This is a genomic window from Chryseobacterium sp. LJ668 (assembly GCF_019613955.1).
Lineage (GTDB): Bacteria > Bacteroidota > Bacteroidia > Flavobacteriales > Weeksellaceae > Chryseobacterium.
The window spans coordinates 461,371-519,041 of record NZ_CP080443.1; the positions used below are offsets into that span (position 1 = coordinate 461,371).

Consider the following 57,671-nt stretch of genomic DNA (forward strand, 5'->3'; position numbering starts at 1 on the left):
ATCTTCAAATACATATCCTGAAACTGAAGTCTGAGAAAATGCCATTGCAGAAATGAGCAGACACGGCATTAAAAATTTTATATACATGATACTATTAATTGATCGTTAAAAAAAACTTATTGATTCCACCAGGTTTTGATATTGATATTATCACCTCCCATCTGCTGAACAGCTGCCTGATAATTTGAAGTGTTCAAAACTCTTGGGTTTGGCGGGTACATTAATCTCTGAGGCAGATTTCCATTATTCAGCAATCCACCATTATTCGGAAGTACCGGGAAGCCTGTTCGTCGTTTTTCAAACCACTGCTGCTGATCTACAAAGAAGAGCGACACATATTTCTGAAGCATGATTCTTTCTAAAGTTCCATTATAGGATACATTTACATTTGCAAAATAGTTGGTGGGCATTGTAGATCCCCACTGTTCGATGGTGGCTTTTACTCCGCTTTCATAAAAGGTCTGGGCATTTCCCGGAATAATTCCTTTAAATGCTAATTCAGATAAGATAAACTGTAGTTCTGCATAAGGATAAACCAGAATGTTGAGAGGCGCTTTGGATAAATTCTGATTCATATTTGATGGCTGATAATCGAATGTCGTTCCGTATGCATAACCTGACGGAGCACCTTTGTAACCGATATTTGCACTTGGAGGAGCAATATTTTTCGCCTGAGTAAAAAACAGGGCCATTCTAGGATCATTATTGGCTTTCAGGGTTTCGACAAAAAATGCCGATGCGGCTCTTCCTGTTGTAAAATCCTGGGGTCTTGCAATGGGCGGAAGAAGCGGTGCAACGCCCGAAACATTTAGTTTTGCTGTATCTGCATTGCTTTGGAAAATAGGAAACACCGTTGGATTACTTACAATCTCCTGAATTCTCTGGTGAACATTTACTTCACCATTCTTTTTTAAAATTCTCGTAAGCAATCTTAATGAAAGTGAGTTGCAGAATTTTTTCCAATTGGTAATTCCATTTACATCACTTTCTGCTTTGTAGAAAAGATCTGCTCCTGTAAGTGGTTTTGCAACAACAAATAGTGAATTGGCAGCTTTTAAATCATCCAACAACTTAATATAGATATCTTTCTGCTTATCAAATTTTGGCTGAGAAATACCTTCGTCAAGTTGTGAAGCCTGTGAAAACGGCACATCACCATATGTGTCGGTAAGATTAGAATACACCCATGCGTTTAGCACCATCGCAATTGCCTGATAATTGACATCATTATCTCTTATCGCAGCTTTTTTCATATCATTGATCTGCATCAGCCATTTATAGCTGTTATTCCAAAAACCCGCGCCGGTATTTTCGGTAATATAATAACGGCTCAGTGAATTACCTTCATTCGGAAAATCAAGAGTTACCTGCATGATATCGAAAGTAAAATCGTTGGCTCTCATATAATTGACTGCAGACATATTATACTGAATCGGAAGCAATAATTTTGAAGCAACCGGCTCGCTGATCCTGCTTTCGTCTACGTTTACCTCATCCAAATTTCTGTCGCACGATACTGCAACCAGACTCACTCCCGCAAGGAATACTATTTTTAAAAATAATTTTTTCATGATTTTAATTTTAAAATTTAACATTAAGCTGAATACCTACCGTTCTTGCTGTCGGCAGCTGCCCCATTTCCACACCCGGTGTAATCTGGTTATCGTTAAGTGTTGCCACTTCCGGATCAAATAGCGGAAACTCCGTCCACATCCAAAGATTTCTTCCAAATAATGCCAACGTGAGATCTGTAATCTTAAGCTGTTCAGTTATATTTTTCGGAAAAGAATAGGCAATTCTTGCATCTCTTAACTTGATGAAAGATGTATCAAAAGTGTTTGTCTCAACATTTGCCCTTCTGTAATAATCAGCATAGTATGCAGATGCCAGAACTCCTTTTGTGTTTGCTGAGAATGAGCCGTCAGGATTTTGAACAACTCCTTCACCTATAATCAGACCTCCCGGATTATCTCTTCCTGCTAACGTATGCTCAAGCTTTCCCTGTTCTGACATTTTGTGGTGAGACTGAGAATATGCCACCCCTTTGTACTGCCCGTCAAATGAAAAACTTAGGGTAATATTTTTATATTTGAATTCATTCTGAAGACCGGCTCTCCATTTCGGGTAGGCATTTCCGATTTTTTTCATTTGAGTAGGCTTTGCTGTCAAACCATCACTTCCATATATGACCTCTCCGTTCGGAGTATACATCAATCCGTAGCCATAAAGATCTCCTAACGAGCCACCCACCACTGCATTAAAATATACCGCACCCCCTACATTTCCCATTACATAAGGTTCACCGTTGAACTCTGCAGGAATTGAAAGAATTTTATTTCTGTTCATCGACCAGTTTGCATTGACGCTCCATGAGAAATTTCTATTTTTTACCGGATATGTATTTAGTGTCATTTCAAGGCCTCTGTTTCTCACTTCTCCAGCATTAATAACCCTTGTACTGTAACCCGCTTCCCATAACATAGGAATCTTAATGATCTGGTCTTTAGAATTATTCTGATACGCTGTTATAGTATAATTAATTCTGTTTTTAAGAATAGTAAAATCCATTCCTGCTTCAATATTGGTAATCATATTGGGTCTCAGATTAGGATTAGGATACAATGACGGCGATTCTACAGATCCCGTAAAGTCACTGTTGCTATAATATTTGATCAGTTGATAAGGATCAGTATCATTTCCGACCTTAGACCAAGAAGCTCTCAGCTTCCAGTAATTAAACTGATCTGATGATAAACTGAAAATATCAGACAGAATAAATGATGTTGCTACTGAAGGATAGAAATAGGAACGGTTTTCTACGGGGAGTGTACTGCTCCAGTCATTTCTGGCAGTAAGATCTAAGAAAATCCTGTTTTTATAGCTTACATTTGCCAGCGCATAAGTACTGTTCACCTGCTTATCGCTTGGTTTTGCAAATCTTGAAGTCGTTGAAATACCATTAGGCATTGTATACAGACCTGGTTTCAAAAGACCTTCTGCAATATAATCATTCATTGTATATTCCGTATAGCGGATATTTCCTCCGGCTGATGCACTGAAATCGAAATCGTTGATTGTATTTTTATAGGTAAATAAAACGTCATTATTTAAATCCATCAATTTCACATGCTGTTCTCTGTACATGCCCTGAAGATAATTTGCCGTGTTCCATGGTCTTTTCTGCGTACGTTCTTCATTCGTTATTTCCATCCCCGATCTCAACATGACGTCAAAATTTTTGGCAATTTTATAATTTACGTTGACATTTCCTGTGATAAAGTTTTTATCAACACCATTCAGCATTTCATAAGCGATCAGATAAGGATTATCAATAAATGAGCTGAAGGGATGAATCTGCTCAATCTGATCCTTTCCTGCCTTCCAGATGGGTCTATACCACGACAAATCAACATTCGGATTCTGGAAGATCATGAAATAAGAGATCGACTGGTTGCTGTATCCTGTCGCAGGAAGATTATCACTTTTTGTTTTGTTATAATTTAATTTGATCCCCATTTTCAATTTCTCACTCAATTTATGATCAACTGAAAAAGCTGCATTAAACCGGTCGAAGCCCGTATTGGGCATCATCCATTCGTTCTTTAAATAGGTTAAAGATGACCTGAATGATGTATTTTCGTTAGAAGCCTCTACAGAAATATTGTTTGAAAAGGTAGTTCCTGTCTGCCAGAAATCTTTGATATTGTTTTTATAGGGCTGCCAAAGTTGTCTTGTAGCGCTCTGTCCTTCTGTTGTAGGATCATATTGAAAATAATATTGCCCTGCGAATTTTGGCCCAAAAGCACTGCTCGTTGCCCCCGTATTAATTCCGTCTGCCGAAGCCTGATAAGAGTAGAAGTAATTTCCGTTGGTATCTTTCTGCATCGTACCCTGTCCGTATTCGTACTGGTAATCCGGCCATTTCAATACTGTATCATAGCTTGAATAAGAATTTAAGCTTACCTGTACCTTTCCGTTTTTACTTTTTCCAGATTTTGTGGTAATCATTACTGCTCCACCTGCACCTCTGGAACCATAGAGCGCCGATGCAGTAGAACCTTTCAAAATGGTGATAGATTCTATATCATCAGGATTTATTGTATTAATGCCGTTTCCATAGTCGATAGGTAAATCTGCTTTGGCACCCGCACCATAAGCCGAGAAACCTGTTCCTGTGGTGTTGTTATTCAATGGAACACCATCTACAACAATAAGAGCATTGTTCTGATCGGGATTCATAGAAATATCACCTCTTAATTTGATGATAGAACTTCCCAAAGGGCCAGCTCCTGCGGTCTGAATTTTCAAACCAGCTACTTTCCCTTCCAAAGCCTGTGACCAGTTGTTATTCTGGGTTTTCAGCAATTCGTCAGATTTGATGGTCTCTGCAACATATCCCAAAGAACGATCCTGTCTTTTTATTCCAAGAGCTGTCACCACTACTTCTTCAATGTTCTTTACGGTATCTTTTTTTACCTGCTGTTGAGCTGCCATATCGACGGTCACCAATCCCAGTAAGGATAATAAAAGCAATTTTTGAGTCTCTTTACGCATACACTTTTTTGTTTGCGCAAAATTAGAACGAGATTATGACGATGCTTTTAACATGACTTTAACATATTTTAAACAATTATTGAACGACTTGTGAATTATTTATTAAGTGAAATTTTAAAACGCTGTCAAGCACCCCTTTAGAAACATTAACAAGGTTTAATGCTATGCATATAAATTACAATAGCTATCTTTAAAAGCTATACTTACTTATTTTTTTAAATAAAAAATGCCTCACAGAATCTGCAAGGCATATTTTTATAAATGTTACATCTATTTTGCGTCTTTCAAAATATTGGGAATATTTGTGGTTACAAATTTAATACCCTGATTTTTTAATTTTTTGTAAATTTCAGTATTATTGACCGTCCAAACATTGGTAATCAGTCCCAACTTATTTGCATCAGCGATCCAGGTAGGATTTTTCTCAAAAATACTATAATGGTAGTCCATTCCGTCTAATCCTTCGTTTTTAATCTGCTCCGGTGAAAGCTCACCATTTAAATACTGAACTTTAAATTTTGGTTCTAATTTTTTGATCTCTTTACAGATATTCAGGCTAAAGGAAATGAACTCGCTTTGCGATTCCAGTTTCATATCCTTAATCATTTTGATCGTTTTTGCAGTCATCTCATCTTCCAATTCTTTTGTTTTAGCAGGCTTGATCTCAACGATTAATTGTAAAGACCGGTCCTTTTTTCCCTGCTTCAGGTAATCTTTTAGTGTGGGAAATTTTTCACCATTAGAAAGATTAAGATTTTCAAGGTCTTTAAAGCTTGTTTCCGAAATTTCCATCTTACCGTGGTGCTCATCATGATTAATCACCAAAACGCCATCTTTTGTCATCCTGACGTCAAACTCAGCTCCGTAAATTTTTAAATTTTGGGCATTTTCCAATGACTTGATCGAATTTTCGGTTGTCTGAGGCTGCGTTTGCCAGTACCCTCTGTGTGCAATAATTTGGGTTTGTGCATTCATAAAAACGTGTGTTAAAACTGCAAACCCGAAGATAAACTTTTTCATAATTTTAAATATTCTTCTCCATTATAATTTCTATTTTTTTACATAAAATCACATCTGAAGCATGTGTCTGCAAAATTATTAAGAGATTTTTAGTTTCATTTTAATTCAGAATAAACATTATTGAATACAATATTAATTTTTTGCATTCATTTCTCCACAATACTTATTATTTTTGTTCAAAAGAAACCAACCCAATGCCCGAAAACATTCAGCAAAAGATCGAAAAGCTTAGAAAAGAACTGAACCAGCATAATGAAAATTACTATTTGCTGGACGAGCCGAGCATTTCTGATTTTGAATTTGATTTATTATTAAAAGAACTTCAGGATCTGGAGGCAAAATATCCCGAATTTCATGATGACAATTCTCCTACAATTCGTGTAGGCGGTGGTGTAACAAAGATCTTCCCGACTATTCAGCATCAGTTCAGAATGTATTCTTTGGATAATTCATATGATTATGATGATTTGGCAGATTGGGAAAAGCGGATCATTAAAACCATAGATGAGCCTGTAGAATTTGTTGCAGAACTAAAATATGATGGTGCCTCAATCTCTATTTTGTATGAAAATGGAAAATTGATACAGGCAGTAACGCGTGGCGATGGTTTTCAAGGTGACGAAATTACTTCAAACGTACGCACGATTTCCGACATTCCTATTACATTGAAAGGCGATTTCCCGGAAAGGTTTTATATGCGGGGTGAAATTTATCTGACAAGAAAAAACTTTGACAAAATCAATAAACTTCGTGAGGAAGAAGGTTTAGACCCCTTCATGAATCCCCGAAACACCGCTAGCGGAAGTCTCAAAATGCAGGACAGCGGTGAGGTGAGAAAGCGCAGACTTTCATCGGTTCTTTATCAGTATGTTTCGGAAGAAATACCGGCAGAAACGCATTGGGAACTGCTGCACAAGGCTCAAGACTGGGGATTTACTATTTCAGATCAGGCAAAACTGTGCAAAACTCTGGATGATATTAAAGAATTTATTAATTTTTGGGATACCGAAAGACATCAACTGCCTTTCGAAATTGACGGAATCGTACTGAAAGTCAACTCGTTAAAACAGCAAAGACAACTTGGCTATACTGCAAAGTCTCCGCGATGGGCGATGGCTTATAAATTTAAAGCTGAAAAAGTCGAGACTCAACTTCAAAGCGTATCTTATCAAGTAGGAAGAACGGGAGCCATAACTCCTGTTGCCAATTTAAAACCAGTTTTATTAGCCGGGACTGTAGTAAAACGTGCTTCTCTTCACAACGAAGATATTATAAAAAAACTAGGTCTGCACGAGCACGATTTTGTTTTTGTGGAAAAAGGTGGTGAAATTATTCCAAAAATAATCGATGTAAATAAGGACAAAAGAAATTCTGACAGCAAAGAAATTCAATATATCAAAAACTGCCCGGAATGCGGAACTGAGCTGGTAAAGCTTGAAGATCAGGCGATTCATTTTTGTCCAAATGATCTTCATTGTCCGCCACAGGTGGTGGGAAGAATGATTCATTACGTTTCTCGAAAGGCACTGAATATCGACAATCTCGGAAGTGAAACCATAGAGCAGCTTTACAGGGAAAAACTCATTGAAAATCCTGCAGATTTTTATGCTTTAACGAAAGGGCAGCTACTTCCGCTCGAAAGAATGGCCGAGAAATCTGCTCAGAATATCATTGACGGAATCGAAAAATCAAAAGAAATTCCGTTTGAAAAAGTACTTTTCGGAATCGGTATAAAACATGTTGGCGAAACTGTTGCGAAAAAACTGGTTAAAAACTTCAATACGATCGATGATCTGAAAAATGCTACTGCCGAAGAGCTTTGTCAGGTAGAAGACATCGGGATGAAAATTGCCATAAGTATCGTAGATTTCTTTAACAACCCGGAGAATATTGTAATGCTTGAACGCCTGAAATCTTACGGTGTACAACTGGAGAAAGGAGAAAACACCAATGAAGTTTTGTCTAATGTCTTAGAAGAAAAAACATTTTTATTTACCGGAAAATTATCTTTATTCACCAGAGAAGCCGCAGAAGAAATGGTAGAAAAGCACGGCGGGAAAAACATATCGGCAGTTTCTAAAAACCTGAATTATCTGGTTGTCGGTGAAAAAGCTGGAAGCAAACTGAAGAAAGCGCAGGATATCGGAACAATTGAGATTCTGGATGAGCAGCAGTTTTTGGATTTGATAGGATAAATAATAAGTTTTTAATAATTTAACATAATATACCTTAAGTTTCAGGCTTAATGTATATTTTTGCTTTTCAATTGTAAAGAATTCAAAAATATCTAATAATTTATGAAAAAACTCTATTTTTTTATTTTCTTACTGTCAATTTTTACTCTTAAAGCACAGATTTTAACCATACCTGATGTGAATTTCAAAACGAAATTGCTCGGAGCAAACAACACAACAAGTAAAATAGCTAAAAATCAATCCGGAACGTGGACGAATGTTGATACCAATTATGATGGTCAAATACAATTGTCTGAAGCACAAAATTTGAGTTATCTGGATCTCACTACACCCACTCAAGGTACTACTTACATTTCGGATATAACGGGAATAGAAAACTTTACAAATCTTACTTACCTTGATCTGACGAAAAATTACCTTACGACTATTACCCTAAGCTTACCCATTTTGGATTATTTGAATGTGAATCAAAATAATGTTTCATCTCTAAATATTCAGAATTGTAGTCTCTTAAAAACCTTTCAGATTTCCTATCACGGATTCTCAACTTTAAACGTTCAGAGTAACTCTATTAAACACCTGAATGTTGGAGGAAACAATACGACCTTTAATATGTCTGTTCAGAATCTTCCCAATCTGGAAACACTTACCATGTTTTTCACTCCGGTTCCGTCATTGGATTTAAGCAATAAACCTTTTCTTAATAAAATACGGCTAGAAGATCTGCACGAACTGACAAATCTAAATGTTCAGGGCTGCAATGCTCTTTTTGAAGTACAATTGAAAGATCTTTATCTTTTAACTTCTCTAAATTTTCAAAATCTGCCAACTCTGAACAAAGTCTCTTGCTATGACAACAGTTATTTACAGAGTCTTAATCTTACCAACAGTACCAATATCACAAACCTGTATCTTTCCGACAATAATTTATCGGTTCTTGACATAAGCACGTTGCCGAATTTAACTGATCTGAATATAGACGATAATCAGCTTACATCATTAAACCTGAGCAATCATCTTCTTCTTCAAAATGTGACTTGTATTTCTAACAACATCAACAATCTGAATATACAAAATACCCCAGCTTTAAAAAATCTGAATTGTGAATGGAATAATTTGCAGAGTCTTGTTTTCCAACCGTCAACTCTGCTTACCACAGTGAATGCCGGTCATAATTATCTTACAAGCATTAATGTTTCAATGCTGCAAAATCTTACCTATCTATCTTTGCAAAACAATCAGTTAACAAGTTTGGATGTTACTCATAACCCACTGCTTATATCTTTAGGATGCAATAGCAATTATCCTATGCAGACCCTCTTCGTTAAAAATGGGGCATTGCAGGCAAATTCATGTAACTTCAATGATAACGACGTCTTGAAATATATTTGCTGTGATGCAAGCCAGATTAATGATTTTAATGCTGCTGCAATTTATAATGCAGGATATTTCCCTGTTGTGGTGAATGATTATTGCTCTTTTACACCTGGAGGAAGTGTATATACAATTCAGGGGAATACAAAATTTGACAGCAATAATAATGGATGTGACGTCAATGACATAAACAGGGCTCAGCAAAAATTCAGCATAACCAACGGAACTGTTTCAGGAAGCTTAATAGCGAATAATTCTGGCAATCATTCTATCGCTGTAGGTGCAGGTTCACATACGATCTCTCCTATCCTTGAAAACCCAACCTATTTTACGATTTCTCCAACAAGTGTAACCGCGAATTTTCCTACACAGACCACTCCTTTAAATCAAAACTTCTGCTTGACGGCCAATGGAACACACAATGATTTGGAAGTTGTGATTATTCCGATAACTGCTGCTGCTCCAGGTTTTAATGCAAAATATAAAATCATTTATAAAAACAAAGGAACTGCCGCACAAGGAGGAACAGTTGTTTTTAATTTTAATGATAATCTGATGAATTTTCTGAGTTCTACAATTTCGCCGAACTCGCAGTCAACTGGCATTTTAAGTTGGAATTTTACTAATCTTCTTCCGTTTGAAACAAGAGAAATCACAGCAACATTTACTTTAAATACACCAATGCAAACTCCTCCTCTAAATGGAGGTCAAGTTTTAAATTATACTGCTCAAATCAATGGTCTGAATGATGAAACTCCTTTAGATAATACATTTATACTCAACCAAACTGTTGTCAATTCTTTTGATCCGAATGACAAAACATGTTTAGAGGGCGCTACAATTACTCAGGCAAAAGTTGGTGATTACGTGCATTATTTGATCAGATTTGAAAATACCGGAACTGCAAATGCACAGAATATTGTGGTGAAAGATATGATTGATACTACAAAATTTGATTTGGCTACATTAATTCCGCTTCATGCAAGTCATAGCTTTGTAACAAGAATTACAAACCCAAATACTGTCGAATTTATTTTTGAAAATATTCAGTTACCTTTTGCTGATGCAACTAATGATGGTTATGTATCTTTTAAAATCAAAACAAAATCTACTTTGACGCTCGGACAAAGCTTCAATAATACCGCAAATATTTATTTTGATTATAATTTTCCAATCGTCACCAATACTTATACAACAACGGTTCAAAACGTTCTAGCAACATCTGAAGTAAATAATAATGATCAAACATCTTTCAGTATTTATCCGAATCCGGTGAATAATATTTTATCTGTGAAAACAGAAACTAAGATTATAAAAGCTGAAATTTATGACGCCACGGGAAGAATTGTAAATTCTATAGGAGTTAAGAACAATGCTATCGATGTTTCAAGTCTTCCTAAAGGCAATTACATCGTTAAATTTTATACCGACGATAAAGCGGTCACGCAGAAATTTATTAAAAACTAACTTTAAATAATAAGAGGATTGCTGAAGAGCAGTCCTTTTTTATTAAAAAAAATTTGTTGTAATTTTATTTAAACAAAAAAAATGGATTTTCTAAAAGATCATTCAATACAAAACGAACTGGTTCTGATTTTTATCTCAGTGATTCTGGGGCTTTTTATCGGTGCCGAAAGAGAATACCGTAATAAGTCTGCAGGTCTTCGCACATTCATTCTCGTTTGTTTCGGATCATGTTTGTTTACCATTCTTTCCATCAAAATCGGTATAAAGGATCCGGATCGGCTGGCTGCAAATATTATCACAGGTATCGGCTTTTTGGGGGCAGGTGTTATTTTTAAAGGTGATAATAAAATTGACGGAATTACCACCGCAACCACAATCTGGGCAACCGCTTCAATCGGAATGGCTGTAGGTTCTGGCTATGTTTATCTTTCATTAACAGGAACGGTTTTGGTTCTTTTGATTTTAAGTTCGCTCAGTTATCTGCAGAATTTCATCGATAACAATCACAAAATCAGAGAATATAAAATTGTTGTTGCCAATTTTGAAGATGTTCAGTACTTTGAAGATCTATTTAAAAATTATCACTTAAAATTCTTCGTTGTAAGACAAAAATTCAGTACTGCAAACATTGCTACAACATGGACGCTTACAGGAAAACATACCGATCACGATCGATTTATAGATCAATTAAAAAAAAATCAAAAGATTCAATCTTACGAATTTTAAAGAATAATATTTATAGTAAATCGATAAAACCCTTTCAGAATAAAATTTTCGGGAGGGTTTTATTTTTGGCAAGAAAATTAAATCCGTATTTTAGTCAAAATTTTTTGCATGATAAAACGTAATATTCTAATTGCTTCTGCATTCTTCAGTTTTTCTTTGGGGATGGCTCAGCAATATGGCGGAATGTGGATTCCCACTGAGCTGAATGAAAAGGAAATGAAAGACCTTGGGATGAAAATTTCTGCCAAAGATATCTTCAACACACAAAAACCAAGTATAAAAGACGCCGTAGTACAATTCAATGGTGGCTGCACCGCTGAAATCATTTCTCCTAAAGGATTACTTTTAACTAATCATCACTGTGGTTATGGGCAGATTCAGGCACATTCAACCGTTCAGAATGATCTTTTATCAAATGGTTTTTGGGCGAAAAATATGGGAACCGAACTTCCGAATCCTGGAGTGACCGTAGATTTTATTGTTGATATCAAAGAAGTTACCGCTCAGATTTTAGAAAATACAGACAATCTTCAAGAGCCCGAACTTTCAAAAAAAATAGCAAACAATATTGAGATTTATAAAAATTCTCAAAAAACCGAATCTTATCAATCTATTTCTGTGAAGTCGATGTATTACGGAAATAAGTTTTATGCTTACGTCATCGAAACCTATAAAGATGTTCGTCTGGTAGGGGCGCCACCTCAGAGCATTGGGAAATTTGGGAGTGATACCGACAACTGGGTTTGGCCGAGGCATACAGGAGATTTTTCTATGTTCAGAATTTATGCAGACAAAAACAATAAGCCCGCAGAATATTCCAAAGACAATGTGCCTTACGTTCCAAAACACTATCTTCCCGTTTCTATTAAAGACAAAGCTGAGAATGATTTTACTTTCGTCTTCGGTTTTCCGGGAAGAACAACAGAATATCTCCCGGCAATTGCTGTTGAAAAGCTCATGACAGAGATTGATCCTGCAAGAATTGCTGTACGTGACGTGGCTTTAAAAACTCTAGACGAAAAAATGCGTGCTGATGATGCAACACGTATTAAGTATGCTTCAAAATTCGCTTCTGTTGCCAACTATTGGAAAAAATGGATCGGTGAAGTGGAAGGTCTTAAAAAATCAAATGCCGTACAGAAAAAAGTAATGTATGAAGGTTCTTTGGTTTCTAAAAACCCACAGATAAAACCAACACTAGACGAACTCAACAAACTTTACAAAGACCAGGCTCCTTATGCATTAAACAATGCCTATTATTCTGAAGTAATAAGAAATGCTGAAACTCTGATGCTTGCTAACCTTTATTCTAACTACATTACTTCTGTAGAAGCCGGAAAAATGGATGAAAAAGGAATTACAGCATTCAAAAACAGATTGACATCATTTTATAAAGATTATAGTGCAGAATTAGACGCAAAAGTAACTGCAAAACTTTTGGCATTGTATGCTAACAAAACAGCTCCTCAGTTTTTGCCTGCAGATTTTGATAAATATAAAAATGAGGCTCAAAACATCATTGAAGTTGAGGAAATCTCTAAAAACTCTATCATCACCGGCAGATCTACAGTAAACGGAGCCGCTCTGAATGCAGATATAGATAAAGCATTTTCTAATCAGGATAAATTGATTAAAACAATTAAAAAAGATCCTGTTTACCAGCTTTTCATGAATATGAAAGATATGTTTATGAAAACTGCTGATCCACAATTTACCTCTTTACAGACAAAAATTGATGCTCTGCAGAAGAAATACATGGCACAGCAAATGTCTACCGATAAGGATAGAAAATTCTTTCCGGATGCCAACTCAACGTTACGTGTAACATATGGAAAAGTAAAAGGCTCTACGCCTAAAGATGCCGTATCATATGATTATCAAACACATTTAGCAGGTGTCATGGAAAAATATGTTCCGGGAGATTATGAGTTTGATGTACCCAAAAAGCTGATTGATCTGTATGATAAAAAAGATTTTGGAAACTATAAAGACAAAACCGGTGATGTTCCTGTAGGATTTACGGCAACCAACCATACAACAGGCGGAAATTCAGGAAGTCCTGCATTGGATGCATATGGAAATTTGGTTGGATTAAATTTCGACAGACAGTGGGAAGGTACGATGAGCGATATCAACTATGACCCGCGATTCAGCAGAAACATCATGGTTGACACAAAATATATTCTTTTCATCATTGATAAATTTGCTGATTCTAAATGGCTGATCAATGAAATGAAGATTGTGAAGTAATTTTCGTTACATAAACACCGCGAATCTGCTCAAAACATTGCTTTTGAGCAGATTCTTTTTTATTTTTACATCTGTATGTTCAAAAAAGAAATAATCGATGCGCTTGCGTGGTTTGAAAATGAAAAGTTTTCCGCCAATTTTCCTTTGGATTATTGTCTTCCCGTGTATCACAATGTTTCGAACGAACATCTTCCCCATCTCAAACATATCATCCATTATAAAAATGAAAAAGAATTTGAAGAAGATCTAGACTGTCTTTCAAAAAATTTTCAATGGGTAACGTTTGATGAGTTTAAAGACTATGTAAAAGGAAATTTTAAACCGAAAAGAAAAATTGCCTTACTCACTTTTGACGATGGTTACAGAGAATTTTATGATGTCGTAATTCCTGTTTTGGAAAAAAAGGGAATATATGCAATGAACTTTGTCAACCCTGCTTTTATTGACAATAAGGATATGATGTTTCGCTGTAAAGTGAGTTTAATTAAAGATACATTAGACAATCTAAATTGTGATAACCCCTCTATTTTAAAATTAAAATATCATCAAAGCAAAACCATTGAAGATCTTTCCACACAATTTGAGGTTGATTTCCAAGATTATTTAGAGGAAAAAAAACCGTATCTCAGTTTAGATCAATTGCACCAAATAACAAGTAAAGGTTTCGGGATTTCTTCACATGGGATGAATCATCCGCTCTACCACGAAGTGCCAATTTCTGAACAACTTGAAAATACAATTCTGGGCTACAATTATATGCGGGAAAACGGTTTTCATTACGAAAGTTTCGCTTTTCCATTTACGGATTTTGGGGTTGAAAAGTCTTTTTTTGATGAACTTTTTAAAAACAAAGATATTTTCTGTACTTTCGGAAGTGCTGGTGTAAAAATGGATTCTGTTTCAAAAAATTTCCATAGAATACCAATGGAAACCGGTGAAACGGCTTCTCAGATTTTAAAAAAAGAGATTGCTTATTTCAAATTTAAAAAGGTATTGAATAAAAATAAAATTATCCGGAAATGATCCATCTAAAAACTTTAAACAAAAAAGGGCTTGAAGATTTTGTAGCATCCGGAGAATTTCAACATCATGATTTCATTCCCATCACAAAACATCGGGCAGAATCACACATCAGAAACCCTAAAGCAACTGATGACCAGACTCTTTTGATTTTGGCTTATGACGAAGATCAGCTAGCCGGATATGTCGGCTGTCTTCCTGATCATTTTAAAATTGATGGCGAAATATTTCGTTATGCCTGGCTGAGTACACTTTTCATCAGTGATCAATTCCGTGGAAAAAAAATTGCCCAGACTTTGCTGAATAAAGCATTTGAAGAGTATCAAGGTAATATCGCCTTAACCGAATTTACCAAAGAAGCGGAAAGTTTATACAACAAAACAGGATTATTTAGATATATTGAACCAAAAAAAGGAAAAAAATATTATTTCAGAACAGATCTGGAAATTATTATTCCCTTAAAAAGAGAGAAAACCAAGCCGCTACAGCCTTTATTTAAAATTACTGATTCTATTATCAACACAGTCATTTCTACGAAGAATATTTTTATAAAAAAACCGGATTTTAAATTTGAAATTCTTGATACAATTGATGTTGAAAGTAAGAACTTTATAGCAAAATTTAAAAATAACCGAACAGCAGAAGAAATCAACTGGGCAATAGAAAATCCATGGGTTCTAGAGGGAAAAACAGAGGATAAGAAATATTTATTTTCAAGCTATTCTCAGAACTTCAGGTATTTTTGGGTTAAGATTTTTGATAAAGATAGAAATCTGAATATTTGTTCCCTTTTGATGCTTAGAAATGGTCATCTTAAGATTCCATATTTATTTTCAGAATCAGATCTAAGTCCGTTTCTAGACTTTTTAAGCTACTTTATCGCACGGAATAAAATAAAAATGATGACTTCTTATCAAATAGATTTAAATAAAAAAATAGATTCTTACCCGTCTTTTCCAAAAATATACCAGCGAAATATCGAAAGAAGGTATATGTTTCATCAAAATCTCATTCAGAATCTTCCCGAACACTTTAATCCCGATTTTCAGGATGGTGACGGAGATTGTTTGATGACTTAAAGTAATTTGGGGCGAAATCTTCGATTTCGCCCCGAATTACTTTAAAATATGATTGTATTAATATCCAAAAATCTCTTCCAGATCAAGCTCTTTAAAACTTCCCATTTGCTCAACAGCCTCTAAATTCAGGTTTTCTTTTTTCCCGATAATAGCGGTGTTGAACTGTACCGGTTTTATTGCAGTCTGATAAAATTGTCTGATGTCTTCAAAATTTAAACTTTCAATCTGGGCGTAAATATCTTTTCTGAAATCATGGGTAATTCCCAGTTTCTGCAGTTTTAAAGTGTTGAAAAACACATTCGTTCTTGTAATTCTTGTAGAGGCAATTTGCTTTAATGCCGCATTTTTTGCATTTTCAAACTGAGTGGTCACTTCAGGAAGTTCCTCCATCAGCTCGGTCATGGTATCGACTGCAATCTGTAATTTATCCGGCTGGGTTCCTATGTAGGTGGTAATATAATCTGGATGGCCAATCTCAGCATTTGGCGAATAAGAAACGTACGCCGAATAAGCCAGACTTTTGCTCTCACGAATTTCCTGAAAGACGATGGATGACAAACCCCGCCCGAAATATTCATTAAAAACGTTGATTTTTCCAAAATTTTCAATGTTTACATGAAGTCCCTTTCCGATCTTGCTCATTTCCATCTGCACCATGTCATAATTGGTAAAGTACACATCTCCTTTTGTTTCAGGTTCAGGGTATTTTTTCGGATCAGCAATACTTCTGCTTTGAGATTCTATAAAGCTTTCTATCTCATTTTTAAACTTCTCAAAATCTTTTCCGTAAAAAAAGATCTGATACTGAAATTTAAATAAGTTTTTGATGCGTTCTGTAAATGCTTCTACTTTGGTATTCCGAAGCTCGTCTTTAGAAAGAAAATCCAGGAACCTTGATCCTTTTCCGAGTTTTGTATAATTCGTTAAAGCTGTCATGATGCGGTTTTTGTCTTTTTTTGCCGCTTCACGGTTTTCAAGAACCGTTTCTACAAACTGATTGTAAATTTCCTGATCAGGTTGTACATTTTTCATCCAGTGCTGCAGCAAATCAATACCCTCCTTTATATTTTCCTCTAATCCGCTGAGCGAAATATGAAGCTGGTCTGAAGTGGTTTTAAAATCATTGGTAATACCGATTTTAAAAAATTCTTTTTTCAGATCTTCAGGTGAAAACTTTTCCGTTCCGAGATATTGTAAAATCTGAGTAGAAATACCCAATTCACGGTCATGGTCACTGCCAAACGGGAAAATAAAATGAATCTGTGCGATTTCATTATATTTATTTTTAACAAAGCTGATCTTTTTATCTTTTATAACATCCGTGGATATTTCTTTCTGGTAATCAATAAATTCAGGTTGAATATCAGCTGTTTTTTCATCTACAATTTCCTTCAGAAATTCAGATTGTGCTTCACGATTGATCTTAATGGCAGTAATTCCGGGATTGTCAACTCTTAACAGTTTATCATTGACCCCTTTTTCTTTGTTGATAACCACATAATTGTTTTTAAAGAAAACATTGGCAAATGCTATTACTTCTTCTCTAGTAATTTCAGCATACTCATCCATCTCATTCAGTTCCTGCTCCCAGGTTCTGCCCTTGATGTAGGTGTCAAAAAGATTATTTGCCAGTCCGCTTGCTGTCTCGAGTGCTTTCATTCTCTGAAGCTTGAAATCGTTGATGATGGCAGGAAGCATCCAATCTGGGAAGTCTCCTTTTTTTATCAATTCGATTTGCTCAAGAACCATTTCTTTAGCTTCCGATAAAGTCTGATTTTCTTTCGGAACGGCAACAATTGAAAAGTAACCGTAGTTTTTTAAACCTAATGAATAAGCTTGCGCCCAAAGCATTTTTTGGGTCTGATTGATATGTAGATCTAATAAACCTGCTTCACCCCTGTTGCTTAGAATATTAGCAATGATATCAGCAAGCATCGCTTCTCTTGAACCATAACTGTCAGTACGCCACGCTAGTTGAACTCGAGGTGTGGTAGGACTGTAAACTGTTCTTTCAACGATTTCTTCGATCGGAAGCTCTATAATTTCCTGCTTTTGAGGCAATTCTTTATAAGGAATCGTTCCAAAATATTGATCGACAAGCTGTATTGTTTTTTCAAAGTCTAAATCGCCCACCAAAACGATTGCATAATTATTAGGAACATAATATTCATCAAAATACTTATGAATGGCCTTCATTGAAGGGTTTTTGAGATGTTCAGGCTTGCCGAGAGTTGTTTGCTGTCCGTTAGGATGATTCGGAAAAAGAGCTTCCATCAACTCATCGTTGACCAATCGCGAGTCATTATCCTGAGCACGGTTAAATTCCTCGTAAACCGATTCTAACTCTGTATGAAAAAGGCGTAAAACCAATTCTGAAAATCTTTCTTTTTCTACTTTCAGCCACTTTTCCAGTTCATTATTCGGGATATTGTTTTTGTAAACCGTTTCATCAAACCAAGTGTGGGCATTGGTACCGCTTGCTCCAAGAGAAGAAATGATCTTGTCATATTCATTGGCAATCGCAAACCGGCTTGCTTCCTGAGAAATTTCATCGATTTTCTTGTAAATTTCTTTCTTCTTTTCAGGATTTTGCTCTGCTTTATGTTGCTCGTATAAATCTGAGATCTGATCGAGTAAAACTTTTTCTTTCTCCCAGTTTTGTGTTCCGATTTTTGACGTTCCTTTGAACATCATGTGTTCAAGATAATGCGCCAAACCTGTATTATCAGAAGGATCATTGTTACTCCCTGTTCTGACAGGTATAAAGGTCTGAATTCTGGGTGCATCAAAATTTTGCGCCAAAAAAACTTTTAATCCGTTCTTAAGGGTGTACATTCTGACTTTATTTTCGTCGTGGGTGACTGTAGTGTATTGGTAGTTATTTGTATCGGTATGAATCGTTTCCTTATATCTTCTGTCTATCATATTTAAATTCATTTTCATTCTTTTTTAAAAATCCGAATGCTTACAAATATAAGAATTCGAAGAGTAAGACCTACCACAATTTCTAATATTAAATCTATGATGATGATTTATTTTAATGTTCATTGAAATATTTATACATTTATAATAAAGTTAGAAGAACCGAATTTAAAAAGCTAATAAAATTAATGAACGCTACATTCTTCGAAACTCCGCAAGATTTCCGCAAATGGCTTGAGAAAAACCACAAAAAAGAAACAGAAATTATTGTCGGATTTTATAAAATCGGAACTAAAAAACAATCGATTACTTGGTCTGAAGCAGTTGATCAGGCTCTATGTTTTGGCTGGATCGACAGTGTTCGAAGATCAATTGATGAAGAAAGCTACAGCAACCGTTTTACCCCTAGAAAACCAACTAGCATCTGGAGTGCCATTAATATTCAGAAAATTGAAGATTTGACTAAAGCCGGTTTGATGCAACCTGCGGGATTGGAAGCTTTTCAACTCAGAAAAGAAAATAAATCCAGAATCTATTCTCACGAAACTGAAAATATTAAACTTTCCGATGAGTATGAAAAGCACTTTAAAGGCAATAAAAAAGCCTGGGAATTTTTTGAAAAACAAGCACCATCTTACAAGAAAGTTACAATTCACTGGATCATGAGCGCCAAGCAGGAAAAAACACAGATCTCACGCTTAAAAAAAACGATTTCTGAAAGTGAAATTGGAAGAAGAGTTTCATAACTAATCTAACGAATGACAAATTAATTTATTTTCCCTAAATTTAAAATAAACACAACACTATGACATCAAAAAAATATTTATCTGAAAGGGAAACGACAGAACTCCTGGATATTTTGCAACAGCGATTTGAAAAAAACAGCAAACGCCACCCGAAAATAGATTGGTCGAAGATCGAAGATAAACTGAAAGCTAACCCGCAAAGAATTTGGTCATTGAATGAAATGGAAATTTCCGGCGGCGAACCCGATGTGGTAGATTATGATAAAAAAACTGATGAATACATTTTCTTTGACTGCTCGGCAGAAAGTCCGAAAGGCAGGAGAAGCTTGTGCTATGACCGAGAGGCATTAGATTCCCGAAAAGAAAATAAACCTCAAAATTCTGTAATGGATGTTGCCATTGAAATGGGTATAGAAATTCTCGACGAAAGTCAATATCGTTTTTTGCAGACTTTGGGAGAATTTGATCTGAAGACATCAAGCTGGATCAGAACACCGAAAGAGATCAGAGCTTTGGGCGGCGCGCTGTTTTGTGACCGGAGATATGATACGGTTTTTGTATATCACAATAGCGCCAATTCTTATTATGCTGCGAGAGCTTTTCGGGGAGTTTTGAGAGTTTAAGGCTATAAGTTTACTGTTTTTAAAAAGTCATTTAATAAAAAAAGCCTCGATATAATCTTTTTAAATCTAAGTGAATTGGCGATAACAAAACGCTTTCTATGATGGAAAATCCGGTAAACTTTTTTATTTAAAAACTATTAATCTTATCTTTGACTCTTCAAAAAAGCAGGCATGAATACACAGATCTTAGATTTTTGGGTAGGGAATTTCAATTCAGAAGAAGAATTTGATCAATTTATAGAAGAAGATGAAAACTATTATCTGAATGAGGAAGATGATGACAATTATATCTCAAAATTTGCGGAATCGCAGGACACCGTTTGGTTTGACAATGACTTAGCTGAATATGGTTTTGAAAATTTAAGCAAGAACATCTACGAAAACTTTTCAGAGTATTCATTTGCTGATCAGTGGCTTCCGGAATTGGTGAACAAAATTAACGAGCTGGAATTGAAATTTGAAATCAACTCTTTACTGTTCGTAAGCCAAGGGCAAATTCCAAAACCTGTTTCTGTGGAAGCTGAGGAATTTTCTTTGGTGTATTTGGGCGGGATTCAGATTGAGTATTAAAAGAAGTTAATTCAACAAATTCTTTAATCTTTGATCGTATCAAAATAGTATCATAATGAAGCCACCTTATCAGATTACCTCTCAAATCGTAAATTTAATTTCAAGTATTTTCTCAGAAGGTGAATTTCCAAGCAAAGATTATATGAAAAAATTCTCTGATAGATCTTCTGCTACAGCCAGTAGTGATTTAAAAAAATGCTGTTGATATCATTTGGTTAAAAAATCAGGTGATAAAAAATAAGTATTTACAACAAATTATAAAAATAAAACTCCCGCTACGATACGGAAGTTTTATATATTTTTTTAATGAGCTTCCAGCCAGTTATTCCCTACTCCTACCTCAACCAGTAACGGAACCTGCGTTTCAATAGCATTTTCCATTTCCATTTTAATAATGTTTTTCGCGACTTCTACTTCTTCGATCGGTGATTCAAACAGTAATTCATCATGCACCTGAAGCAGCATTTTTGTCTGCAGCTTTTCTTTTTCCAACTCTCTGTCAATTTTAATCATCGCCATTTTCACCACATCAGCGGCACTTCCCTGAATGGGAGCATTGACAGCATTTCTTTCAGCATGGGCTCTCACAACAAAATTTCCGGAGTTGATGTCTTTCAAATGACGTTTTCTTCCTAAAATCGTTTCTACATAACCCATATCTCGGGCTCTCTGTACTTGTTCAGCCATATATGCTTTCAACTTCGGGTAAGTTTCATAATAGGCTTCGATCATCTGCTTCGCTTCAGATCTTGATAAACCGGTTTGTTCTGCCAAAGCAAAAGCTCCCTGACCGTATAAAATTCCAAAGTTGACGGTTTTTGCTTGTCCACGCTGGGTTTTTGAAACTTCTTCCAACGGGATATTGAAAAGTTTCGCAGCGGTGGAAGCATGAATATCTTCACCATCCTGAAAAGCTTTGATCATATTATCTTCACCCGAAATTTCGGCTATCAGACGCAATTCGATTTGTGAATAATCGGCAGAAATAATTTTTTTCCCTTCACCGGAAACGAAAGCGCCGCGAATCTGCTGACCTCTCAATGTACGGATCGGGATGTTTTGTAAATTCGGATTGACACTCGCCAAACGACCTGTTGCCGCTGTTGTCTGTGAAAAATTGGTATGTACCCGATTATCATCCTTATCAATCTGTGACGGTAATGCGTCAACATACGTTGATTTGAGTTTCTGATAGGTTCTGTACTCTAAAATATGCTGAATGATCTCATGCTTGGTAGAGAGTTTCTGCAAAACATCTTCTGAAGTAGCATATTGTCCGGTCTTTGTTTTTTTGGCTTTAGGGTCAAGCTGCATTTTTTCGAATAGAACTTCACCCAGCTGTTTTGGTGAATTCATATTAAACTCTTCTCCCGAAATCTCAAATATTTTAGATTCTAGCTGTCTTAAATCGTTTTCCAGATCTATGCTTTCCTGTGCGAGCCATTTTTCGTCAAGAGAAATTCCTTCGAGTTCCATTTTAGCCAAAACTTCCATGAGCGGCATCTCGATATTGTAAAATAAATCTTCGAGACTCTCTTTTTTCAGTTGCGGTGCAAATAATTCATACAATTGAAAAGTCACATCTGCATCTTCCGCAGCATAATCGGTTTGTGTCCTTAAATCTGCATCACGGAAATTACCCTGATTTTTTCCTTTTTTACCGATAATGGTTTCAATGGAAACAGGTTTATAATTTAAATAAACCTCCGAAAGATAATCCATCCCATGCCTTCCGTCAGGATTTAAAAGGTAGTGTGCGATCATGGTGTCAAACATGGCGCCTTTTACTGTAATATTGTATTGCTTGAGAACTTTGTAATCGTATTTCAGATTATGGGCGATCTTCAGCAAATCTTCTTTTTCAAAAAATGGTCTGAATATTTCCAACGTCTGCAAAACCTCGCCCTGATCTTTAGAAAGCGGAACATAATAGGCCAAACCTTTTTTATAGGAAAAACTCATTCCTACCAATTCGGCTTCCATTTCGTTTAAAGAAGTCGTTTCTGTATCGAAGCAAACCGCTTTATGTTTTAAAAGATTCTGAACTAAGATTTTCTGAGCTTTCGGATTGTCTACAAACTGATACAAATGATCATTTTGCTCAATGGTTTCTTTCGTAGAAGTTGCCTGATCGAGCTCTTCAAAATTGGCAAAAAGATCCAGCTGACCTACGTTTCTTGCTACTTTCTGTTGAGGTGTCTCTGATATTGTTACTTCACTTCCGCTGATGACAATTCCATCCGTCTCAATAACTGTTGTTTTTACTGTGATAGTTTCTGCAGGAGCAAAGGCACGGTATAAATTTTCATACAGTCTTCTGAACTCAATCTCGTCGAAAATTTCTTTCACTTTTTCGAAATCCGGAGTTTCCAGATCGTATTGCTCCTGATGAAATTCTACCGGAGCATCACAGATGATGGTGGCTAATTTTTTTGATAAAATTCCACGCTCGGCAGAAGCTTCTATTTTTTCTTTAATTTTACCTTTTAATTGATGGGTATTGGCCAACAGGTTTTCGATACTGCCGTATTCTTTAAGAAATTTCATGGCGGTTTTTTCTCCCACACCATCCAAGCCGGGAATATTATCCGACGAATCTCCCATCATCGCCAAGAAATCAATCACCTGTTTCGGATCTTCAATTCCATATCGTGCTTTCACTTCTTCTACCCCTAAAATTGAGATTTCGCCACCCCTAAACCCTGGTTTATACAGCTTAATTTTATCGGTAACCAATTGAGCAAAATCTTTGTCTCCACTTACTATAAAACTCGTATAATTTTCTTTTTCTGCTTTACAGGCAATTGTACCAATCACATCATCAGCTTCGTATCCTTCAATACCTAAACTTGGAACGTGCATAGCCTCCAAAATACGATGGATATATGGAATAGCAAATTTAATGGCTTCTGGTGTTTCGCTTCGGTTGGCTTTGTAGTCGGCATAATCATTTGTGCGGATACTTGCCTGACCGACATCAAAAATTACCGCTAAATGAGTCGGTCTTTCTTTTCTAATGAGTTCAATCAAGGAATTCATAAAACCAAAAATAGCTGTTGTCTCCATCCCGGAACTGGTATATCTCTGGTTTTTTGACATTGCGTGATATCCTCTGAAAATCATTGCGTAAGCATCGATCAAAAAAAGCCTTTTGTCCTGTGTTGCGTCCATATTTTGAATAATGAACAAATATAAGAAAATGGGTTGTTTTTATCTGAGAATTTCGAAAGGAGATGTTATAATTAAACTCAAAAAAGTTTTGAAAACTAATTTTTCACAGGAATCAATTCCAGACGGTCTTTGTCGATTTTGTAGTAATACGTTCCGATAAATGTTTCTGGCTCTTTACAATCGCTGGACATATCTGCTGCACCTTCACTAATTTCTATCTGATTATTTTCCTGAATACTGTATGTTCCCAACATCCCAAAACATGCATTGCCAGTATGATATTCTTTGTCACCGTCAAACTGCAGATAATGGAATTGTGGTTCTTCTGAAGGAAATTTAATCGTTTTCATTTTACTAAAAACAGCACTGCCGTCTTTTCGTACGGTCTCAACTTTCCAGGTTGTCTTGGCAAGAGAATTTGTCTGTGCATAAAGATTTGAGATGAAAGAAAATGCAGAGAAAAGCATTATTAAGGTTAATTTTTTCATAGGTTGATTTTATGATGTAAGCAAAAAGAATAGCATACAACTGCATGCTATTCTATAATCTAACTTAATAGATTTGAATGAGGGCTTGGTTTAATTTCCTGGCCAGATACCTTCGTAGGCAGCATTTCCATAATTGATTTTTTCTGCACTTACAATAAAGCTGATCAACATAGAATTTTCGTCTACGGCATCAAAGTCTACTTCGTGCTGAATAACGTAACCGTTTTCCCAGTTTAAAGTAATTAATGTACCTTCTTCGTGAGATTTATTAAAAGTGATTTCGCCAGAGGTTGGCTTGTATTTACCATTTAGCAAACTTTCTAAGATTTCAGATTTTTCTGTCGCCTCAATGGTAAGCTTGATAATCGCGTTGGAAGGATCTGAAGCTACACGTCCGGAAACATCAGTAGATCTAGATACGCTGTAATTAAGCTTTAATAATTTTTGTCCTTCGCTTCCGTTGAATTTTAAGATTCCTCTTGAGTTGTCTGCCATAATTTGTAAATTTTAAAAAATTAATATTTTGTGATTTGATGTTGTTTCTAAAGCGAAGATAGAGCCAAAAACTGCTTATAAAAACTTTTACGGCACTTAATTGACTTTTTGTAGTAGTATTACGATTTCGTGTAGTAGAACTACGACTTTGTTTGATGGTAAAGTAAATGTTAAATATAACTAACTGATTTTAAGCAAATAAAATATCCTCTGACTGCTAATATTTCTACTCTCAATCAGTAATAATCTAAATGATAAATTTAATACTACTTAATATTTAAAAAGAGGGTATCCTTTTTTCCTTCAACAAATGAATAATTAATTTTCTCACCATGTTGGCTCCAAACTGTTTTGATCGTATCAACAGGTGTACTCTTAGAAAAAACTATTAAATCATTAATTGAGTTTCTTTGTTTTTCAAGCCTAAAATAACCTTTGGAATCTGTATAAACACAATTACTTTTATTGTTTTCGCAGACTTTTATATTGGATAAGGGTTTTTTATCCTTATTAAAAATATAACCTTCATAAAATTTAGGCATCGAAGTACAAGAATTCAAAAAAATGACTAAAACAATATTTAGAAAATTTCCATGCATAATTAATTGATTTTTAATTTGGTTAACCATACTAAGCTAAGAACATCCTTTTCTGCAGCTGACATTCTTCTTCTTTCCGAAACCGGAATGTAATTATTGTAATACGGCATGATGTCTATTTCTCCGGTAGTAGGATAATTTGTAGAGCGATCACTATTACTTTGGGTTACAACATTTACACTTCCTTTATGCCCATATGAATAAACTGTTCCACCATAGGATTTTAATATTTCGTGGCCAACTTCATGCGCAGCAGTTTCTTTAAATTCAACATCTTCGTTATTTTCGGTCTCATAACTCCAGCCGTTAGAATATTTTATATATCCCACATTGTAGCAAACAGCCTCACGTGATATCATATTTCCCACCCATGAGATTGGGTTTAATGTTGCAGTACCAGGATTTCCGGAACGCATCCAGCTCCCGTTGGTATTGTAGACAAGGCTTATATCATCCATGGATTTTTCGGTCGTATTGATCGCATTTACATATACTTCATATGCTTCACCTACAATTTTGACGTCTTTAGCTGCAGCATGATTTTTATTTCTTCCCCAATGATAATTTAATCCGTCAATCGTTAATTTTTCCAAATCTGCAAAGCTTCGTGTTCTTGTTCTTAAGGGCGGTTTTCCGGGAACCAGCTCACTTGCAGGTATTTTGTCCCACGGACAGGTTTCTACCCAACGTGTTTCGTCTTTCATTCCTGATAAGTGAGAAGAGCATTCCAGACCTTCAGCACCTCCGTCTTTTAAGTTTACACGTAAAGTCGCATCTATTTTCTTGTTGTTTTTATCTATTTTTACATCTACCCATTCTACTTCATCATAGTTTGTAGAAAACTCAACTTCTTTAGATTTCTGTTTGCCGTTTTTACTTGCGGTGATGATCGCTTTCAGTTTTTTATTGTTGAATTTTGAACTGTCATACTTATTTTCATTATCAAAACCATCCCAAAAAATAATATAGGAGCCAATTTTGGTGTAATCTGATGAAGGTGTATTATATGAATTGAAAATACTTTTCCAATCCCATACTCTTACAGGATTCGAAAAATCGTACTCGGGCTTTTTATCAGAAATATCTTTTGAAAGTTTAGGAAGCCTTCTTGCTGTAACTACAATATCGGGCAAGTTGGTAATCGCAAACAGTGTGCTTCCATCTTCGTTTAAAACCTTAAATTCCAAAGAATCTATGTTTCCAAGCATTAAAGAATAATTGAATGCGAAATTGGCATTCTCATAGTTTCCTTCAAAATCTAATACTCCGAAAGGAACCAGTGTTGAATAACCGCTATCTTTTTTTAGTGAAAATGAAATTTCAAAATCTTCTGAAATTTCATTTCCTAGTCTCTCGTAAGTATTATACAGCACTCCGTTATCAGTACCCTTCTCTCTTACTTCACCGGAAGCACTTGAGAAAATGTTTCCTTCAGAAGAAATGTTATAATCACCACCGACGGTTTTTATATATTTTCCTTGAATAATTCTGGTGCGTGACATAATTAATGATTTTTGCTGATCTCGCCACTGTTATTTTTCACTTCCAGCTGAGCATTTTTATTGATGCTCTTATTTGAAGTAAACTGAATATCTTCATGTGATAATTCAGTTCTTTCTTTTTTCGTCTCGCTATGCACATCCCCCTCAATCATTTCTGTCAGTTTACCTGTAATAAACATACTGGTATCTCCCATTACAGAGGTCATTTTCATGGCTCCCACGCTTTGAGTATGGTTTAAGCTGATCGTATCAGATTTATTCATCCCGACAGATGTGGTCATATTCTGGCCGACATTGATGTCTAAATTTTCTCCGGCATTGAATGTCATATTTTTAGGAGCAGTTACAGTAATATTACCGGCACCATCCATAAAATAGGTATTCCCGCTTGGGTCGATGATATTTACACTTCCTTCCGCGTCATTCATTAAAATTCTAATTCCGCTGCGGGTCTGTATTGATTTTAAATGGTTATTGGCTCCCCCGCCCAAACCTACTTGTCCGTGGAACATTCCGCCCATGACAAACGGTCGGTCGGGATGGTTGTGCACAAAATTGACCATCACCTGGTCTCCCACTTCCGGGATGGCTACGTAGCCCCTGTTTTGCGTGATCTTATCGGTTCCCCCTGCATCAGGACTCATCATCCGGATAAAATGGGTCGTGTCATTCGTCTGCCAGTCGAATCTTACCTGAACCCTCCCCTGTCCTTCCGGGTCAGTGTTGGAGATCACCGTTGCGATCTGCGGCTCGGCTTTGGGAATTGTAAATTCTGGCTTTGGCAAAAAGCCCGTGTCGGAGGCTATCCCCAAGAAACTTCCGCTGTAATGGCCGATCGTATCGATCTCATGCGTGGCTTCTGTGACCATGATTCTTGTAAAATACGAAGTTTCGTTTGTATCCGGTTTGCGCATTTCGATATCTACCGAGCAGCCCGGATGAAGGAAAGGAACCGTAGTGGAACCCGAGATATTAAAAACATTCACTGCCTCGCTTCCCGAAGTGCTTTTCTGTGAGTATTCCACATCAAGATGGGTCGTTGCCTTGATAGGGGCCACTCGCAGTGAGGGTGTTTTATAAATATTGTCGTTATGCCCGTAAGCTGTTTTGGCCAGATCTCCCACATGCTGAATAGGAGTCGCCCCTGAAGTCAGCTTCTCGTGCCTGCTGCTGTTGTAGCCGTAAAACTGAGGCTTGGTGTGCACCGCTTTCAATTCAACTTTAATATCATTGGCACTGCTGCCGTAGGTAAGCTTGATCGCTTTATTCTGGGGCGGAAGTTTCCCGAAGTGTAAAACCTCACCGTCGTAATAAAACTGCTCGCCGTAGGCTTCTGCCATTCTCGCAAGATAATTGTAATGCGTCTCGTCGTACTGGCTGCTGTAGACGATCTGTGAATAATCGTTGGTATCGATTCTGATGTCGAAACGGCTTTTGTCTAAACCCTGCTTGATCACTTCTTCTGCAATAATCCCCATATTCACCGGCTGGCTGCCTCCGAAGCTCTGGATATGGGGCGCACCATCGAGCAAAATAGTCGGGCTGTAACCGGATAATACGATATTCCCGAGGCTCATTTTCTCCTGGCTGAAACCTACTCCCGTAATGACGCCAACGAATGTTCTTTCCGGGCTGTTGTCGATATCTTTGTAGGAAATTACAGCCGTGAGACGTTTGCCTAAAAACTTGTTGGCTTCTTCCAGGGTGTGTGTCTGGCGGTCGCCCAGAGTGTCGTGGGAAAGCGTAAGGGTAAACTCATGATGGCGCTGAGCGCTTTGGGTGAGTTTGAAGTGTTTGTAATATCTGATAACTTTACCTTCAATTACCAAAGATAATTTTACCAAACGGTTGATGCCGTTGTGATGGCTTTCTGATACCCCTTCTGCATTCTGCGAGGGGCGAAAAGAACTGCCTCTGGATGGTTCTAAGGTGTTTGACATAATATGTGTGATTGTGGTGATTTAAAGTTATTCATTTTTTTTCATTCAGCAGCCTTCCGGGGTGAACTTTAGCATACTTTTAAGATTGCTGTAATCTAAAGGGCTCTGCCAGAATTTATACCGCATGATCTTCAGCACTCTTTTCTTTACTTGACTCATGGTGAATACTTTAGAATTATTTTTTTAGTTATTATTTTAAATATTTTCTTATTGTATTTAAATTTAATGTGTGAGTCTGCTCAAGCAAAAATTCCATTGGTTTTGTCTTGCTTTATCAAAAGATATCGGAAACATTCTTGGGAGCAGAGCCTTTTAATAAAACTAAAAAATAAAGTCAATAAATACGACCCAAAAATAAATTTCAGACAAAAAAGACCGTCTTGAGGGACAGTCTTTGTTTACCATAATACTTGATTGATAACCGGATTTTAGCTTGACGGCCAAAGTCCTTCGTAAGCTGCTGTCCCATAGTTGATTTTCTCGGCGCTTACCACAAAGCTGATCAGCATGGAGTTTTCGTCTACCGCATCGAAGTCTACCTCGTGCTGGATCACGTAACCGTTTTCCCAATTAAGGGTGATCAGAGTACCTTCTTCGTGAGATTTGTTGAAGGTGATCTCTCCGGAAGTAGGCTTGTATTTTCCGTTTAACAGTGATTCCAGAATGTCAGATTTTTCTGTCGCCTCGATCGTTAGTTTGATAATTGCATTTGAAGGATCGGAGGCTACTCTACCCGATACGTCTGTAGATCGGGACACGCTGTAGTTCAGCTTTAATAATTTCTGACCCTCACTGCCGTTGAATTTTAAGATTCCTCTTGAATTTGCTGCCATGATAGATAAATTTTAATCGTTAATATTTTTGTTGATCTGTTTTCTATACCAAAGATAATTACACCAAAATAATCTCAATGCCTTTTTTTTAAATTTCTCAATTTTTGTAGTAATTCTACGATTGCCTGTCGTAATTATACGACTGAATATGAAGGGAAAGGTCGATTATACAATTTCATTAACTTGAAAATCAATAGAATATATTATATTGTATTCAGAATAAGAATAATATATATTTAAAGATTTAATAGTTCCCTGCTGTTGACTGAGCGTATAATTTCCTGTAAAAACAGCGCTATTTTCAGGCTGGTTACCTGCAAAACTCTGAGTGAGAATAATATCGTAGTTTTCTGAAATCAAACCCGTTTGCTGAATATCTGTCAAAGAATTTTTGCCGTCCAGATACAGCCTTACATTTGATTTGCCGTTCTTGAACTCATTTCTGATATTGGCAAAATAGGTTTTTATAAACCAGTCTTCTTTCATTTTTTTTTGAAATACTTCACTATTGAGAACCGCAAATTCAAATTCTTCAATGTAAATTTTAGCATACTGATCCGGAAACTGATCTAATAATTTTTCTTTGATACGGGGAAAATTTTTAGCGGTTTCTTCAAGGAGATTGATTCTCACCATTTCACCTTTAAAATTTGTACGGATTTCAATCGGGTTGATCGATTGTATGCATGCGATTGCCAAATCACCGATTTTTGTATCATTTATATTTGAAAAATCACTTTTGGAGAGGTGAAAAACATGTTCGTTGAGCTCATTTTCTATCCATTTTAGAGAAATGTTATATGAAAACGAATTTTTTTTAAACGTTGCCCTTTTATCAGCCGAAGATTCTGTGATATTGATTTTATACCGTGAATTAAATTCCTCAGGAGTGAAATTTATAACCGGGTTTTGCTCTGGACTTTTGAATGGAGCATCGTTTTTTGCATTGTATTTCTGAATCGTTTGATTATCTGGAAGAAACAATTTTTTTCCAACAACCAAATCATCCAAAATGTAATCTTCTCTCGCACATTTTTGATTGTGAAATTCTTTTATATACAAAGGATTTTCAAGATTAATTTGGTTGGCAACACTTTGGAGGGTATCACCGTGACGAATGAAATGGAGGATCATAAATTATATCATCTTAATTTTAGGTGTGGAATTTAATTACTGCTTAATCATTTCATAAGTATCATCTTCACCCACAGTTTTATTGATAAAATTGCTTTTAAGAAAATATTTTTTATTGTTTTTTGTCATTATAAAAGTAGAATTCTTGTTATTTTTTTCAGAGAGTACAATTTCATTATCCTTTTCAGTTAAAATGATTAAGTCTTTTTTTATGTTCTCAACATAACTGTCAAGTTGAAATTGAGCAGAATTTTTCTGGATCTGAATATTGATCATCCCCTTGCTTCGCGGATCTCCGGATTCTTCTTTCATTCTTAAAAAGCTGCCTGAAAAGTTGCCAATCCATTGTGAAGTTTTAATAGTATTGGTTTCAAAGCTCCATTTTTTAAGTAATTTCTGATTCCATTTCAATGACAAAACTTTGTTGTTTCCTACAGTTTCTGTAGTTACAGTGACATCGGCTGATTTAAGATTGAGCGTATCTGTAATTCTATATTTTTCGACATCATCATTTTTCAAAAATTTCTCTAAAGAAAAAATATAGTTTTTTGTATTTCTCTCTTTATAAATACTATAGCTTAGGCTATCAATTCCTGTCTTTGCCGTTTTATAGGTTTCTACATCAGTCATTTCATCCCCTGAAAAAAACTCCTTATTTATGTAAATATCTTTTTGAGAGGAAGCCTTTGAAATCAGTGTATCTTTAACCCCATCTGATACAGCAGATTTTGAAAAAGATTTATTTTCTCTACAGGCTGTAAAAATGATAAATACAGAGAATATGAATATTAATTTTTTTTTGATCATTTGATATTATATTTGGGTTGTTTGATCAGGACTCGTGTTGACGCCTGTTTTTAATTCTGCAATTGTAGTGAGAGGATCTACTCTTCCGCCCGTTCTGTTTCCGGTAGTTCGTACTTCAAAATGCAAGTGGTTCATTTTTGATTCCTGACCTGAAGCATTTCCGGTTTGACCCGTTTTCCCTATAGGATTTCCTGCAACGACCGGATCTTTTGCGCTGACATTCACTTCTGAAAGGTGAGCATAGAAGAAATAGTAGGTAGTTCCTTTATAATCACCTTTTATATTAATTGTATTACCATAAGTAGTAGATTCGTAAACTTCATGTACTTCACCGGTTACACAGGCGTAAACCTGAGTTCCGATCGGTGCATAAAGATCTAAACCGTCATGACTACCGCTGTGTCTGATCGGAGCGTCACCATGATCACTTGACTGGGGAGAAAATCCGCTTCCATACCATCCTCGAAGCTCCATTCTGGCTAAAGGATGATGCCAGTCTGAACTTCCTCCTTCATTTCCACAATTACATGGAATGCCGAATTCTTTTAAAAATCCTTTTTTAATGTGTAAATCACTGGTACCTGCCAATTCTTCACTCAAAAACTTTTCATATTTCGCTAAAGCAACATCCATTGTCTGAGCCGGCTGACCATATCTTCCGGGAGGAAGACTTGCCCATTCGTAGCTTCCATATTGCTCTAATGATTCTTTGATCTGGTTTTTGGTGATCAAATCTAAACTGCCTGATCTTTTATGTTTTAAAATAATTACACATAATTTATCCTGAGATTCTGCAGTAAAATCTGGTATAGAATATTTTTTTACATAATCATGAGATTCCTCATAAACACCAGCTTTTTTATTATCAGAAGTTAATTTTTCACCTTTTAACCACCAATAGGTGTATCTCATAATCTGGTAAGCACCTGCAGCTGAAGATGAATATGCTCCTGCCGTGATCACCGTCTCAGGATGCGTTGACATATCAGAAAATTGCGCACCGCTATATTGAGTGGTATAGCCTTTTTCGCCTTCAGTACCTTCACCTATTCTCAGCATCCTCATAAATGCACGAATTCTTTGTTCACATTCACAGTTTTTTCCTACGGTAAAATAGGCTCCGTCGGTTTTCAGAAAATCTTTATCATGTTGCTTTTCGCCTTGTGCTTTAGCTTGTATATAAAGAAGTTCCGGTTCTTTTTTGTACAATTTAAATGTAATTTTATCACCGGGATTATACGTTTTTATTTCTAAAGATTTTTCAATGTCTTCCAAATATGCTGCTTTACCATCTTCAATTTTGGGGTTGCCTCGTTTTCCTTCTTTTGCATTCGTAAGTATTGCCTTTGCTATATTTTTTTTAGCCGTTTCATTAGCAATTGCTGTAACACCTGCAAATGTGTAATCGTATGTTCCGTCTTCTTTTCCTTTGGTTAATTTATCTTTCCAAATTTTCAGTTCATCATTAGATTTTGGTCTGAGATGAATAGGAACTTTTGCTACCCCATTTTCTATGGTCGCTGTAAACTGCGATTTCTCAGTACCAGGAACTTCACCTGTGGCCGGTGTAGCCTGTTCCATTTGTGCTTCGGTAATTTCTAAAATGGGTAAGACAGCACCTGCGGAACCTTTTAGCAGACCATCTTTCTCTTTGATTATTAAAGTAGCCTGTTTTCCGTTTAAACCTGAAGTTCTTGCGACTAAATATAACTTCGTATCAAGAGGAGCACTGTTTACTTTTTTAAACTCTGCACCTAATTTAAAAGTCTGGAAAGTAACCTTTTCATTTTTATTATAAACGTCTTTGGTTAATCCAGCTTTTATTGCTTCAAGAGTTGTATATTCTTTTTTCTCCGCCAATGCTTTTACAGCAGATTTTCCAAGAATAATTCCGGCAATACGATTTTTTTCTGCATCTGTCGCAGATCTATTTCCGTTGCTTCCGATTGTATATTCAAAACTGCCTGCAACTTCACCTGTTTGCTTGGTATATTCTTTTTTCGCAAAATAAGCATCCAAAAGCTCTTCCACTGTTGAATCTTGCACCACACTCACTGTTCTGCCTCCTGCAGGCTGCTGTGTTGGAGTCTGTGTCGGATTGATAGTGCCTTGTGATTCTCCCCAGTCCCAAAGCTCAAGATTATCCCACCAGTTTTTTACCGTATCTAAAATGCCTTTTTCTTCTTTTTGGGATTGTGGTTTTGATTCGGCGGGTGAACCTTGTGCTCTTGGCGGAACATTACTTGAAGGACGTGGAGATTGTGTAGCCGGAGGAGGCGTAGTATTTCCAGATTGAGGTCTTGTTTGCGATGTTGAAGCCGGAATATGTGAAGGATTATTCACATGTATATTATCGGTTGCATGCTTTCTGTCTGAAAAATATTCTACCGTTACATAAAATTCCAGCTTTTGAGGATCAGTTTCTCCCCGCATTGCTTTTTGCATCAAAGCTCTCGTCAACATAAATTCGGCGGTAGCAACACCACTTCTGTCAACAGTTGATTCTTTGGTTTCAATTAAAAGATTACTGGCATTATGCCCCTCACCGACAGCATCATCTTCCCAAAGAGAAAATTTTAATTTCTGACCTGTAAGATTCACACACTGTGCTCTAGCACGCATTTTTTCAGAATAGCTAAATACCGTTCCCGGCGTATCATCTACATATTGAAGCTCTACTTTGTTGATTCTCGGAATTGCAACAGGTTGCGGATTGATGTCTAAAGTTGTGGGGCCGTTTCCTTCGGGCTCATAGAGATAAGCTTCGAGACGATAGGTATTTCTTTGGGCAACCTCTCCGAATGTAAAAGTTCCCGAGCCTGTTTTTTTAATATTAGTAGAAGTAAATCTTCCGTTGGAACGTTTCTTAAACAATTCCCAGGTTACAGCAGCGTCACTTCGTTGAGATTGCGGTGTAGCTGGGTACCAATCGGTAACGCTATAGACTGTAGCTTCTCCAATTTTGGGAGAGGTATTTCCTGTTATTTTTGAAACTCCTTTTTTTGACATCACAGAAATTTTTTAAATTAATAAGCGTCTAATTCACTTTCAAAAACATTTTCTTTGAAATCCTCCACATCAACAAGCGGATTGATGTGTCTCACCGTTTTGGCATCGGCATTTTTCACATTCTGCTTGCTGATCTCACCACGCTGCCCGTGATCTTTAATTGTGATCAATCCACCGACCGTACATTGAAGTTCTGACATTTCTGTCACGGCTTTTTTGCCCATGATCATTACTTTTTCATAGGTTTTCTGCCATTTTCCTGCCGGAGCATAAGAACACGGAAGATATCCGCTCGAACTGGGTTTTAATTTGCATCGTCCAAAACTGGGACCTGGAGGATTAAATTGCAGATCATCCTCTGTCACCGCGAGATAATCTGCGCTGCCTGCTGCATCATTCCAATAATGTTTTTGATGTGTGGTAACTTTATGCTGCGGGAACTGATCGCCCTGATTGCACTGGCATTTCCCTTTTTGTACGACAAAGTGTTTGCCGTCATGAGATGATGATTGCTGTGACATATTTTGTAATGTTTGGTACTCAAAGATAACGAAAAGTAATCGAACATTAAAAAAACGGAAAACAAATTTTCCGTTTTTTTATTTATAAGTTATTAATGTTGAGTATATTCTGGTGCTTCCACAGGCAAAGTAGTGGGCATGAAATATTCGTTAAGCCAGTAAAACTCCTGTCCGTTATGTTTGATCTTTACGGCCGGATTGTTTCTGTGCGTAAGCATTCTTTCAGCTAAATCTTTATAAGATTTGAAATAAGATCTGGCTTCTTCATTGGTAATAATTTTTGATTTCTTCCAGCCTTTCAGTTTAAAATTTGACATTTTTTCTTCGTCAGAATTATCAAATCCTGTGCTCACCCCAACTGCATAAGACATTGGCTGTTCATACAACTCGCCTTTATCCAAGAATTTCAAGGTAGGATTGTATTTTTTAAGCAGCTTGATGTATTCTCGTAATGCTCTGGCCTGCTTAAAGTCTGTTCTTGCAGCTCCTGACTTCTCATAAACTTCGGAGTAAAAAGCTTTAAGCTGATCGTATTCTGTCTCAGAAATTAAAATACCTTTTTCGATACCCGGTTTGAAATCTTTTAATTCTTTAGGAATATATCCTTTCACCAAAAAAGGATTCCCATAATTGATAAGCTGTGCTGCGATGCCTGCGGGAACTGGATTTGTAAGGCCGGGATACATATATTTATATTTAAAATCAACATCTGTTTTTCCTGCGCCGACAGATGAGTGGAAATACTCATTAAGCGATTTATCAATCATTTCATTATCCAATGTCACTTGTGCGATCAAGCTGTCAACTGATTTTTTTAGAAAACCTGGTGCCGTAATATCTCCTTTTTTAGGAAATATAACAAATCCCGGAGCCATACTCTGTTTCGGAAAATCTAGTGAATAGAACCCTGCATCACCTTCAACCAAATTAAAATTATTCTTCGTTAAAACATCACTTTGATTGATGATCTTTTGTTTTTTGAGTTCGGCAACATTTTTAGCTGTATTGGTAACAATATTTTCTGCCATCAAGACAAAATCGTTGTAAGTATCCGCAGATCGCGCACTTGTCTGGAACATAATCACTTTTGCCTGAGCCTGAGTGAGAGAATTGATTACCCCATACATATTTCCGCTCTGGTTGGCTGAAGTACCGATGGTGATGACAATATTGGTCTCGTCCGGAAGTTCGGAAAGCAGATTTCCGGCTGCAATCAGACCTTCGTTTACAGGTTGATTTCCACCTGTGCTTTGGCAGTTCATTTCATTGATTTTCTCATCGATAAAGGATGTGATTTTACTGTAATCTTTGCTTAAGACTGAAGGAACTACATTTTCTCCGCAAGGATTATTTTTATATAAAACAACGCCATATTTAATTGAATTAAAATAAGATGGCTTCTCAAATCTCAGTTGAAGATCCTGTAAAAGTGATTTTACAATGGGTGTATATGGTGTATTTGAAACACTTACATCTAAAACAAAAACAATATTTGCACTTTTATTTTTTTCGGTGATTTCTCTATAACGATCAAAGTAAATAGGCTCACCCAAAACGTTATACACAAAGTTTTTGCTGTAATCTAAAACATTGGTAAAATATTTTGTTTTAGAATCTGGTTTTGCCTCTTCATTTAAGGCTAAAGTAACAGGAAAAATATTTTCAAGCGGTGGTCTTTTATCAACATCGGTCAGAAGAATTGCAGTTCTGTTTTCGGCATCAGTTCCTCCCGGAGAACCTTCATGAATTCCCAAAGTAGTCTCTTTTACACCCGTGGTATTTTTTATTTTGATTGCAGAACGTTCTCCCCATGCAGAAATAACGTCTGAACTCACCCATCCGTAAAGACCTGTACCGATACTATCCATATCAATTGAAGGCTTTTTACCGACCAGAAATCTTTTGTTGTTTTCTGCCTGCTTATAAACGTAGACCATTTGTCCATTTGGAATTTTGACATTGGCGTTTTCTATGAGGCTGGGAGAATTAAAAACCATTATCGAATCATTTTTGTAATATCTCTCCGCACTTCTGATTACTTCAGGGCTATTCGGGACAACTGCTACACGTACAGGATAGCCAGTTTTTTCGCTTTTTAAAGAATTGCTCCAGAGAAGAAGATCAGATTCCGGGATCCAGCCGTAGGTTTTTATAGATTTTGAAGAAACTTTTTTCATCAAAGCATCAGGAATGTATTCTGCTACCTTTACCATTCCGTCTCTGTGTTTTAGAACCATCAAAGGTTCTAAAAATTTCACTTCTTTATAAGATTTTTCATCACTCTTATCCAAATATGCCGTATTTCTCGATCTATCTGAAATAGCGATCCACGGTACCGATTTTTTAGAAAAGCCATCAATTACCGGAGCATTATCAATTTGACCGTATTGTTTGGGTTCCGGAGTTTTCTTTGAAGGTAGTTTTACCTGGCAACCTGTAAGTATTACCGATAAACCTATATAATAAGCTGCTAGAGGAAATTTATTTTTCATCTTAATTTTCTTTATAATTGGTGTGATATCCGAGAAAAATTCGGACAAAAAATTTATTTGCTTTGGTTGATATCTACTTTTGTAACACAATTCTGGGCATCGTCAAAATTGAGTTTCACAGTCTGAATGACATTATTTTTATCAAACTGCAGACCTGCACAATACAGATAAAAATTATTGACTTTATTGTCGCTTACCTGCACAATCGTATTTTCGTTATTGCATAAGTACTTGTTTAATAAATAGTTGTAATGCATATTAAAACTATTCCCGTTGGCAATCTGCTGAAGATGATATTTAAAATCATTATCCATTTTTTCATAAGTATCATCTACCTTCAACTCTGCGTCATCCAACTCATCATACCCCGGAAGAATTTTGATATTGTGCAGAATAGGTTCTTCGTTTTCGGTATAGAGCGTTACCACATAGTTACCAGGTTTCTGGTAAGAATAAATAGCCATTTTATCTTTTGAATCAATTCTGCCGGTTTCACCAAATTTCCAGGTGAACTGCTTAGCATCAGAAATCGCTCTGAATTGAATGTTTTCATACTGCATTGCCTGAGTCTGAGCATCAATTCTGGTAATCATCGCTAAACTGTCTTTAGGCCGCGTGATATTTCTTGCAGAAACCAAAATGGGGAAAGATTTAGTATATTTATTGTCAATAATCAGTGATACGGTATAATATCCGGGTTTATTATAGAAATGAAAACCTTTACTTTGAATTGAGGTGGTACCGTCTCCGAAATCCCATTTTTTCTGTTTTGCGAATTGGGTTTTATCCTGAAAATTAAGAGTATCACCAATCATCAGTGACGCAGGATATACCACTCCTACAATGTCGTCTGAGGAATGAATCACCTTTTTTTGGAGCCACAGAGCAACTAATGCAGCGATAAGCAAGGTGGCAATAACACCGATGATGATGTTTTTTCTGTTTTTCTGAAAATAGTTCATATTTAATTTTTGTGGTGAGTTGTTGGTTGTCTGGTGTTTTTATCTGTTTTTTAAATCGTTGGTACGCTGTATTAAATCACGTTTTCTGTCTTTATAACCTATTGTACAGTCTTCATACTGCTTTTCAAAAGCTTTTATATCGTCTGTGATTTTTGAAACATTTTTTTTATCTACAAAATACATGGTGTAAAACGCTGCTATCTGGTGATACCCTTCTTTTCGCAAGTCATTCACATTTACATTATCGTACGCACCGTTAATATCATTGATCTTATATTTTATTTCGTTCTCTTCAAGAGGCTGCGGCACTTCTGCTGTCAGTTTTGAGATACTGTTGAATGTAGAATCGATGATAGGAATCATCAACTTCTGGCGCTCATTGTATTTGGCTTTCTGATCAAGCGTTTCCAATGAAAAAACATCAGCATCTGAAAAAGGCGATGCAAATGTTTTCAAAAAAATGATACTCAGAAGTATAAGTGCTGCTATTAGCATAAACACGAGATATACAAACTGATACCGTTTTTCCTTTTTGGATAATGTAATTTGTCCCTGCATAATCTTCTATTTAAAATTATCTTCTTCTGCCTGTAAAACTTCTTGTAGGATCTACTCTCAATTCGTCATTGATGCGGTCTGTTTTGCCCATACACTGATTAACGCTTCTGATGGCTGCTTGTTTCTGATTGTTAACTTCGATAATCTTCGTCTTTAATGCAAGCATAGGACGTATTTTATTCAGCAGTATGGCGTAATGTTTCAGATTGTCAGCGCTGTCTTCACGCATCATTCGTTTGGCGTTTCTTACATCTTCTGCGATCTGGTTTCTTAGATAGATATCATTCTCAACTTCGTTTAAGTCGAGAAGAGACATTTTATAGTTGATGCTGTCTATCTGAATTTTCAAGGCAGCACCGCGGCTCAGTAAATCTTTGTAACCATCAACTTCTCGTTCTACACCTTTCCGTTGAATATCATAACTTTTAAAAAAGAAAAAAACTGCACAGAATGAAATTGCAGATAAAATGATGAATGAGAGGATAAATTTCCAAATACTGATCCTGACGTCGGATCTGTTTAATTTTTTATCTCTATTTGTAGACATACCTGTGATTTGATTTGGAATGTGAAAATAGAAAAAATATATTTATTTACAAAATTAAATATAGAGTTTGCAACGTATTTACAATTATTTAATATTAAGTTTAATTTTAAAATCCGAAAGATTTTCATACTTTAGTGATCAAATTTTATTTTACCTTTTCCAAATCACAAAATCATAATGAGTAAAATATTAACCCATACGGTTCGGTTTTCCATAGCTGACAGCGATTTTTATTTTAAAAAAATATTAATTAAAATGCTCTTGGAAAATCCTTTTAATATGCTCCTCAATGACTGTAACAACGGTCATGAGCTCATTAGCAGAATCTACAGAAAACAGGAAGATGTTTTTATTATAGAACTTTTCATGCCGGTACTCAGTGGTCTCGAAGCAATAAAATTTATCCGAAAAAACAATGAAGATACGCCTATTATCACTTATTCCGGTACTTATCAGGAAGATATGGCTGAAATTCTAGACAAAATCCCGAATATTTATTATTGTCAAAAAAACAGCAATATTATTAAAGATATCATTAAAGGAAAAATCACCTCCCAAGAATTTGATTATCAAGCATATTCGGAAAGCTGGAAGCAACAGCCTTTAGCCGTTCAGGAATATATGAACAGACAGAAACAGAGCCAGGAAGAACTGTCATCCACTGAGATTCAACTGATGAAATTCTGCTATGAAGGCTTCAGTAACAAAGAGATAGGCGAAAAGCTCAACCTCAGCCCAAGAACAATTGACACCTACATCAACCGACTCACAGAAAAGCTTGGCTTAAAAACAAAACTTCATCTGATAAGATTCTGTGTAGAAAACGGATACTATAATTCGAGCATGTAAAATGACTTTTTTGGTGCATAAACCAGACTAATTATAAAATTGTCAGCTGTTTAAGTTAAATATTTTCGTGACTAATTTGCTTCTATTCAATTTTTTTGACTAAATTTGCACACCTAAAATTTAAAATTAAAAAAGGAAATGACAAAGGCAGAATTGGTAAACACCATCTCAAATAAATTGGGAACAGAAAAGAATGAAACACAGAAAGTTGTAGAAGCTTTTATGCAGGAGATCAGGACTTCTATGTATAATGGAGACAATGTTTACTTAAGAGGTTTTGGATCTTTCATCGTTAAAACTAGAGCAGCGAAAACGGGAAGAAACATTTCTAAGAACACTGCAATCGAAATCCCTGCACACAACATTCCTGCTTTCAAGCCATCAAAATCTTTTGTGGAGAAAGTAAAAACTAAAGTTGCAGTAAAATAAGAATAACAATTGAATATTAACTAGTTACACAAAAAAAATTAACATTATGCCAAGCGGAAAGAAAAGAAAAAGACACAAGGTTGCAACACACAAAAGAAAGAAAAGAAGAAGAGCGAACAGACATAAGAAAAAATAATCTCAACTAGAGATTTTGTAATATAATAATATAGTTGGTGTTTATATTTTTTGTAATATTCACCAACTATATTTTTTGTTTGTTACCACAGGATTTTAGATATTCAGAAATCATTTAGCGATTAGATTTATATCATTATTATTAGTTAAATTTAAAAATATATCTGAAACATCTAATCTCAAAAAATAAATTATCTTATTAACAGAATGAAGAAAGAACTAATAATTTCGCACGAAGATGAGCTTACAAAAATTGCTTTACTGGAAGACGGAAGATTATGTGAACTTCATGAGGAAGAAGACAAAAACGATTTTGTAGTCGGAGATTTATTTATAGGAAAAGTAAAAAAACTGGCACCCAACCTTAATGCAGCATTCGTAAACATAGGATACGACAAAGATGCTTTCCTGCATTATCAGGATCTTGGGCCACAGTATCTTACCTATAAAAAGTTCTTAAACGACACGGTTTCTAAAAAACAAAATACCTCAAGTTTAAAAAATTTCGAGCTGCAGCCCGAAATCGATAAAAACGGAATGGTCGATAAAGTCATAGCAAAAGATGATGTTGTTATTTTACAGATAACCAAAGAACCGATCTCTACAAAAGGCCCGAGAATATCTACTCAGATTTCTCTTACAGGTCGTTTTTTAGTCTTAATACCATTTGATAATAAAGTTTCGATCTCAAAAAAAATCGGCAGCTCTGAAGAGAAAATCAGACTCAGAACCTTGATTGACAGTATTAAACCAGAAGGTTTTGGCGTCATCATCAGAACGGTAGCCGAAGGAAAGAAAGTCGCTGATCTTCACAATGATATGAATCAACTGGTTCAGAAATGGGAAAATACTTTTAAGAATATTCAGAAGAATAAAGTACCATCAAAAGTATTAAGTGAAGACAACAAAGCGTCGTCTATTTTAAGAGATAATTTCAATCAGGATTTTGTAAACGTCTTCTGTGACGACGAACAAATGGTTGAAGAAATGAAAAATTATCTGGAAGTTATTGCTCCTGAACGGAAAAACATTGTTCAGTTTTATGACTCCCACATTCCTCTCCTCGAATATTATAACGTTGAAAAACAGCTTAAGCAAAGCTTTGGTAAACACGTAAATATTCCAAGTTCAAAAGGTGCTTACCTTGTAATAGAACACACTGAAGCCCTGCACGTAATTGACGTTAACTCCGGAAACAATATCAGCGCCGGAAATGCCACCACCAAAGAACATGGGCTTAATGTGAACAGAATGGCGGCCACAGAAATAGCAAGACAGCTCCGTCTCAGAGATATGGGCGGAATCATTGTCGTAGATTTCATCGACATGACCAACCCTGATCACAGAAGAGATTTGTTTGAACATCTGAAAACAGAAATGAGCCGTGATAAAGCGCGCCATAAGATTCTGCCTCCAAGTAAATTTGGACTGATACAGATCACCAGACAGAGAAACCGTCCGGAAAAACAAATCGACATCAAGGAAGAAAACCCCAACAAAGACGGAGAAATCGTAGCTCCGATTGTCATTGTTGAGAAAATGGAAGATACCATCCGAACCATTATGCAAAAAGGTGACAAAGGAAAATTGTACCTGCATGTACACCCTTTTGTAGAAGCTTTCCTAACCAAAGGAATCAAAAGTATACAGATGAAATGGTTTCTAAAGTATAAAAAATGGGTCACCATTATCCCACGGGATTCTTTTAAATATTTAGAATACAAAATCTATAATTCGAAAAAAGAAGAATTAAGCGGATATTCTAACTAAACAACACATTAAAACCTTCAGAATTTCTGGAGGTTTTTTCTTATAATCTTTTGTATTGCAAATGAAATATGAAAAAAATATGAATGAAGAAGTGAATGAAAATATGTTTTATTAACATCAATATTTTTCCTTTTTAAAGATATATTAGTAAATTTGAGATATGGAAAGTTTTGGAAAAGATTTATTACAAAAAATTAAAAAAGCCCAACTTGCAGGAGCCAATGCGCATGGCGTTTTTTCACCTCCATACCGTGAAGTCTTTACACACGAGCAGATTCTAGAAAAAAATCCAAAATTTGCAGCTGTAAATATTGTATTGTACTTAAGAGATAATGAATGGTATTTTCCACTGATCCAACGTACACAAAATGAGCGCGACAGGCATAGCGGCCAAATCTCTTTACCTGGCGGAAAAAGGGAAGAATTTGATAGAGACTTTGCAGAAACTGCAGTCCGTGAAACTTCGGAAGAAATCGGTTTAGAAAAACCTTATGTAAGAATTATCCGCGAGATGTCGCCAATTTACATTCCACCGAGCAATTTTTATGTATATCCTTACATTTCCTATTCAAAAAGAAATCCTAAGTTTATCCTTCAGGAAAGTGAGGCTGTAGAAATCATTGAATTTCCAATTACATCATTCCTTAATCTGCCAGATTCACCGGAAATTATGGCTTTGCCGGGAGCATCCGGAAAAGAAGTGCCGGTCATCAATTTCAACGGATTCATCATTTGGGGTGCAACCGCGATGATACTAAGCGAGTTCAGCCAGTTGATTAAAAAAATGTAACTTTGCATTATATTATGTTTAATTAAACGATGGCGAAAAAGAACATATTCACCGATTCATTTGGCACTCCTTATTTTTTAAAAAGAATTATCATTTTTATTCTTGGGATTGTGTCTTACAGAAGATTTAATGGGTTCAACAAGCTTAAAATCACAGGTACAGAACATTTGGTCGACCTTCCGGATTCTAATGTCCTTTTTGTATCCAATCATCAGACTTATTTTGCCGATGTAGCCGCAATGTATCACGCATTTTGCGCTGTAAACAATGGCTATTTAAACACTATAAAGAATCCTATTTATCTTCTCAACCCTAGAGTCGATTTTTACTATGTCGCGGCAGAAGAAACGATGAATAAAGGTATTCTGCCAAAGATTTTTAAAATTGCAGGCGCCGTAACCGTAAAAAGAACATGGAGAGCCGAAGGAAAAAATGTTAATCGAATGGTTGATCTGGGTGAGATCGATAACATTATGAAGGCTTTAGACAACGGCTGGGTAGCCACTTTCCCGCAAGGTACCACCGCAGCTTTTGCACAGGGAAGAAAAGGAACCGCCAAACTGATTAAAAACCAGCGCCCAATTGTGATTCCAATTAAAATAAATGGGTTCAGAAGAGCATTTGATAAAAAAGGCCTTCGTGTAAAAGTAACCGGTGTAAAACCTACTATGGAATTTAAAAAACCACTAGATATCAATTATGATGAGGAAAATGCGCAGCAAATTCTTCTGAAAATTATGACTGCGATTGAGCAGACAGAAGACTTCAATGTACTTCATACCTATGATGAAGAAATAAAAGCGAAGAAATCTGAACAACCGAATCCATAAAAATTTAAAGTTATTATGAAAAAATTAATAGTGGTATTATTATTAATTATGATCACTGTTTCATGCAGCAGCCAGAAGGCATACTCAGATTTTGACATCAGTTATTCTAAAAGTGGTGGTTATGCACCAATCTATGAGAACCTTTTAATCAAGGGCAGCGACGTACAATATTCTTTCGAAGGTCAGGAAAAGAAAATCAAAACGACTTTTCAACTTTCCAACGAGGAAATTCTGAATTTAAATCAGGTATTGAACGAGAATAACTTCAGACATATTGCCGAAGATCACAAAAAGATATACGACCGTGTTGCTATTGCAATCAATGTAAAAAAAGGTAAAAACAGTGCCAATAAAACCGATGCGAGCATGATTATGCCGCAGTCTAAGAAAAACTGGGATCAGGTGGTCAATGCTTTCCAGAACATCATCAATAAAAATGTAAAAAACACTCAATAAATTTGAAAACTCATTTCATTGCTATCGGCGGCAGCGCTATGCACAATCTTGCTATTGCGTTGAATGATAAAGGATACGAAGTTTCCGGATCAGATGATGCCATTTTTGAACCTTCCAAATCAAGACTGGAAAAAAAAGGAATTCTGCCTGAAGAATTAGGCTGGTTTCCTGAAAAAATCACTTCAGATATTGACGCTGTCATTCTGGGAATGCACGCACATCAGGACAATCCCGAATTGGCAAAAGCAAAAGATTTAGGCTTAAAAATATATTCTTACCCGGAATTTTTATATGAACAGTCGAAAACGAAAACACGTGTTGTAATCGCAGGATCGCATGGTAAAACCACCATTACATCAATGATTCTTCATGTTTTGAATTTTCATCAGAAAGAAGTAGACTTTATGGTTGGTGCACAGCTGGAAGGTTTTGATTGCATGGTAAAGCTGACTGAAAATAATGATTTTATGGTATTGGAAGGTGACGAATATCTTTCATCTCCTATCGATTTGCGTTCAAAATTTTTGCTGTATCAGCCGAATATCGCTTTAATGAGCGGTATTGCCTGGGATCATATCAATGTTTTTAAAACTTTTGATGATTATATTGATCAGTTTAGAAAGTTTGTAGCAAGCATTACTCCCGGTGGAATTCTGGTTTATAATGAAGAGGATACTGAAGTAGTAAAAGTAGTAGAAAATGCTGAAAATTATTTCAGAAAAATTCCTTACAAAACCCCGGAATATGAGCTTAGCAACGGACAAGTTTATCTAAAGACCGAAATGGGCGACATCCCGCTTTCTGTTTTTGGTGCACATAATTTACTGAACCTTGAAGGAGCAAGAAATATCTGTCATCATTTGGGAATCATGGATGAAGATTTTTATGATGCCATCATGAGTTTCAAAGGGGCTTCAAAACGTCTGGAGAAAATTGAAAGATCCGACAAGGGAACTTTATACAAAGATTTTGCCCATGCTCCGAGCAAAGTAAAAGCTGTAGTCAAAGCGTTCTGTGAGCAATTTAAAAACGAAAAAAAATACGGCTTTTTAGAACTTCACACGTATTCCAGTTTAAATCCTGTATTTTTGGAGCAGTACGACCATGCGATGGATGGCTTGGATGAAGCGATTGTTTTCTATTCTGAAGATGCTTTAAAGATCAAACGGATGGACCCCATTTCTCCTGATCTGATTAAAGAAAAATTTAAAAATGAAAATCTGAATGTTTTTACCAACGCTGAAGAACTTCATGCTTATTGGGAATCATTGGATAAAACCCAGGGAGTTTATATGATGATGAGCTCGGGTAACTTTGGTGGATTGGATTTGACGAAATAAAAATTACAATATTAAAACTCCTCTTTTGAATCAAAAGAGGAGTTTTTATTGCTTAAATATCCGCAACAGAATTCAACATTTTCTGTTCCCAGACAGGATCTTTCGGATCAAAAAATAATCTTTTCCCGGTATCTAACGAACGGACAATATTCATTTCGTCTTCTGACAATTCAAAATCAAAAACATTGAAATTTTCTTCGATTCTTGACGGTGTCACAGACTTAGGAATTACGCAGAAACCTTCCTGTAAATGCCATCTCAGAATCACCTGAGCAACCGTCTTATGATGCTTTTCTGCAATATTTTTTAGATCCTGATTTTCCAAAAGTCCTGCATTACCATTCCCTAATGGACTCCAAGGCTGAGTGATGATATTATTTTCTTTATCATACATCTGAAGTTCTTTTTGCTGAAAAATCGGGTGCAGTTCTATCTGATTGATCACTGGAAGAACTGTCGAATTTTCTTTTAATTCCTCCAGTTTTTCAACCGTGAAATTGCAGACACCGATCGCTTTTATTTTGCCTTCCTGATGCAGTTCTTCCAATGCTCTCCAGGCACCCAGAAAATCCCCGAATGGCCAATGGATCAGATACATATCTAAATAATTCAGCTGCAGTCTGTCGAGCGTTCTCTGGAAAGCACTTTTTGCCTCCTCATAAACATGACTTTGAACCCAGAGTTTTGAAGTGATAAATAACTCGTTTCTGTCTACTCCACTATTCTTTATCGCATTTCCTACAGCCGTTTCATTTTGATAAATTGAAGCTGTATCGATCATTCTGTAACCAGTTTCAATTGCTTTAATTACGGCATTTTCACACTCTTCAAAATCCTCCATCTGCCATACTCCGAAACCTAAAGCCGGAATATCAATTCCGTTATTTAATGTTATTACAGGTTGTCCTGTGTATGTTTTTTGTTGCATAATTGCTTTTTTTATTTAATATGATATTATTTATTATAATTCCTGATTAATGAATTTTGCCCATAATCTTTCGGAACAAACCTTTGATATGGTCGATTTCATTCTTATATAGTGTCTGTTTTCTACACCCAAAATATAAAGTATTTATCAATTTTTTTTCACCTTCCCAAATTAATTGTACATCACCATTTTCAATTTCACTTTTACATAAAAAATCAGGAACCACCGCCAAACCGGTTCCGCCTTTCAGGCAACGAATGATTGAATTCAGATTGGGAACAATATAATTGGGCCTGAAATTGGGTTTATGTCCGAAATTCAGCAGCCAAAACTGGAATAGATGCTCCATATCTCCGGTTGTGCCATACCACTTTTCCTGTTTAAGCCAATCTTCAACTTTCTGAAAATCTTTGGCTTTTAAAACCTTATTAAAACTTTCTGCATCTACATTTTTTCCGCCCACTAAAACTATTTGTTCAGAAGAAAAAGCCTCGTGCTGTATATTGGGTGATGTACCTTTTTTCGGCGTTATGATTAAATCTAGAATACCTTTATCCAACTGATCAAGCATTTCAGGATATTCACCGAAACCGATAATTAAATTAAAATCCAAACTCGAAACATATTGCTCCAGAGTAGTCTGAAAGGTCTCAAAACACATTCCGACACTTATTGTAGGTGTAGATTTTTCCGTAGATTTTTGAAAGTTTTTTTCTACATCTTCCAGTTTCGTCAACGGTTCGGAAATCGCATTAAACAGCACTTTTCCTCTTTCTGTAGGAATCATTTTTCTCCCTGTCCGGTCAAATAATTTATAACCCACATAAGATTCTAATGAACCGAGATGAAGACTCACTCCGGGCTGTGATATAAATAATGAATCTGCCGCACCTGTTAAAGTTCCGGTTTTATAGATCGCTTTAAAGGTTCTGTACCATTCTAAATTAACCATTATTTTTTTGTGAATTGTGAATTTGCTTCTTCAATAAATTTTCTATTTTCAGATTGATAGCGTTTGTTCACGTGAAATTATTTTGTCAATTTCTTTTGACAAAGTTAGAATTAAGTTTTTAAAAATTGACATGTTTGCTATCATAATTATGATACATATATATAATTTATATTATTTTCGTTATACAAAACTCTACCATAACTTTGCATTATAAAATTTAAATATTTACAGAATGAAAAAAGTATTAATTATCAATGGTGGTCAAAATTTCGGACACTCAGGAGGAAAATACAACCAAACGATTGCAGAAAACACTTTAAAAGTTCTAAAGGAATTTGAAAATATCGAAGTTAAAATCACAAATATCAGCGAAGGTTATGATAAAAATGAGGAAGTAGAAAAGTTTGTATGGGCAGATTTTATTATTTACCACACACCGATTTGGTGGTTTCAGCTTCCCAATGGTTTTAAAAAATACATTGATGAAGTGTTTACAGCAGGTCATACAAAAGGTATTTATATGAGTGATGGAAGATCTTCGGACAATCCGAAAATTAACTATGGTACCGGCGGAATGCTTGGTGGAAGAAAATATATGATCACCACAAGCTGGAACGCACCAGAAACAGCTTTTACACTTCCCGGAGAATTTTTTAATGAAACCAATGTTGATACGGGAGCATTGTTTGGTTTTCACAGAATGAATGCTTTTGTCTCATTAGAACAAATGGAGAGTTTTCATTTTCATGATGTAGAAAAAAATGCAAACATCGAACGCGATATGAATCTGTACAGAGAACACCTTGCAAATGTTTTTGAAAAAGAATTAAAAACACAATTAGCTTCATGAGATCTATTTCATAGTAAGCAAAAGTAGACACAAAAAAAGCTCCTCATATCTGAGAAGCTTTTTTTTACAAATTTTCTATTGTTTAGAAACCTGCAAATGTGTCGTGATTGCAATTCTGTTCCACATATTAATGGTGACAATTGCCATAATAATGCTTTTAATTTTCTCTTCATCAAAAAGCTTGCTGGCTTTTTCGTAAGTTTCGTCAGTTAAACCGTTTTGACTGATCTGGGTTATTTCTTCGGTCATTGCGAGGATCAATTTTTCTTCTTCTGTGAAAAGATCGGTTTCTCTCCATGCATTAAGAAGGAAAAGTCTTTGTGCCGTTTCGCCATATTTTAACGCATCTTTTGTGTGCATATCCAAACAGAATGCACATTGGTTGATTTGTGAAGCACGAGTTTTTATCAGTTCTTTCTGAATGTTGGTTAATGATGTGGTTTGCAAAGACATTTCCAGATTGATCATTGCTTTGTAGGGTGCAGAATTTGCTGCGATGTTTACTCTTGAGTTCATTTTTATGATGTTTTAAATTTCTGATACAAATGTCATATTTAAAAATATCAAAAATCTTAAACTGGTTTAAGAACGTAATTTTGCTCTTATTTCGCTCAAATATTCTGGCGTAAAACCAAGGAAAGAGGCAATAAGATATTGTGGAATTCTCTGAATAAACCAAGGATATTGAGAACTGAAATGTACATACATCTCTTCTCTGCTCATCTCATGTAAAAAGCGTATTCTCCTTTCTGCAGCAGCATATGCTCTTTGATAAGTGATGCGGAAATACCGTTCCATTATAGGATGTTTCTCGAAGAGTTTTTCTTGAGACTTAAAATCTATCATCACTACAGAAGATTTTTCAACTGCCTGAATATTAAACTCTGTTTTTATCTGTTTTTCAAAAGCAAACGTGTCAGAAATCCACCAGTTTTCTATGGCAAATTCTGTGGTTTGCTCTACCCCTTTTTCATTAATGAAAAACTTTCGGAGACATCCTTCCAATACAAAATATTTGTATCTGCATATCTCTCCTTCAAGCATCAGATTATGTTTTTTCTTCACATCCAAGATTTGAAAATAAGAAAATATTGACGAAAATTCTTCGTCATCTATTTTTATAAACTTATCTAAATGTGCTTTGAAAGTTTCCATTTTTGAAATTGAATACTCAAACTTAACTTTATTTTTCTAGTTTTACAATCACAAAACAGGAAATCATGGAAATCATTGCTAAAATACTCATTGCCATTGTTGCTTTGGAACATATATATATTGTCTGGATGGAGATTTTTGCCTGGGAAACCAAAGGAAGAGAAGTGTTCAAGAAAGCTTTACCTGCAGAAATGTTTAAGCCTACGAAAGGTTTAGCGGCCAATCAGGGATTGTACAACGGTTTTTTGGCAGCAGGATTACTCTGGTCTTTCTTTATTGAAGATCCGAAATGGCAGACAAATGTTGCTTTATTTTTTTTAAGCTGTGTAGCGATTGCCGGAATTTATGGTGCGGTTTCAGCAACAAAGAAGATATTTTTTGTACAGGCTCTACCTGCCATTTTGGCAATTATTGCTGTTTTGTTGAAATCCTTTTAAAACTAATCATTTCCATTAATTTTTGTTTCATTTTTTCAGGTTTAAATTCTCCTTCATGGTAATATAGCAGCTTTTGATTTTGATCTAAAATAATCCACAACGGATAAACAGGTTGTTTTTTATTCCTCGATAAAGCCAAAGCCAGCTCATGAATTCCCGAATTCCCGTTGGGTAAATAATTAAATTCTCTACCATGAAAGCTGATTTTATCTTTTGTTTTTTCAGCTTCGAAATTGATGAAATAAAAATTTTCATTGATCATTTTTATCAATTCTTTTTCTTGATTCAATTTGAAAGATTCGATTTTACAAATGGAACACCAATCGGTATACAAATGAATAACAATTGGCTTTTTGTTCTCTGTCTGTATCTTTTCAAAATCTGAAAAAGTAACCGTTTTTAATTGCGAAAGACAAAAAAAAGGCACTAAAAATATCGTTAAAAAAAATACTAAACTTTTCATTTCAAATTATATTTAACACCAAAAAAACCTCTGATTCTTTGCATCGATGCATATCCATACGTTGTATCAAAAGTATAATGATTCGGATTATTGATCGGGTCGTTTACATTTTTATCAAACGGATCAAACGGCCTCATCAAAGGATTTTTCGGAGTAAAATTGAACAGATTTTTCACCCCGCAATACACTTCAAAACCAGAATCGAAACTTTTTGAGACCTGAATATTGGCTAAAGAATACAGCGGTGAATATTCCGGTCTGTAATCATTGGGTAAAACAGGTAATCGCATCGGTCCGTAAAACTGTCCGGTGAAATCTATCGCAAGATTATTCGGGAATTTATATGTTAAATTATAAGTTCCGCTCCATTTCGGGGCATGTAGCTGTCGGGATTTTTCCGTTTCTCCATCAAATTTTTGGTAAACATCCAAATAAGTGACGCCTAGATTTACACTCAACGGAAAACCAAAACTATAATCAAGATTCATAGAAGCACCTCTGGAAATTCCGTAACCCTGAAGATTGTCATAAATAATTTTTTGAGGATCCGCATCAAAATCACCTACAATCTTATTACTGAAATAGGTATAAAACGCAGAAGCATCTAAATTAATTAATCGTTCACCTGCAGGAATTTTCCAGACATAATTTAAATTTCCGTTAATGGATTTTTCCGGTTTTAAATTAGATTGAATCACAACTTCACGCGAACCCGTCAAAGCAGCATGATCTTCTGTAAATAAGTTTACAACCCTGAAACCTGTTCCAAAATTAATCCTAAGAGTATGGTAAGGATTGGGAGAAAATTTCCAGGCAAATCTCGGCGAATGTACTGAATGGTGGATTTTGTCATAATCAAATCTATAACCGAAAAGCAAAGTGTTTTTTTCATTAATATCCCATTGATCCTGAATAAATGCTCCGAGAATTGGAGATTTCATCGGATCATTTGTGATTCCGTCTGCAGATAAAGTTCCGGGAGTATTATCGTCATAAAATGTCTTTTTATATGTCACACCTACAATAAAATCATGGTTTCCCATTTTTTTATCCCAATAGGTTTGCGCAAAGGCTACTTTCTGTGTTGCTTCAAAGGGATTGCTTCCGTAAAAAGAGTCCTGATCATGAAAATTGTACGAAAACTGGGTTATAATATTCTCTTTCATCGGCCACTGATACATCCCGAAAGCTTCTACCCTGTTTGTATAAATGCTTTCTCCATAGATCTCACTGCTTCCCCGGTAAGTTCTGTCCCATTGCATTTCCCCGCCTATCCGGTCTTCATATAAATATCTCAAAGCAAAGCTTGCCATCCTGTTTTCTTTTCGCTGAAAATTCCACTTATTAAAAACCGAAACTCTGTTTTGAAGAGCAGCATCAGTGAAATTATCCTTATTCTGATCTATTTTTTCGTTAAAACTAAAATAATTTAAACTTAACAATGACGCCGTATTTTTACCTGTATTAAATTTTGTTGAAAGATCGACATTATGTTCTGCCCAACTTGTAGTCATCAGATTCACACTCAATTTTGGTGCACTCAACGCATTTTTTGTGATGATATTGATGACCCCGCCCATCGCTTCTGATCCATACAAAGACGAAGCCGGCCCCTTCACAACCTCTATTCTTTCTATTAAACTGTTGGGAATCCCGCTTAAGCCATAAACGGTGGAGAGTGAACTTACAATAGGCATTCCGTCAATCAAAATCATAGTATAAGGTCCTTCCAGACCATTAATGTGTATATCTCCTGTGTTACAGACCGAACAGTTTAATTGTGGCTGAACTCCATTCACCATTGCAATGGCTTCAAAAACACTCGGCGTAGGATTTTTCTGGAAAAATTTCTGACTGTAAATTTCCACAGCAACCGGACTTTTAGATTTGCTTACAGGTTTTATACTTCCTGTAATCACAACATCGTCAATCACTTTTATTCTTTCTTTTTTTTCAGGAATTTTCACAGAATCAGATTCCTTATTTAAAGCTAAACTGTCCGTTTGCTGAGATAAGCAAAAGCCTGATATAAAAACACCTAAAAAAAATATTCGCCTCATGAAAATAAATTGTTAGACAAAACTAACAATAATTCTCGAAACAAAAAACTTTATGCCTAAACTCCTTGAAATTAATTCACCAAAAATTATTAAATTTGATGAAATTCCAGATAAAAGTAAAATGAGATATAATCAAGAAGGGAATATCCCTCAGAAACGACATACGGTTTTCAAATCTCCTGAAGATAAATTCTATTACGAACAGCTCTTTGGCACGGAAGGCTTTCACGGGATCTCTTCTTTGCTGTATCATGTTCACCGCCCGACTCAAATCAAATCAATCGGTGTTGCAAAAGACGTAACTCCAAAGATTGCCGTTGACAAAAACGTGACCCCAAGAATGTTTAAAGGAATGAATGTCACTCCTGAAGATGATTTTATGGACAGCCGAAAGTTTTTGATGGTCAATAATGACCTGAAAATGGGATTATCGAAGCCCAGAAAATCAATGGATTATTTCTATAAAAATGCAGAATGTGACGAGCTTCTATTTGTTCATGAAGGAACCGGAACTTTAAAAACATTTGTCGGAAATCTTGAGTTTTCTGTTGGAGATTATCTGATTATTCCGAGAGGAACAATCTATCAGGTGGAATTACAATCTGATAACACCATATTTTTTGTGGTAGAAAGCCACTCACCCATTTATACACCGAAGCGTTACAGAAACGAGTTCGGACAGCTTTTGGAGCATTCTCCGTTCTGTGAAAGAGACATTATTACACCAACCTTTGTACAGCCAAAAGACGAAAAAGGAGAATTTTTAATCAAAGTTAAAAAGGAAAATCTGATCACAGATTTCATCTACGCAACGCATCCATTTGATGTAGTGGGTTGGGACGGATATTTTTATCCTTTTAAATTTAATATTAAAAACTTCGAACCGATAACAGGAAGAATTCATCAGCCACCACCGGTGCACCAGACTTTCGAGGCGCACAATTTTGTAGTTTGCTCGTTCTGTGCAAGAATGTATGACTACCACCCGCTGGCAATACCGGCACCTTATAATCACTCAAATATTGACTCTGATGAAGTTTTGTTTTACACGGAAGGTGATTTTATGAGCCGGAATCATATCGATCTGATGGATTTTACGCTTCACCCGGGCGGAATCGTGCACGGTCCTCATCCCGGAGCGATGGAAAGAAGCATCGGCAAAAAATTTACTGAAGAATACGCGGTAATGGTTGATCCTTTCCGTCCTTTGAAAATCACTGAAGAAGCGATGAAAGTAGAAGACCCGTCTTATAAAACTTCATGGCTGGAAAGTGAGGATCATAGTATGGAAGACCGTTCTCAGGAGTAAGCATCTCTGATACAATAACTTATCTGCTATATATAATTAAAAGAACTGAATGACACACCTTTCAGTTCTTATTATATTAAAAATCAGACTTAATTTGTAAATGAATATGTATGACAGCAGATAACTGTTAAAACGGAAAATTTTATTCAATTGAAATTAGAAAAATCTTCGTTAATAGTCTAAGGAATAGGCTAGAAAGAGTGTCCAGTGAAAAATTTGAACGATAAAACACGCAATGAAGAATAAATTAAATTAAAAAACCGTATATTTAATAAAAATAAGAAACGCTTATCAAAATTAAAATCCTTTGGCAATCTTTTTGCTGAAATTTCATATTAAATACCACACATTTGAAGACCATATATAATTCGATAAAAGATGAAGTTACAAAACATCCAAAAATTCAGGATTCAGTTTTAGGAAATGTACAAGAATGGAAAAGAAGTCATTATATAATTCTTTCAGAAATCATTAAAGAAGAGCTGGCTTTATCAAACGAACTTAAAGATGATAAAAAATTTGAAATTGGGAACACTATTTCACATATCACCCTGCAGCGTTTTTTTGAAAATGATTACCAGGATAAAACCCACAATGATTTACGATTTCTCAAAACATTAGATAAAATATGTATATTTTTAGGATTCAAAGATCTTAATTCCTACATACACCATATTAAAAATTCAGTTGGAGATAGAGAACTGAATGACGACAATTTTTCGACTGATATCGTTTATAAATACTGTTCCACCGTTTTTGAATTATATAAAAATTTTCCCGCTTTAAAGCTGGAATTTTTTAAGGATCTCGTATTTGACAATTCTCCATTTCTCGAAAGAGCATCAGAATTTAGCCGTGAGCTCTGTGACAGACAGTTTGAGTTGGTTACAAAAAACAATCGCTCAAATTTTGAAGTATTTGACATTCATATCGTGACTGATGAACCTGAAAAAAAAATACTGGAAACACAGGAATTTTGGAATCTTTTGTTTAAAGTGGGAGAAACCGGTGAAGAACATTTTGTAAATCAGCTCAATACCCAAATTTATTTTATCCGCAAAATAGATAATGTGTGGAAAATTTGGGATAATTACAATCCGGATGCAGGAAGATTAAATAATAAAAAGTAAAAGCCGTAATTAATTACGGCTTTCCTCTAATTTGAATAATTTTTTTTCGACATCAAGTTTCTAGTACAAATGTATAAAATAAATCAAATAAACAATAGACTTAAATATACTTAAATAAACATTTATTTCTATTAGCAATAATGAAACCGATTGCGCAACAATAATGTTTTTAATTATTTACAAGAATTTTGTAATTTGCAAACTATTAAATAAAAGTAAAAATAGAAAATATGTCAACACTTACATTTGCCGAAAAAATTGCTCAGGCTGAGAATTTTTTGCCGATTAATGGTACAGATTACATTGAGTTTTATGTAGGGAACGCTAAGCAGGCCGCACATTATTATAAAACTGCATTCGGTTTTCAGTCGGTTGCCTACGCGGGCCCCGAAACCGGAGTGAGAGATCGTGCATCTTATGTGCTTCAACAAGGAAAAATCAGGTTAATCTTAACTACAGGCCTTAAATCTGATTCACCAGTCAGCGAACATGTACGAAAACACGGCGATGGAGTGAAAATTTTGGCACTTTGGGTAGATGACGCATATTCTGCATTTGAAGAAACTACTAAAAGAGGTGGGAAACCTTATTTAGAGCCAGTAACCCTGAATGATGAGCACGGTGAAGTAAAAATGTCCGGCATTTACACTTACGGAGAAACCGTTCATATGTTTATCGAAAGAAAAAATTATACAGGCCCGTTCATGCCTGGCTACCAGAAGTGGGAAAGCGATTACAAACCCGAAGAGGCAGGTTTATTATATGTGGACCATTGCGTAGGAAATGTTGGCTGGGACAGAATGATACCAACCGTTGAATGGTACGAAAAAGTAATGGGCTTTGTCAATATTCTTTCATTCGATGATAAGCAGATCAATACAGAATATTCTGCTTTGATGTCTAAAGTGATGTCAAATGGAAACGGTTTTGCAAAATTCCCGATCAATGAACCGGCTGAAGGAAAGAAAAAATCACAGGTAGAAGAGTATCTTGATTTCTACGAAGGTGAAGGGGTACAGCATATTGCCGTTGCTACAAAAGATATCATCCATACTGTTACCGAACTTAAAAAACGTGGTGTAGAATTCCTTTCTGCTCCACCGGAAGCATATTATAATATGGTTCCTGAAAGAGTGGGGCATATTGATGAAGATCTTAAAAAACTTCAGGATTTAGGAATTTTGATTGATCATGATGAGGAAGGTTATTTGTTGCAAATCTTTACAAAACCGGTAGAAGACCGCCCTACTCTTTTCTTTGAAATCATCGAAAGACATGGTGCACAAAGCTTCGGTGCCGGTAATTTTAAGGCACTTTTTGAAGCGTTAGAAAAAGAACAGGAAAAAAGAGGTAATCTATAATTATTCAACCAAATACAGAGTTTTGTCAGGATGCAGATCTTGACAAAACTTTTTTATAAACACAAGCTTATGAGAAAATTATTCATCTGTGCATTATTTTTTATCGGTATTTTACCGAAAGCACAAAATTATGCAGCAATAAACGGAATTATTGATCGCCTAGAAGAAAGAAAAGGTATTAACCAGCATCTTGAAAATGTAAGTATTGATAACAAGAAATTTGTTCTTGTAAAAGATTTTGAAGATCATACAGAGAGAAGTTTCATCATTTTGAAAGGAAAAGATGCAACGTATGTAGAAATGTTCGACGATAAGGCAACCGGGAAAAGTACTTCGAATGTGTTTTCGGGAGATATTATCCGGAAAAAGAACATTATTTCATTAAGAGCAGATAAACTTGAGAATAAAAAAATCCCGATTCCCGTTGCAAAGACACTACTCCTGACCAAACAGAAAGAAATTATTTACCTTATTGACATCAATTCCAGAGAGCGTTGGATTGATGAAGAATCTTATACCAAAAAAACCAAATAATCGCACTTTAAAAACTTACTTTTAAATTTTTTACATCAAACTATCCAATTATGAAATCATTTGTAGAATATAATTCAGATTCAGACTTTTCAATACACAATATTCCTTTTGGGGTAGCGGTGTTTAACAAAGAATTTATCGCCTGCTGTACAAGAATCGGTGATCGGGTGATTGATCTTGCCCTTTTGTACGATCTTTCATATTTTGAAGAAATCGAAGGATTAGACGAAAACGTTTTCGAAGCATATACTTTAAATGAGTTCATTGAGCTGGGGAAACCTGTTACCAA

Annotated in this window: 49 protein-coding genes (2 of these 49 only partly in view); 23 read left to right on the forward strand and 26 right to left on the reverse strand. The window is 35.7% G+C overall.

Features of this window, described 5'->3' with window-relative positions:
* The 4 genes from K0U91_RS02260 to K0U91_RS02275 all read right to left on the reverse strand — a co-directional run.
* On the reverse strand, positions 1-87 hold the 5' portion of the coding sequence (locus K0U91_RS02260; protein WP_258561892.1) for a calcineurin-like phosphoesterase family protein. It extends 1,497 nt beyond the left edge of the window; 87 of the gene's 1,584 nt are visible here — the first part of the coding sequence; the start codon lies at positions 85-87; the stop codon falls past the left edge of the window.
* A 29-nt stretch (positions 88-116) separates the two neighbouring features.
* Complete coding sequence (locus K0U91_RS02265; protein WP_220180250.1) at positions 117-1,571, reverse strand: SusD/RagB family nutrient-binding outer membrane lipoprotein; 1,455 nt, start codon at positions 1,569-1,571, stop codon at positions 117-119.
* Between the two features lie 10 nt (positions 1,572-1,581).
* Entirely contained in the window at positions 1,582-4,554 is a 2,973-nt protein-coding gene (locus K0U91_RS02270) for a SusC/RagA family TonB-linked outer membrane protein (RefSeq protein WP_220180251.1), read from the reverse strand.
* 270 nt (positions 4,555-4,824) lie between these two features.
* The gene (locus tag K0U91_RS02275) at positions 4,825-5,574 is read right to left on the reverse strand and encodes a glycerophosphodiester phosphodiesterase family protein (RefSeq protein WP_220180252.1); all 750 of its coding nucleotides are present in this window, start codon (positions 5,572-5,574) and stop codon (positions 4,825-4,827) included.
* Between the two features lie 194 nt (positions 5,575-5,768).
* Between K0U91_RS02275 and ligA the strand changes: the two genes are divergently transcribed.
* The 6 genes from ligA to K0U91_RS02305 all read left to right on the forward strand — a co-directional run bounded on the left by ligA (position 5,769) and on the right by K0U91_RS02305 (position 15,685).
* The gene (gene ligA / locus K0U91_RS02280; protein WP_220180253.1) at positions 5,769-7,769 is read left to right on the forward strand and encodes an NAD-dependent DNA ligase LigA; all 2,001 of its coding nucleotides are present in this window, start codon (positions 5,769-5,771) and stop codon (positions 7,767-7,769) included.
* A 102-nt stretch (positions 7,770-7,871) separates the two neighbouring features.
* Positions 7,872-10,610: a DUF7619 domain-containing protein gene (locus tag K0U91_RS02285; protein ID WP_220180254.1), complete on the forward strand. Its 2,739-nt coding sequence runs from the start codon at positions 7,872-7,874 to the stop codon at positions 10,608-10,610.
* Between the two features lie 81 nt (positions 10,611-10,691).
* Positions 10,692-11,336 carry an MgtC/SapB family protein gene (locus K0U91_RS02290; RefSeq protein ID WP_220180255.1) on the forward strand — a complete coding sequence of 215 codons (645 nt, stop codon included), beginning with the start codon at positions 10,692-10,694 and terminating at the stop codon, positions 11,334-11,336.
* Between the two features lie 108 nt (positions 11,337-11,444).
* Positions 11,445-13,586 (forward strand): S46 family peptidase, encoded by a 2,142-nt coding sequence (locus K0U91_RS02295; RefSeq protein WP_220180256.1) that lies wholly within the window; start codon positions 11,445-11,447, stop codon positions 13,584-13,586.
* Positions 13,587-13,661: 75 nt separating this feature from the next.
* Positions 13,662-14,609 (forward strand): polysaccharide deacetylase family protein, encoded by a 948-nt coding sequence (locus tag K0U91_RS02300; protein WP_220180257.1) that lies wholly within the window; start codon positions 13,662-13,664, stop codon positions 14,607-14,609.
* Positions 14,606-15,685 (forward strand): GNAT family N-acetyltransferase, encoded by a 1,080-nt coding sequence (locus tag K0U91_RS02305; protein WP_220180258.1) that lies wholly within the window; start codon positions 14,606-14,608, stop codon positions 15,683-15,685. The genes K0U91_RS02300 and K0U91_RS02305 overlap by 4 nt, the downstream gene beginning before the upstream one ends.
* Positions 15,686-15,742: 57 nt before the next feature.
* On the opposite strand, the gene K0U91_RS02310 is transcribed toward K0U91_RS02305, so the two are convergent.
* Positions 15,743-18,622, reverse strand: coding sequence for a M16 family metallopeptidase (locus tag K0U91_RS02310; protein ID WP_408912594.1), 2,880 nt, complete (start codon positions 18,620-18,622; stop codon positions 15,743-15,745).
* 173 nt (positions 18,623-18,795) lie between these two features.
* On the opposite strand from K0U91_RS02310, the gene K0U91_RS02315 reads away from it, so the two are divergent.
* From K0U91_RS02315 to K0U91_RS02325, 3 genes are all read left to right on the forward strand, one after another.
* Complete coding sequence (locus tag K0U91_RS02315; protein WP_220180259.1) at positions 18,796-19,353, forward strand: YdeI/OmpD-associated family protein; 558 nt, start codon at positions 18,796-18,798, stop codon at positions 19,351-19,353.
* A gap of 59 nt (positions 19,354-19,412) precedes the next feature.
* A complete protein-coding gene (locus K0U91_RS02320) occupies positions 19,413-19,976 on the forward strand; it encodes a DUF4256 domain-containing protein (RefSeq protein ID WP_220180260.1) in 564 nt (187 codons plus the stop codon).
* Positions 19,977-20,147: 171 nt separating this feature from the next.
* Positions 20,148-20,546: an immunity 22 family protein gene (locus K0U91_RS02325; RefSeq protein WP_220180261.1), complete on the forward strand. Its 399-nt coding sequence runs from the start codon at positions 20,148-20,150 to the stop codon at positions 20,544-20,546.
* A gap of 303 nt (positions 20,547-20,849) precedes the next feature.
* Here K0U91_RS02325 and polA read toward each other — a convergent pair whose 3' ends face one another.
* From polA to tssO, 15 genes are all read right to left on the reverse strand, one after another.
* The gene (gene polA / locus K0U91_RS02330; protein WP_220180262.1) at positions 20,850-23,717 is read right to left on the reverse strand and encodes a DNA polymerase I; all 2,868 of its coding nucleotides are present in this window, start codon (positions 23,715-23,717) and stop codon (positions 20,850-20,852) included.
* A gap of 95 nt (positions 23,718-23,812) precedes the next feature.
* Complete coding sequence (locus K0U91_RS02335; RefSeq protein ID WP_220180263.1) at positions 23,813-24,205, reverse strand: META domain-containing protein; 393 nt, start codon at positions 24,203-24,205, stop codon at positions 23,813-23,815.
* 90 nt (positions 24,206-24,295) lie between these two features.
* The gene (gene tssD / locus K0U91_RS02340; RefSeq protein ID WP_219971223.1) at positions 24,296-24,700 is read right to left on the reverse strand and encodes a type VI secretion system tube protein TssD; all 405 of its coding nucleotides are present in this window, start codon (positions 24,698-24,700) and stop codon (positions 24,296-24,298) included.
* Between the two features lie 266 nt (positions 24,701-24,966).
* On the reverse strand, positions 24,967-25,299 hold the full coding sequence (locus K0U91_RS02345; protein WP_220180264.1) for a hypothetical protein: 333 nt from the start codon (positions 25,297-25,299) through the stop codon (positions 24,967-24,969).
* 2 nt (positions 25,300-25,301) lie between these two features.
* A complete protein-coding gene (locus tag K0U91_RS02350; RefSeq protein WP_220180265.1) occupies positions 25,302-26,801 on the reverse strand; it encodes a hypothetical protein in 1,500 nt (499 codons plus the stop codon).
* A gap of 2 nt (positions 26,802-26,803) precedes the next feature.
* Positions 26,804-28,741 (reverse strand): type VI secretion system Vgr family protein, encoded by a 1,938-nt coding sequence (locus K0U91_RS02355; RefSeq protein ID WP_220571812.1) that lies wholly within the window; start codon positions 28,739-28,741, stop codon positions 26,804-26,806.
* A 428-nt stretch (positions 28,742-29,169) separates the two neighbouring features.
* Positions 29,170-29,574, reverse strand: coding sequence for a type VI secretion system tube protein TssD (gene tssD / locus K0U91_RS02360; RefSeq protein WP_219971757.1), 405 nt, complete (start codon positions 29,572-29,574; stop codon positions 29,170-29,172).
* 165 nt (positions 29,575-29,739) lie between these two features.
* Positions 29,740-30,708: a hypothetical protein gene (locus tag K0U91_RS02365; RefSeq protein ID WP_220180273.1), complete on the reverse strand. Its 969-nt coding sequence runs from the start codon at positions 30,706-30,708 to the stop codon at positions 29,740-29,742.
* Positions 30,709-30,744: 36 nt separating this feature from the next.
* Positions 30,745-31,515 (reverse strand): hypothetical protein, encoded by a 771-nt coding sequence (locus tag K0U91_RS02370; protein ID WP_219970910.1) that lies wholly within the window; start codon positions 31,513-31,515, stop codon positions 30,745-30,747.
* Positions 31,516-31,521: 6 nt separating this feature from the next.
* Complete coding sequence (locus tag K0U91_RS02375) at positions 31,522-34,524, reverse strand: peptidoglycan DD-metalloendopeptidase family protein (protein WP_220180274.1); 3,003 nt, start codon at positions 34,522-34,524, stop codon at positions 31,522-31,524.
* 17 nt (positions 34,525-34,541) lie between these two features.
* Positions 34,542-35,045 carry a DUF4280 domain-containing protein gene (locus K0U91_RS02380; protein WP_220180275.1) on the reverse strand — a complete coding sequence of 168 codons (504 nt, stop codon included), beginning with the start codon at positions 35,043-35,045 and terminating at the stop codon, positions 34,542-34,544.
* A gap of 92 nt (positions 35,046-35,137) precedes the next feature.
* Positions 35,138-37,537, reverse strand: a complete 2,400-nt coding sequence (tssR, locus tag K0U91_RS02385; RefSeq protein WP_220180276.1) for a type VI secretion system protein TssR domain-containing protein — start codon at positions 37,535-37,537, stop codon at positions 35,138-35,140.
* A 53-nt stretch (positions 37,538-37,590) separates the two neighbouring features.
* Positions 37,591-38,499 (reverse strand): PKD domain-containing protein, encoded by a 909-nt coding sequence (locus K0U91_RS02390; RefSeq protein ID WP_220180277.1) that lies wholly within the window; start codon positions 38,497-38,499, stop codon positions 37,591-37,593.
* 39 nt (positions 38,500-38,538) lie between these two features.
* Positions 38,539-39,057 (reverse strand): type VI secretion system transmembrane protein TssO, encoded by a 519-nt coding sequence (locus tag K0U91_RS02395; RefSeq protein ID WP_220180278.1) that lies wholly within the window; start codon positions 39,055-39,057, stop codon positions 38,539-38,541.
* 16 nt (positions 39,058-39,073) lie between these two features.
* Positions 39,074-39,604, reverse strand: coding sequence for a type VI secretion system TssO (gene tssO / locus K0U91_RS02400; RefSeq protein ID WP_220180279.1), 531 nt, complete (start codon positions 39,602-39,604; stop codon positions 39,074-39,076).
* A 177-nt stretch (positions 39,605-39,781) separates the two neighbouring features.
* Between tssO and K0U91_RS02405 the strand changes: the two genes are divergently transcribed.
* From K0U91_RS02405 to K0U91_RS02435, 7 genes are all read left to right on the forward strand, one after another.
* Positions 39,782-40,453, forward strand: a complete 672-nt coding sequence (locus tag K0U91_RS02405; RefSeq protein WP_219970902.1) for a response regulator transcription factor — start codon at positions 39,782-39,784, stop codon at positions 40,451-40,453.
* A 138-nt stretch (positions 40,454-40,591) separates the two neighbouring features.
* Complete coding sequence (locus K0U91_RS02410; protein WP_034674127.1) at positions 40,592-40,882, forward strand: HU family DNA-binding protein; 291 nt, start codon at positions 40,592-40,594, stop codon at positions 40,880-40,882.
* Positions 40,883-41,224: 342 nt separating this feature from the next.
* The gene (locus K0U91_RS02415; RefSeq protein WP_219970901.1) at positions 41,225-42,787 is read left to right on the forward strand and encodes an Rne/Rng family ribonuclease; all 1,563 of its coding nucleotides are present in this window, start codon (positions 41,225-41,227) and stop codon (positions 42,785-42,787) included.
* A 160-nt stretch (positions 42,788-42,947) separates the two neighbouring features.
* Entirely contained in the window at positions 42,948-43,577 is a 630-nt protein-coding gene (locus K0U91_RS02420) for an NUDIX hydrolase (protein WP_219970900.1), read from the forward strand.
* 29 nt (positions 43,578-43,606) lie between these two features.
* Entirely contained in the window at positions 43,607-44,407 is an 801-nt protein-coding gene (locus K0U91_RS02425; protein ID WP_219970898.1) for a lysophospholipid acyltransferase family protein, read from the forward strand.
* Between the two features lie 15 nt (positions 44,408-44,422).
* Complete coding sequence (locus K0U91_RS02430) at positions 44,423-44,863, forward strand: hypothetical protein (protein ID WP_220180280.1); 441 nt, start codon at positions 44,423-44,425, stop codon at positions 44,861-44,863.
* A 2-nt stretch (positions 44,864-44,865) separates the two neighbouring features.
* Positions 44,866-46,203 carry a UDP-N-acetylmuramate--L-alanine ligase gene (locus K0U91_RS02435; RefSeq protein WP_220180281.1) on the forward strand — a complete coding sequence of 446 codons (1,338 nt, stop codon included), beginning with the start codon at positions 44,866-44,868 and terminating at the stop codon, positions 46,201-46,203.
* Between the two features lie 52 nt (positions 46,204-46,255).
* On the opposite strand, the gene K0U91_RS02440 is transcribed toward K0U91_RS02435, so the two are convergent.
* Both K0U91_RS02440 and K0U91_RS02445 read right to left on the reverse strand, forming a co-directional pair.
* Positions 46,256-47,131 (reverse strand): aldo/keto reductase, encoded by an 876-nt coding sequence (locus K0U91_RS02440; RefSeq protein ID WP_220180282.1) that lies wholly within the window; start codon positions 47,129-47,131, stop codon positions 46,256-46,258.
* Positions 47,132-47,177: 46 nt separating this feature from the next.
* Positions 47,178-48,083 carry a LysR family transcriptional regulator gene (locus K0U91_RS02445; protein WP_220180283.1) on the reverse strand — a complete coding sequence of 302 codons (906 nt, stop codon included), beginning with the start codon at positions 48,081-48,083 and terminating at the stop codon, positions 47,178-47,180.
* Between the two features lie 232 nt (positions 48,084-48,315).
* Here K0U91_RS02445 and K0U91_RS02450 point away from each other — a divergent pair, with 232 nt between their 5' ends.
* On the forward strand, positions 48,316-48,933 hold the full coding sequence (locus K0U91_RS02450) for an NAD(P)H-dependent oxidoreductase (RefSeq protein ID WP_220180284.1): 618 nt from the start codon (positions 48,316-48,318) through the stop codon (positions 48,931-48,933).
* Positions 48,934-49,008: 75 nt separating this feature from the next.
* Here the strand turns inward: K0U91_RS02450 and K0U91_RS02455 are convergent, their stop codons facing one another.
* On the reverse strand, positions 49,009-49,449 hold the full coding sequence (locus tag K0U91_RS02455; RefSeq protein ID WP_220180285.1) for a carboxymuconolactone decarboxylase family protein: 441 nt from the start codon (positions 49,447-49,449) through the stop codon (positions 49,009-49,011).
* 66 nt (positions 49,450-49,515) lie between these two features.
* On the reverse strand, positions 49,516-50,088 hold the full coding sequence (locus K0U91_RS02460; protein WP_219970890.1) for a Crp/Fnr family transcriptional regulator: 573 nt from the start codon (positions 50,086-50,088) through the stop codon (positions 49,516-49,518).
* 65 nt (positions 50,089-50,153) lie between these two features.
* On the opposite strand from K0U91_RS02460, the gene K0U91_RS02465 reads away from it, so the two are divergent.
* A complete protein-coding gene (locus tag K0U91_RS02465) occupies positions 50,154-50,525 on the forward strand; it encodes a DUF1304 domain-containing protein (RefSeq protein ID WP_220180286.1) in 372 nt (123 codons plus the stop codon).
* Here K0U91_RS02465 and K0U91_RS02470 read toward each other — a convergent pair.
* The gene (locus K0U91_RS02470; protein ID WP_220180287.1) at positions 50,497-50,988 is read right to left on the reverse strand and encodes a thioredoxin domain-containing protein; all 492 of its coding nucleotides are present in this window, start codon (positions 50,986-50,988) and stop codon (positions 50,497-50,499) included. The two genes, K0U91_RS02465 and K0U91_RS02470, sit on opposite strands and share 29 nt — an antisense overlap.
* Complete coding sequence (locus K0U91_RS02475; protein WP_220180288.1) at positions 50,985-53,048, reverse strand: TonB-dependent receptor plug domain-containing protein; 2,064 nt, start codon at positions 53,046-53,048, stop codon at positions 50,985-50,987. The genes K0U91_RS02470 and K0U91_RS02475 overlap by 4 nt, the downstream gene beginning before the upstream one ends.
* Before the next feature lie 121 nt (positions 53,049-53,169).
* Here K0U91_RS02475 and K0U91_RS02480 point away from each other — a divergent pair, with 121 nt between their 5' ends.
* The 5 genes from K0U91_RS02480 to fahA all read left to right on the forward strand — a co-directional run.
* On the forward strand, positions 53,170-54,357 hold the full coding sequence (locus K0U91_RS02480) for a homogentisate 1,2-dioxygenase (RefSeq protein WP_220180466.1): 1,188 nt from the start codon (positions 53,170-53,172) through the stop codon (positions 54,355-54,357).
* Between the two features lie 350 nt (positions 54,358-54,707).
* Entirely contained in the window at positions 54,708-55,487 is a 780-nt protein-coding gene (locus K0U91_RS02485; protein ID WP_220180289.1) for a hypothetical protein, read from the forward strand.
* A gap of 230 nt (positions 55,488-55,717) precedes the next feature.
* Positions 55,718-56,848, forward strand: coding sequence for a 4-hydroxyphenylpyruvate dioxygenase (gene hppD, locus K0U91_RS02490; RefSeq protein ID WP_220180290.1), 1,131 nt, complete (start codon positions 55,718-55,720; stop codon positions 56,846-56,848).
* Positions 56,849-56,917: 69 nt separating this feature from the next.
* Positions 56,918-57,382 (forward strand): hypothetical protein, encoded by a 465-nt coding sequence (locus K0U91_RS02495; protein WP_220180291.1) that lies wholly within the window; start codon positions 56,918-56,920, stop codon positions 57,380-57,382.
* A 50-nt stretch (positions 57,383-57,432) separates the two neighbouring features.
* Positions 57,433-57,671, forward strand: partial view of a fumarylacetoacetase gene (gene fahA, locus K0U91_RS02500; RefSeq protein WP_220180292.1) — the beginning only. 1,009 nt of this gene lie beyond the right edge of the window; only the first 239 of its 1,248 coding nucleotides appear in the window; the start codon lies at positions 57,433-57,435; the stop codon falls past the right edge of the window.

Coding starts and splice junctions, on each gene's coding strand:
- K0U91_RS02265 (WP_220180250.1), bottom strand. CDS start 1,571: ATGAAAAAATTATTTTTAAAAATAGTATTCCTTGCGGGAGTGAGTCTG.
- K0U91_RS02270 (WP_220180251.1), bottom strand. CDS start 4,554: ATGCGTAAAGAGACTCAAAAATTGCTTTTATTATCCTTACTGGGATTG.
- K0U91_RS02275 (WP_220180252.1), bottom strand. CDS start 5,574: ATGAAAAAGTTTATCTTCGGGTTTGCAGTTTTAACACACGTTTTTATG.
- ligA (WP_220180253.1), top strand. CDS start 5,769: ATGCCCGAAAACATTCAGCAAAAGATCGAAAAGCTTAGAAAAGAACTG.
- K0U91_RS02285 (WP_220180254.1), top strand. CDS start 7,872: ATGAAAAAACTCTATTTTTTTATTTTCTTACTGTCAATTTTTACTCTT.
- K0U91_RS02290 (WP_220180255.1), top strand. CDS start 10,692: ATGGATTTTCTAAAAGATCATTCAATACAAAACGAACTGGTTCTGATT.
- K0U91_RS02295 (WP_220180256.1), top strand. CDS start 11,445: ATGATAAAACGTAATATTCTAATTGCTTCTGCATTCTTCAGTTTTTCT.
- K0U91_RS02300 (WP_220180257.1), top strand. CDS start 13,662: ATGTTCAAAAAAGAAATAATCGATGCGCTTGCGTGGTTTGAAAATGAA.
- K0U91_RS02305 (WP_220180258.1), top strand. CDS start 14,606: ATGATCCATCTAAAAACTTTAAACAAAAAAGGGCTTGAAGATTTTGTA.
- K0U91_RS02310 (WP_408912594.1), bottom strand. CDS start 18,622: ATGAATTTAAATATGATAGACAGAAGATATAAGGAAACGATTCATACC.
- K0U91_RS02315 (WP_220180259.1), top strand. CDS start 18,796: ATGAACGCTACATTCTTCGAAACTCCGCAAGATTTCCGCAAATGGCTT.
- K0U91_RS02320 (WP_220180260.1), top strand. CDS start 19,413: ATGACATCAAAAAAATATTTATCTGAAAGGGAAACGACAGAACTCCTG.
- K0U91_RS02325 (WP_220180261.1), top strand. CDS start 20,148: ATGAATACACAGATCTTAGATTTTTGGGTAGGGAATTTCAATTCAGAA.
- polA (WP_220180262.1), bottom strand. CDS start 23,717: ATGGACGCAACACAGGACAAAAGGCTTTTTTTGATCGATGCTTACGCA.
- K0U91_RS02335 (WP_220180263.1), bottom strand. CDS start 24,205: ATGAAAAAATTAACCTTAATAATGCTTTTCTCTGCATTTTCTTTCATC.
- tssD (WP_219971223.1), bottom strand. CDS start 24,700: ATGGCAGACAACTCAAGAGGAATCTTAAAATTCAACGGAAGCGAAGGA.
- K0U91_RS02345 (WP_220180264.1), bottom strand. CDS start 25,299: ATGCATGGAAATTTTCTAAATATTGTTTTAGTCATTTTTTTGAATTCT.
- K0U91_RS02350 (WP_220180265.1), bottom strand. CDS start 26,801: ATGTCACGCACCAGAATTATTCAAGGAAAATATATAAAAACCGTCGGT.
- K0U91_RS02355 (WP_220571812.1), bottom strand. CDS start 28,741: ATGTCAAACACCTTAGAACCATCCAGAGGCAGTTCTTTTCGCCCCTCG.
- tssD (WP_219971757.1), bottom strand. CDS start 29,574: ATGGCAGCAAATTCAAGAGGAATCTTAAAATTCAACGGCAGTGAGGGT.
- K0U91_RS02365 (WP_220180273.1), bottom strand. CDS start 30,708: ATGATCCTCCATTTCATTCGTCACGGTGATACCCTCCAAAGTGTTGCC.
- K0U91_RS02370 (WP_219970910.1), bottom strand. CDS start 31,515: ATGATCAAAAAAAAATTAATATTCATATTCTCTGTATTTATCATTTTT.
- K0U91_RS02375 (WP_220180274.1), bottom strand. CDS start 34,524: ATGTCAAAAAAAGGAGTTTCAAAAATAACAGGAAATACCTCTCCCAAA.
- K0U91_RS02380 (WP_220180275.1), bottom strand. CDS start 35,045: ATGTCACAGCAATCATCATCTCATGACGGCAAACACTTTGTCGTACAA.
- tssR (WP_220180276.1), bottom strand. CDS start 37,537: ATGAAAAATAAATTTCCTCTAGCAGCTTATTATATAGGTTTATCGGTA.
- K0U91_RS02390 (WP_220180277.1), bottom strand. CDS start 38,499: ATGAACTATTTTCAGAAAAACAGAAAAAACATCATCATCGGTGTTATT.
- K0U91_RS02395 (WP_220180278.1), bottom strand. CDS start 39,057: ATGCAGGGACAAATTACATTATCCAAAAAGGAAAAACGGTATCAGTTT.
- tssO (WP_220180279.1), bottom strand. CDS start 39,604: ATGTCTACAAATAGAGATAAAAAATTAAACAGATCCGACGTCAGGATC.
- K0U91_RS02405 (WP_219970902.1), top strand. CDS start 39,782: ATGAGTAAAATATTAACCCATACGGTTCGGTTTTCCATAGCTGACAGC.
- K0U91_RS02410 (WP_034674127.1), top strand. CDS start 40,592: ATGACAAAGGCAGAATTGGTAAACACCATCTCAAATAAATTGGGAACA.
- K0U91_RS02415 (WP_219970901.1), top strand. CDS start 41,225: ATGAAGAAAGAACTAATAATTTCGCACGAAGATGAGCTTACAAAAATT.
- K0U91_RS02420 (WP_219970900.1), top strand. CDS start 42,948: ATGGAAAGTTTTGGAAAAGATTTATTACAAAAAATTAAAAAAGCCCAA.
- K0U91_RS02425 (WP_219970898.1), top strand. CDS start 43,607: ATGGCGAAAAAGAACATATTCACCGATTCATTTGGCACTCCTTATTTT.
- K0U91_RS02430 (WP_220180280.1), top strand. CDS start 44,423: ATGAAAAAATTAATAGTGGTATTATTATTAATTATGATCACTGTTTCA.
- K0U91_RS02440 (WP_220180282.1), bottom strand. CDS start 47,131: ATGCAACAAAAAACATACACAGGACAACCTGTAATAACATTAAATAAC.
- K0U91_RS02445 (WP_220180283.1), bottom strand. CDS start 48,083: ATGGTTAATTTAGAATGGTACAGAACCTTTAAAGCGATCTATAAAACC.
- K0U91_RS02450 (WP_220180284.1), top strand. CDS start 48,316: ATGAAAAAAGTATTAATTATCAATGGTGGTCAAAATTTCGGACACTCA.
- K0U91_RS02455 (WP_220180285.1), bottom strand. CDS start 49,449: ATGAACTCAAGAGTAAACATCGCAGCAAATTCTGCACCCTACAAAGCA.
- K0U91_RS02460 (WP_219970890.1), bottom strand. CDS start 50,088: ATGGAAACTTTCAAAGCACATTTAGATAAGTTTATAAAAATAGATGAC.
- K0U91_RS02465 (WP_220180286.1), top strand. CDS start 50,154: ATGGAAATCATTGCTAAAATACTCATTGCCATTGTTGCTTTGGAACAT.
- K0U91_RS02470 (WP_220180287.1), bottom strand. CDS start 50,988: ATGAAAAGTTTAGTATTTTTTTTAACGATATTTTTAGTGCCTTTTTTT.
- K0U91_RS02475 (WP_220180288.1), bottom strand. CDS start 53,048: ATGAGGCGAATATTTTTTTTAGGTGTTTTTATATCAGGCTTTTGCTTA.
- K0U91_RS02480 (WP_220180466.1), top strand. CDS start 53,170: ATGAGATATAATCAAGAAGGGAATATCCCTCAGAAACGACATACGGTT.
- hppD (WP_220180290.1), top strand. CDS start 55,718: ATGTCAACACTTACATTTGCCGAAAAAATTGCTCAGGCTGAGAATTTT.
- K0U91_RS02495 (WP_220180291.1), top strand. CDS start 56,918: ATGAGAAAATTATTCATCTGTGCATTATTTTTTATCGGTATTTTACCG.